Below are 56,524 nucleotides of genomic sequence, written 5' to 3' on the forward strand. Positions count from 1 at the left end.
CGTTTCGTCACCTGGGCGGACGGCATGGTCCAGCCACACAACGAGCCGACCGCGCTGGACTGGTACCGCACCGGCGACCGGGTCCGCGTCGAGGACGGTAACCTGCACTTCCTCGGCCGCGTCGACACACAGGTCAAGATCCGCGGCTATCGCGTGGAGCCCGGCGAGGTCGAGGCCGCGCTGTGCGAACATCCTGCGGTCACCGACGCCATCGTCACCGCGTACACCGTTGGCGACCGGACCGAGCTGGCCGCTACCTACACCGGCGATCCCGTACCGACCGCAGAACTCGTGGTGTTGCTGCGCGATCGCCTGCCCCCGTACATGCTGCCCCGCCGGTTCGCGCACCGGGACAGCCTTCCCCTGACCTCCAACGGAAAAGTCGACCGCGCGGCGCCCCACTTCTGACTCGCACGACCAAGCTCCAGCCGTGACGGGCGATCCACGGTCGGTCAGGTGATTTTGGGGTAGTCGCGCGGGTTCCAGGCCAGCATGGCCTCGATCCGGATCATCGCGGACTGTTCGAGCAGGGTGACCGGGTTGGCGCCCGCGAATCGGTACAGCCCGGTGGCCGGGTCGCGGAACCGGCGGTAGGACTCGTCGGCGTACCACCGCATGGCCGCACGGTAGGCGGGATCCGGGGCCAACGTCGACAGGCGGAGCAGGTTCGCGAAGAAGATCGCGTGGAACCGGGCCGGTTGGGTGAAGTAGCGCTCGTTCTCGGCGTAGAAGCTCAACGCGGTCGTCGCTGTGTCGCATGCCTCGGCCAGATACCGGCGCTGCCCGGTCGCCTGGTACAGCAGCATGCCGGCCCCGATCATCACGCCCTGGTTGTACGTCCACTGCGTCTTCTGGATGTTTCCGGCCAGATCCACGTGGTCCCAGTACAACCCGTTGGGTGCCAGCATGTTGGTCCGCACCCAGTCATACATCCGGACCGACCAGTCCAGGTGCGCTGCCTCGCGCGTCGTCAGGTACAGATGCAGCCCCACCTGTGCTCCCGGCGCGTTCGACACCGTGTTGCGGTCCTGGCTCCAGGGCGCCTGGGTCCAGAAAACCCCGCCAGGGCAGGGATGTGACGGATCGGTGTCCCACCCGAACACGACCAGGTCGAAGATCCCGGCGACCCGCCGCAGTGCCGCCAGGTCCCCGCCCGGTGTCAGGTAGTGCCGCTGCAGGAAGGCCAACCCGAGCCACTCGTTGTCGTCATAGAACTTGTCGCCGCCCTGACCCAGCGGCGGCCGCAGGTAGGAGTCGTACCCCGCGGGGGTGGTCTCGGTGTTCCAGTAGGCCTCCAGCGCCGCGTACCGGTCAGCCAGATCGGCCCGGTAACGGCGACCCACCCGGGGTATGCCGGTCATCGCCTGGGTGGCCAGCAACGCCTGGGAGAACGGCCAGACGTACGACCACGGATTCCCACCCGGGTGGGGGTACTCCTCCAGATAGAACGACGTCGCCGGATCGTAGAAGTACCGCTGCAGCGCGGCATAGCTCGCCTCGGCGTGATCCGAGTACCGGCGCAGGTCCTCCGACTGCGACTCCGCTGCCGCTTGCTGTGCAGGAACCCACCAAGCAACCGTGGCGGCCAGACCACCAGCCACGGCGACGCGCCGACTGAAGGCATGGCGAGCGGAGTCCTTCACACGTCCCCCCAAGTATTCGCATGAAAATAATTTTCGAACACTAGTTCCTACACAGTAAATGTTGACGGAATGGGCGTCAAGGCACCTGTCGTGTTCCGGCTGATGCTTGACACTTTGGCTCCACCTGATGCTTGACACCGCTGGTCCCAGGTTTGATCACCCGAACGTGATCGTTCGTGGTGGAAGGTCTGGGCCTGATGCTGGTGGAGCTCAGTGTGGTCGAGCAGCGGTATCACGCCGTGATGGAAGTTCTGGCAGGCATCCCGGTCACCGAGGTGGCTACCCGGTATCGAGTGTCGCGACAGTCGGTCCATTCATGGGTCGCCCGCTACCGAGTTGGTGGGTTGCCCGGGTTGGCAGACCGGTCGCACCGACCGAAGTCGTCTCCGAACCAGGTCGACGGGCAGGTGGAGGCGTTGATCTGCGAACTCCGTCGAGCACACCCCGGGTGGGGTCCACGTCGGCTGCGGCACGAGCTGGCGCGGCGGGAGGTGGTGCCGATGCCGTCGCGGTCCACCGTCTATCGGGTGCTGCTGCGGGCAGGCCTGATCGAGCCCGGCGCTCGGAAACGCAAACGATCCGACTACAAGCGGTGGGAGCGGTCGACGCCGATGCAGTTGTGGCAGCTGGACATCATGGGCGGGGTCTTCCTGGTCGACGGCACTGAAGTGAAAGTGGTGACCGGGATCGATGACCATTCGAGGTTCATCGTCTGTGCCACGGTCGTCGCCCGCGCCACCGGCCGCGCCGTGTCCACCGCGTTCGCGAACGCCCTGAAGCGTTACGGGGTTCCGGGGGAAGTGTTGACCGACAACGGAAAGCAGTTCACCGGCAAGTTCGGCGGACCTCGCGCCGGGGAGGTGTTGTTCGATCGGATCTGCCGGGAGAACGGCATCACGCACCGGTTGACCGCGGTTCGTTCCCCGACCACGACCGGGAAGATCGAACGCTTTCACGGCACGTTCCGTCGCGAACTCCTCGACCACAGTGGACCGTTCGAGTCGATTGCCCACGCCCAGGCGGTGATTGACACCTGGATCACCGGTTACAACATCGACCGGCCCCACCAGGCGCTGGACATGACCCCGCCCATCGACCGATTCTCGGTGTCGCAACAGGATCGGCAGGACGACACGCTTGGGCTGGTGTTGCCCGCCGAACTGGAAACCATCGACGGCTCGGCGCAACCCGCACCAACCCCTGAGCCAGCGCTAGCGGCGGCGCGGATGCCGCTGAATGTGGTGCGGCTCAACGAGATGGGCCCCGCACCACGGGCTGAGGCAGTCACCGTCGAGCTGGACAAGACCGCCCCGACATCGGGCAACCTGTCTATCAGGAGCCAGCAGCTCTGGCTCGGCCCCGACCGGGCCGGCACGCCGATCACGCTGCGGATCGACACCAGCTATCTACGGGTGTTCCTCGCCGGTGTCTTGATCAAGACTGTCGCGTCCAAGTTGGCAGCCTCCGACCTGCACGCCCTGGTCCAAGCCGGCCAAGCCCGCCTCATCGGCCCCGACACCACCAGCACCCAACAAGCAGCCGGCGAGGTGATGACAGGCGTGATCGAGGTCGACCGCACAGTCAGCGCTGTCGGCTATGTCGGCCTGGCCAACAAACAGTTCAGCGTCGGCTACGCCCTCGCTGGCCGACGGGTCACGCTCCGGTTCGACGGCCGGGTCATGACCGTCCTGGACCCGACCGACCGCACCCTGCTCCGCACGGTCCCGAACCCGCTCACGACCAGGTCAGTGGCCTACCTGCGCGGCGCCCGACCCGCCGGACCGCCACCCACACCACCAGCCACGGGGCCGGTCACGGTCGAGCGGATCGTGTCCAGCAGCGGCGGCATCATGATCACCCGCCAACGCGTCCAGCTCGGCCGCCAACATGCCCGCAAAGTCGTCACCGTCACCCTCGACCAACATGTCATCCACGTCCACGACGGCCCAAACCTGCTGGTCAGCGTCCCACGAACCACCACCCAGGAGGTCACCCACCGACGAGCCCACAACCACTAGATTGTCTAGGTCCAACGTCAAGGATCAGGTGAAGCCAAACCGTCAACCATCACCTGAACCCCGACAGGGCGTCAAGGCACCCCGGGTGCCAGCGCCAGCTGCGCGGCGGCGCTGCCAGCCGGTGTGCGCAGCGTCGCAGATCCGGCGGAGCTGTCACATATCCCGGGTCTCCCATGTCTTTACGTGCATGACACCGATTCTCGTCACCGGCGGCACCGGCACGTTGGGCCGCGCGGCGGTACGGAAGCTGACTGAGGCCGGCCTGCCGGTACGGCTCCTCAGCCGCCGCCCCGGTCCCGACCACGTGGTCGGCGACCTGCTCACCGGACAGGGCCTGACGTCGGCACTGTCCGGGGTGGACACCGTGCTCCACCTGGCCACGACATTGAAGGGCCGCACCGACGTGACCGCCACCAAGAACCTGGTCGCCGCGGCGGCGGGCGTGAAACACCTGGTGTTCATGTCCATCGTGGGCATCGACCGCATCCCCATCAGCTACTACAAGGGCAAGCTCGCGGCGGAACAGCTGGTGGAGGGGCTCCCGCACACGATCCTGCGTGCGACCCAGTTCCACGACCTCGTGTACAAGGTGCTGGCCGGCGCCGCGAAGCTGCCGATCATGTTGCTCCCGACTATGTCGTTCCAACCCGTGGACGTCCGCGACGTGGCCACCCAGCTGGTGGAACTCGCCCAGGGCGGCCCGCGCGGGCGAGCGCCGGACTACGGGGGGCCGGAGGTGCTCCCGCTGGCGTCCATGGCGGACGAGTACCTGCGCGCCGCGGGCAAACGCCGCCCGCGAGTCCCACTGTGGTTGCCCGGCAAGGCGCTCCGCGCCTTACGTGACGGCGCACACATGGTGCCGCCCGGCAGCCCCACGGGCACGATCACCTTCGCCGAGTACGTGGCCGAGAAGAGCGCGCGATGAACACGAAGGGCGCGATCACCACGATCCGTGCTGGCCTGGTCTTCCTGGTGTTGGCCCAGGGTGGGGCCGGCGTCCTCCAGTTGTTCGGTCCGAGGACCTTCTACGACGACTTCCCGCTCCCGTCGTCGCCGTGGGTGTCGCTGCTGCCGCCGTACAACGAGCACCTGATGCGGGACGTCGGCGCGCTGACCCTCGCGCTCGTACTCGTGCTCACGGCGGCCGCCATCTGGCCGGAGCGTCGGCTGGTGCAGGTCGCCCTCGCCGCGAACCTCATGTTCACCGTGCCGCACTTCGTGTTCCACGCCACGCACGTGGACCACTACCCGACCGGCTCCGCGATCGGTCTGATCGTCACGCTGGGCCTCGCCGTGCTGCTACCGGCCGCGCTGCTGGCGCCAACCCGCCGTCTACCGAGGGCCGCCCTCGACAAGGGGGACTCCTAGTCAGCTGTCGGCCAGCGCTCCGCGAAGCTCCTTGCGCGAGTTGACATCGAGCTTGGTGAACACCTTGCGCAGGTGCCATTCGACGGTGCGCGGGCTGATGAACAGCTCGGCGCCGATCTCGGGGTTCGTCTTTCCCTCACCGACGAGCCGGGCGATCTGGGCCTCCTGCGGGGTGAGGACCGCGTGTGCCTCGACCGTGCGTTGACGCACCGACTCGCCGGTCGCCAGCAGCTCGCGACGGGCACGCTCGGCGAAGGCGTTGGCGCCGAAGCGGTCCAGCATCTCGTGGGCGGTGTGCAAATGCTCGCGCGCGTCGAGGCGCCGGTTCTCGCGACGCAACCACTCGCCGTACACCAGGTGGGCGCGAGCAAGGTGAACGGCGATCCGGGTACGCCCGAGGCGCTCGATGGCCTCGCGGTACCGCAGATCGGCGGCCGGGCCGTCGCTGAGCAGGGCTTTCGACCGGGCCAGCACGCCGAGCGCCCAGTCCGTTCCGCTGGCGTCGGCCCGGTCCTCGAGTCGTTTCAGGGCGGATGCGGCCGCCTCGGGGGCAGCACAGCGGGCGGCCGCCTCGACGAGCTCGACGAGCGAGAACCCCGAGACCCCCAGATCGTCGTACTCGCACGCCTGTTCCGCGTTGGCCAAGGCCAACTGGTACTGGCCGAGGCCGTTGTACAGCACCGAGAGCTGGTAGGCGCCCAACCCGATCGATCGCCCCTCACCCCAGGTGGTCGCGTGTCGGGTGCCCGCCTGGATGGGCTCCGACGCACGGGCGTCCTCACCACGCCAGGCGACGAGCAGGAGAGCGGCGTACCCGAGGGGCGAGTTGCCGGTCGACTTCGTGATCGCGTCGGACTCCTCGACCAACCCCGAGGCGACGTCGAACTCGCCCGCGTGGACATGCACGCCGGCGCGGTAGGTGAGGGCCAGGGGAAGGAAGTTGAGCGCGCCGGCCTCGCGAGCCGTCCGGACCGCACGGGTGGTCAGTTCGTGCCACGCATCGTCGTCCCACATGTCGCCGGCGGCCAGGAACGTCAGCCAGAGCCAGCGCATGACGTCGTCCTCGTTGCGTCCGGCGTCGCGCCGGAAGGCCAGCAGGGCCTGCTTCAGCCGCGGCGCGCCCGCGACGTAGCCCTCGGCGAACCGCGTGGCCAGGCCATCGAGCAGCACATCGACCAGCCGTGGTGGCTGGGGCCCGCGTGGTGCGTCGCGGGCGGCCTCGGCCACCTCCCGCATTCCGCCGTTCTTGTCGAGACGACTGGCGAAGACCGCTGCTCCGACCGCTTCCAGATACGCCTCACGCGCCTGTCCGCCGTCCACTCCTTCCAGTTGGCCTGCCGCGTCGAGCAGCAACGGCAGAGCGTCACCACCGCGCCTGCGCGCGTAGACGATCTGGCCGCGGAGCCGGGCCGATCTCGCACGCAGGAGTTCGTCCAGTGGGCCCATCCGCGCGGCGGCGAGTAGCTCGAGCGCCACATCGGGGGCGCCGGCCTCGAAGGTGGCCTGTGCCGCGGCCAGTGCCCTCGCTCCGCGTCTGGCCGGCTCGGGCGTCAGCTCGGCCGCACGCCTCAGGAACGCGGCCGCCGCCGCGATACCGCCGCGGGCGTTGGCCCGGTCGGCGGAACGCTCCAGCTCGTCGGCCACGGCCTCATCGGGTTCGACTGCCGCGTGGGCGCGGTGCCAGGCCCGGCGATCGGGGTCGGACGCGGGATCGGTCGCCTCGGCCAGCGCGCGATGCACGTCCCGGCGGTCTTCGCGGCTCGCCGCGCGATACGCCGCCGAACGCACCAACGGATGACGAAACCGCACCCGCACACCGAACTCGATCAACCCAGTCGCCTCTGCCTCGGTCTCCGCGTCCGCCCCGATGGAGAGCAGCGCGGCCACGCGCCTCAACAACGACACGTCCCCGACCGGCTCGGCGGCCGCCGCCAGCAGCAGCCGTTGCGTGGCCGCCGGAAGCGATCCGATACGCCGCAGGAAACTCTGCTCGATCTGGCTTGCCAGAGGTCGCGTGTCAGGACGCGCGAAGCCACCGGCCAGCTCCGCCGCCGTCAACCCACGCGGCAGCTCCAGCAGGGCGAGCGGGTTGCCGCGGGTCTCGGCGACGATCCGGTCCCGGACCCGCTCGTCGAGCCGCCCGGGGACCACCGACTCCAACAGCGCACGCGCGTCGGCGTCACGCAGGCCCCGTACCACCAACTCCGGCAGCCCGGCCAACTCGCCATCGCCCGGACCGAGCGCCGGCCCACGCACCGCGAACACCAGCACGACCCGCTCCGCGAACAGCCGGCGCGCGACGAACGCCAGCGTCTGCGCGGACATCCGGTCGAGCCACTGGGCATCGTCCACTACGCACACGAGTGGTTCGTCCTCTGTCGCCTCGGACAGCAGGCTGAGCACCGCCAACCCGACCAGGAAACGGTCCGGCGCGGCGCCCGCGCTCAGCCCGAACGCGGTGGCCAACGCGGCACGCTGCGGGCCCGGCAGACGGTCGAGATGCCCCATCAACGGCGCGCACAGCTGGTGCACCCCGGCGAACGCCAGCTCCATTTCGGACTCGACCCCGTTGGCCCGCGCGACCCGGCATCCCGCGGCGCTCTCCACCAGGTACTCCACCAGCGCGGACTTGCCGATCCCCGCCTCGCCGCGCACAACCAGCACCGAACTCTGGCCGGCCCTGGCGTCGGCCACCAACCGATCCAGCGTCTCGCACTCGCCACGCCTGCCACGCGGCCTGCGCCGAGTATCGCTGATCGACATCATCACCACCGCGCGGGTTCTGTGCAGCCCGACTCGGGTCAGCGCGGGCCGCCCCATGATGCCCGCAGCGAACGCGGTCCGGCCACCCCGGTGGCGATGACGGCCGGGTAAACACTGTCCGATCAGACCGGTTTGTACGGGTCGGTATCGCCGCGAAGCTCGGACGGCGCGGCAATCCCCTTGTGTGTCACGGAAATCGCCGCCGACATTGGTCGCGGACAGCACACACTACAATCGACGCGGCGAAGGCGGGTAACGATGGCATACGAGCGGCACGTCCGACTGGTCGGACGCTCCTCCGAATGTGCCGTGCTCGATCAGACGGTCGCGGCGTTGCACACCGGAGAGAGTCGCGCGCTGGTGATGCACGGAGTACCGGGAGTCGGGAAATCGGCTCTGCTCGAGTACCTGGAGAGCTCGGCGACCGGAGTGCGGGTCCTGCGTGCGGTGGGCGTCGAGTCCGAAATGGAGTTGGCGTTCGCGACCCTGCACCAGTTGTGCGCACCGCTGCTGGATCGACTGACAGAACTCCCCGCGCCGCAGCGCGGCGCGCTGGAGACGGTGTTCGGGATGCACGCGGGCGCCGCGCCGGAACGCTTCCTGGTCGGGCTGGCGGTGCTGAGTCTGCTGTCGGACGCCTCGAACGCGCGTCCCGTGCTCTGTGTGGTCGACGACGCCCAATGGATGGATCGGTCCTCGGCGCAGGTTCTCGGCTTCGTCGCCCGCCGGCTGATGGCGGAGTCGGTCGCCCTCGTCTTCGCCGCCCGCCAGCGGGGGCACGACCTGTCCGGACTGCCGGACCTGGAGGTCACCGGGTTGGGCACGGCCGACGCCCACACCCTGCTGAACTCGGTGACCTACGCCAGGCTCGACCACCACGTCCGCGACCGGATCGTGGCCGAGGCAGGAGGCAACCCGCTCGCCCTGCTGGAGCTACCCCGCGGGTTGACCGTCACGCAGATGGCCGGCGGCTTCGGCATGCTGCACGCCGACGCGCTGCCCGGCCGGATCGAACAGAGCTTCCTGACCCGGATCGAGGAGCTGTCCGAGCAGAGCCGGCTGCTGCTGTTGGTCGCCGCCGCGGAGCCGATCGGCGACCCCATCCTGGTGTGGCGTGCCGCCGAACGGCTCGGCGTCACACCGGCGACGGCACTCACGGGCCACACGGAGGGACTGCTGTCGTTCGACGTCCGCGTGGTCTTCCGCCACCCGCTGGTGCGGTCGGCCGTGTATCGGGCGGCGAACGACGAGGATCGCCGAGCGGCGCATCTGGCGTTGGCCGAGGAAACGGACCCTCGGGTCGATCCGGACCGCCGTGCCTGGCACCTGGCGTCCGCCGCCGCCGGGCCGGACGAGACCGTCGCCGCGGAACTCGAGACGTCGGCCGAGCGTGCGCAGGCGCGGGGTGGACTGGCCGCCGCCGCCGCCTTCCTGCAACGGTCCATGGGACTGACCACCGACGACGCGCGGCGCGCCGAACGTGCCGTGGCGGCCGCCGAAACCAGCCTCCGGGCGGGCGACCTCACCGCCGCGCGCAAGCTCGTCGACGTCGCGGAACGCGACACACAGGACGAGTTCCTCCGCGTGCGGGCCCAGCTGGTACGCAGTCACATCGCGTTCGCCGCCGGCTTCAACAGCGAGGCGCCGCCCATGTTGCTGGCCGCGGCGCAACGGCTCGAGCCCTTCGACATGGAACTCGCGCGGGAGACCTACCTTCTCGCCTGGGCCGCCGCGGTGTTCGCGGCCGCGGACGGCGAAAGCCAACTGGCGATCTCCCAGGCGATCAGCGCACTCCCTCCGCCGGAAGGCGGTCCACGCGCCATCGACCTCGTGCTCGCGGGATGCGCGCTGCTCGTCACCGAAGGCCGGGGCGCGGCGATCCCCATGCTGCGAAGAGCGATGAGCGCGCTCGCGGACTACACCGAGCAGGACCTCCCGAAGTGGGGCTGGGCGGCCTGTGGCGTCAGCCCGGCTCTCTGGGACGACAAGATCATGTGCGACTCGTACGCGAAGGCGGTCGAGGCGGTGCGTGCCACCGGCGCACTCACCGACCTTCCCATCTACCTCGCCTCGTGGGGCATCGCGACCTCGTTGACCGGCGAGTTCTCCTCCGCGGCCGCGATCGTCGCCGAGGCGGAAGCCGTCGCCACCGCGACGGGCATGCCCATCGCACCCCACACCAAGCTCCTGCTGACCGCGCTGCGGGGCAAGGAAGCCGAGGCCTCGGCGCTGATCGCCGCGACGATCGAGTGGGCCGGCGCGGATGGCCAGCTGATGGGCGTCACGTGTGCGCACTGGGCGGACGCGGTCCTCAACAACGGCCTCGGCCGTTACGAACAGGCGATTCCGGCGGCGCAGGCCAGCACCCAGATCACCGAGCTGTTCGTCTCCGTGTGGGTGCTCCCCGAGCTCCTCGAGGCCGCGGTGCGTGTCGGGGACGACACGATCGCCCTCGGCGCGCTGACGCGTCTCGCGGACGCGGCGGAGCCGTGCGACACGGACTGGGCGCAGGGGATCCTCGCCCGCTGCCGGGCGTTGCTCGCCGACGAGACCGCCGCGGAACCCCTGTACCGCACGGCGATCGAGCGGTTGGGCCGGACGCGGCTGCGTCCCGACCTGGCACGCGCCCATCTGCTGTACGGCGAGTGGCTGCGGCGGCATGGTCAGCGCGTCGAAGCCCGAAAGCAGCTGCGCACCGCGTACGAGATGTTCGTGTCGATCGGCATGGAGGCGTTCGCGGAACGCGCCCGCCGCGAGCTCGCCGCCAGCGGGGAAGCCGTCAGAAAACACGATCCCGAAGCACCGTCGAGTGACGAGTTGACGGCACAGGAACGACAGATCGCCCTGCTCGTGCGGGACGGCCTGTCCAACCCGGAGGTCGGGGCCCAGCTCTTCCTGAGCCCGCGTACGGTCGAGTGGCACCTCAGCAAGATCTTCACCAAGCTGGGGGTCAGCTCCCGAAGGCAGCTCCGGGACGCCCTTCCGCGCGAGACCCTGCAGCCGTAGGACCCGTCAGCTGGCGTTCGCCGGTACGACACAGGAATGCAGGCGGGGACCGGGCAGCGTCGGCTGACCGGCGGCGCGGCTGTTCGGGACGAACAGCGCCGTGATCACCGCGGCGGTCACGCTCAGGCCCGCCATCACGAGCATCACGGCCTGGTAGTTCGCGGCGAGTGGCCGGGTCAGGTCGGGTGCGCCGCCCGCGCCGAGCAGAGCGGGGACGAGCGCGACCATCACGACCCCGCCGACCCGTGACGCGGCGTCGTTGATGGCCGAGGCCTCACCGAGATCGCTGTCGTCGACGGCGGCGAGGACACCCGCGGTGAGTGGTGCGACGGCCAACCCCACGCCGAGGCCCCAGAGCACCGCGCCGGGCAGGATCGCCTGGACGTATGGGTCACCGGGCCCGGCCGTGGACAGCCAGCCGAACCCGGCGGCCCCGAGGAGGATGCCGGCCGCCATCGGCCAGCGCGTGCCGATCCGGGTGACGAGGCCACCGACGAGCGGGGAGACGATCAGGAACACCGCGGACTCGGGGATCAGTGCCGCCGCGGCCTCGGCGGCTGTGTAACCGAGCCGCAGCTGGCACTGCAGGACGACCAGGTAGCTCACGGCGGACAACGCGCCGTAGAAGAGCACGGTCGCCGCGTTGATCGCGTCGAACGGCCGCGACGCGAACAGCGACATCCGCAGCATGGGCCGGCGCTGGCGCCGCTCGACCGGGACCAGTGCCACCAGGCACGCCACCCCGAGCACACCCGACGCCACCACCGGCCACGCCAGCCAGCCCGACGCCGGTCCCGCCGCGAGTGCGTAGATGACGCCGCCCAGACCGAGCACGGCGAGCAGGGCGCCTGCGGCGTCCGCCGACAGCGGCCGCCGTACGCCGGCACCCGAGGGGACGTGGCGCAGCACCCAGATCGCGGCGACGATGAGCGGCAGGTTGAGCAGGAACACGTAACGCCACGACGCGTGGTCGACCAGCCACCCTCCCGCGTAAGGGACGACCGTGGTGCCCAGGGTCGAGATGCCTGCCCAGACGCCAATGCCCCGAGCGCGGTCAGACCGCCGCAGCGTCCCGTTCAGCAGAGAAAGGGCACTGGGTACGACCAAGGCGCCACCCACACCCTGTACCAACCTGGCCGCGATCAGCGTCGGCGCCGTCGGCGCGGCGGCGCAGCACAGCGAGGCGACGAGCATCACCAGCAGCCCGACGACCAGGACCCGCCGCCGGCCGAAGTGATCGGCGAGTGCGCCGGCCAGCAACAACAGCGCGGCCACGGTGACCAGGTAACCGGTCAGCACCCACTGTTGCTCGCTGACGCTCGCGTGCAGGTCGCGACCGATCGCGGGGATCGCGATATTGATCATGTAGGCGTTGAGGACGCCGACTGTGGACGCGAGCACCGTCGCGGCGACCAGTGCGGTTCCGGTCGGCGATCGCAGCGCGACCAGGTCGGCGATTGGCTTGTCGGTCATGGTCGGCACCAGCCTCCTCGGTCGGTCACCGCCATGTTCCGCGCCGCCGGGATCCCCTCGCGCCCGTGACCGTCCCTGGTCACGGGAACCAGGGACTCTCCCTGGTGTGAACAGGCCCCGTGACCGGCGACTCTCGACACGTTGGCTCGAGATCAAGGGGATGACACAGCATGTCGGAGAATTCGCTGGCCGGATCCGTCGCACTCGTGACCGGCGCCAGCAGCGGTGTCGGCGCGGCGACGGCGCACCGCCTCGCTCGGGAGGGCGCGGCGGTCGCCCTGGTCGCCCGTCGCCCAGACCACCTCAACCACGTTGCGGACGACATCATGAGCCTGGGCGGTAAGGCCGTCGCGGTGGTGGCCGACCTCACCGAGCCGGACGGCGCCTCCCAGGCGGTGCAGAACACCGTCGACCGGCTCGGACGCCTGGACGTCCTGGTCAACAACGCCGGCGTCATGCTGCTCGACACGGCGCTGCACACCCCGATCCAGGACTGGGACCGGATGATCTCGCTCAACGTGACGGCGCTCCTGCACGTCACGCACGCGGCGGTGCCGTACCTGATCGACGCGGCCGCCACGTCGCCACGGCAGGTGGCGGACCTGGTGAACGTCAGCTCAACGGCCGGGCGCATCGCGCGGCCCGCCAGCAGCGCCTACAACCTGACCAGGTTCGGCCTGAGCGGGTTCACCGAGTCGCTTCGGCAGGAACTGCGCACCGAACGCGTCCGGGTCAGCGTGGTGGCGCCCGGCCCCGTGGACACGAAGATGGAGAGCCACCTCCTCAAGAACGCGACCAGCCGGCAGCCCGGCGGGGTCGAATCGCTGCGGCCGGAGGACGTCGCGGACGCGATCGCCTACATCGTCACGCGAGAGTGGCGGGTGGCGGTCAACGAGATCCTGGTTCGGGCCGCCGAGCAGACCTGGTAGCCGACATGATCTACCCAGAGCGTCTCGTTGAGTTGTTCGACGAGCTCGCCGAACTACCCGAGAGCGACCCGCGGCGCGCACGGGTGCGCGACACCCTGGTGACCGAGCACCTGCCGGTGGCCGAACGCATCGCGCGCCGGTTCGCGGGTCGCCGCGGGATGGCGAAGGAGGACCTCGTCCAGGTCGCCACCGTCGGGTTGATCAACGCGGTCGACCGGTTCGACGTCAGCCGCGGCTCGGACTTCCTGTCCTTCGCCGTGCCCACGATGATGGGCGAGGTCCGCCACCACGTCCGCGACACCGCCCGACTGGTCCGGATGCCGAGGCGCCTCACCGAACTGCACCTGTCCGTCGTCCGCGCCGGCACCGACCTCACCCAACGTCTTGGCCGCACACCGAGACCGAGCGAGATCGCCGCACACCTGAACATCGGGGAGGACGAGGTGTGCGAGGGACTGGAAGTGGGCAACGCCTTCTATTCCGTCTCGCTCGACCAAGCTTTGTCCGGCAGCACCACAGGTCTCGCACTCACGGACACACTGGGCGTTGAAGACGCCGATCTGACCAGAGTGGACGACCGCGAGACGCTCCTGCCACTGATCAAGGACCTGTCCGAGCGCGAACGCCTGATTCTCGGGCTGCGGTTCGTGGACAACATGACGCAGAGCCAGATCGCGCAACGGGTCGGCGTCTCCCAGGTACACATCTCCCGGCTGCTGACCCGCGCTCTCGAACGCCTTCGCTGGGGACTCGCGACCACCCCGGGAGATCACCCGAAGGCACGCGGGGAAATCGTCCACGCGAGCGCCTGAGCCGGCGGGCGGCCGCAAAGAGGACATGGCCGGAGTCCTGAAAGACGCGTTCGGGACGCTCAACCTCGATCCACCGATAGGCTTGCCGGGATCGCATCTCCCGAGAGTGTGGGCCTGGTCACGCGCTTCGCGGGCGCCGGGCGCTGCGCGCCCGGCGCGCATCCGCTGGGTCCCGAAAGACGCGTTCGGGGCATCGCCGATGTCTCCAAAGACGCGCTGATGACGGTCAACGACCCGAAAGCGTCGTTCGAGACAGTGCCGGTGGCACAGACACGCCGTTCGCAGCAGTGGGCTTCCCTGGCGATGTGGTGATGGACGCCTTCCTCACCCTGGGCGCGATGAAGGATGCGTCCTTCAACGCACGGACACCGCCCGCAAAGCTGGCTTCACCCGCCGGATCCACAGATCCGCGCGCGGGCAGCATGATCATCGGTGGATCTGGGTTCAACGACACGAGCGCGTCTTTCTGGGCATCGCCCATGCCATGTGCGCGGCCAGCACGACCTGAGAGTGTGGTGAAGGACGCCCCTGGGGTGATGAGGCGTCCTTCAGCGCGGGTTGAGTTGCGGCAGGGGGTCACGCCTCGCGCAGTACTGCCTCGATCTCGAGGGTGATCTGTACCTTGTCGCCGACGACGACGCCTCCGCTGTCGATCGGGAGCTTGATGTCGACGCCGAAGTCGTTGCGGTCGATGGTGGTCGAGGCCGAGAGGCCGGCCCGGGTGCCGCCGCTGAGGTCCGGGCCGATGCCGTTCACCTCGAGGGCCAGTGTGACGGGGCGAGTGACGCCCTTGACGGTCAGGTCGCCGTCGACCACGAGGCCGTCGCCCGCGACGCGGACCGCGGTGGAGCGGAAGGTCCACTGTGGATAGGTGGCCACGTCGAGGAAGGCGTCCGAGCGGACGTGGTTGTCCCGCTGTGCGTTGCCCGTGTCGACGGAGGCGGCGTCGATCGACGCGGTGACCGACGAGGTGGTCACGTCGTCGCCGGTCACGATCTGGCCGGAGAAGGACGCGAACCGGCCGCGTACCTTGCTCACCATCATGTGCCGGACCATGAAGGACACATCCGAGTGGACCGGGTCGATGTCCCAGGTGCCCGCGACGTAGCCGGGAATCGAGATCGTAGCTGCGGTGGTCATTGGGTCTCCCATGAGTTCGAGGGGCCCGCCGTCGGCGGCAAGGGGGAGGCTGCCGACGGCGGGCGGTGAGCCGGGCGGCACGCGGCCACCCGGCGAGCGTTTACTGCTGGGCGAGCCACTTGGCGAAGGTGATCTCCCCGAGCTGGGCGTCCGGACCCGGAACCAGCGTCCGCTCGCTCAGCCGCACCCCGTAGTAGGAGGCCTGCTCGTCGGTCACGACGTCCCGGGAGTCGCCCGTCGCCGCGAAGTACCTGCGCACCAGGTCGTCGAGCCCGAACTGCTCCGGGCCGCCGATCTCGCGGATCCCGTTGAGCGGCTCCCCCACGGCGACCCGTCCGACCCCGGCGGCAACGTCGTCGGCCGCCATCGGCTGGATCCGGGCCGACGGCAGGTGGACCTTGCCCTCGACCGTGCTGAAGTCCGAGATTGCCTTGACGAACTCGAAGAACTGTGTGGCGTGCACGATCGAGTACGCGCGGCCCGACTCGCGGATCAGGTTCTCCTGCGCCATCTTCGCGCGGAAGTAGCCCGACTCCGACAACCGGTCCGTGCCGACCACCGACAGCGCCACATAGTGCCCGACCCCGGCCTTCGCGGAGTACTCGAGCAGGTTGGTGGTGGAGGTCCGGAAGAACTCCATCACCGCGTCGTCGGCGAACGACGGGGAGTTCGACACATCCACCAGGACCGCCGCGCCATCGAGCGCCTCAGCCAGCCCTTCCCCGGTGAGCGTGTCCACACCGGTGTTCGGCGCGGCGGCCACCGCCTCATGACCGTGCTCACCCAGCTTGGCCACCAACTTCGAACCGATGAGCCCCGTGCCACCGATCACAACGACCTTCACGACGTCTCCCTTTCCTCGGACGAACGCGATCTCACTGCCCACCGTTGTCGACAGCCCTCTCCAGCGAGGACAAGACGGTCCGCGATTCTGTGACACGGCGGGAGGGCGTCACATCCCGGCGGGCCGCGCGGTCCTTGTTGACGAAGGGCGTCCGGCCGAGTCGCGAGGTAAGAGCGAGAGAACACCGGGTTTCAGACGGCTCCTCGGAGTTTGCGTCAAGCAGAGCGCGGCTGGTCCCACCCGCCGCCGGACACCTTCGTTCCCACGAGCAGCGGCCACCCGGATGCCGCACGGACGATCGGGACCGACGGCTGCCACAGGGCCCGGCGGTCCCGGTCACCACGGCGGGGCGCCGCGGCGCGGGAGGAGCTTGCGGAGTTCGTCGGCGACGAGGACGAGGGCGCCACACGCGATGACGAGTGTCCAGTCCGTGATGGACAGTGGTGCGGTGTGGAAGACCGTCTGGAGGAACGGGATGTAGCTGATCGCGCAGACCATCGCGATCCCGACCAGTTGTGCGCCGACGTAGCCGCGGTTGGACAGCAGGCCGAGCCGGAACACGCTGAGCCGGTCGCCGCGCACGGCGAAACCGACGGCGATCTGCCCCATCACGATCGCGGCCTGGGTCATGGTGAGTGCCTCCCGGTAGACCGGGTGGTCGACGGTGAACTCCGCGAACGGGATGCCGGCGGAGTACAGGTGCCAGAAGAACACCGCGGTGGCGCCGACTGCCTCGATGCCGCCGAGAAACAGGAACCGGCGTACCAGGGCGGCGGAGAACAGCCGCTGCCGCTGCCGCCGTGGTGGCTGGTCCATGGTCCCTGGCTCGGGCGGCTCCGCGCCGAGCGCGAGCGCGGGCAGCACGTCGGAGCCGAGGTCGATGGCGAGGATCTGCATGGCGTTGATCGGCACGTGTGGGAACCCGGCGAAGGTGGCGACGAGGATCGGGACCAGTTCGCCGACGTTGCTGCTGAACACGTAGACCAGGAACTTGCGGATGTTCGCGTAGACGGAGCGGCCGAGTTCGACGGCTGTCGCGATGGAGGCGAAGGAGTCGTCGAGCAGCACCATGACCGCGGCCTCGCGGGCGACGTCGGTGCCGGAGGCGCCCATCGCGACACCGATGTCGGCGCGTTTGAGCGCGGGGGCGTCGTTGGCGCCGTCCCCGGTGACCGCGACCACCTCGCCGAGGTCCTTGAGCGCGGTCACCACACGCATCTTGTGCTCGGGCCTGACGCGGGCGAACAGCACGTCGCCTCGGTCGGCCAGCAGTGCGCGTAGCGCGGTGTCGTCAGTGGCGTCCAGGTCGGTGCCGGTGACCATGCGGGGCGGGCCTGGTTGAGTCAGGATGCCTACCCGGCGGGCGATCGCCTCCGCGGTGAGCGCGTAGTCCCCGGTCACCATGATCACCCGGATCCCCGCGCGGCGGCAGGCGGCGACCGCGTCGACGACCTCCGGGCGCGGCGGGTCCAGCATGCCGACCAGGCCGAGCAACGTCAGCCCACCCTCCGCCTCACCCTGACCGACATGTCCACCATGAACCTCGCGGATGGCGACGGCGAGCACCCGCAACGCCGAACCGGCCATGGCGTCGTTGGCCGCCAACACCTGGTGGCGTGCTCGGTCGTCCAGTGACACGTCCCCCTGCTCGGTGCGGATGTGGGTGCAGCGGGCCAGCAACTCGCCCGGCGCCCCCTTGACATACGCCCACGTCCGTCCATCTCGGACATTGAGGGTGGTCATGAGCTTGCGGGTCGGGTCGAACGGGAACTCACCCACCCGCGCCCCTCGCTCGGCGTCGACGTCCAGCCCGGCCTTGGCCGCGGCGACCAGCAGCGCGCCCTCGGTGGTGTCACCCAGCACCCGCCAGCCGTGCTCGGCGTCGGGCGGCAGGAGTCGGGCGTCGGAGCACAACGCAGCCACCCGCAGCAGCTCCCGCACCGGTTCCGGGTCGGACACGGTGCCCTCCGGCGCGTAGCCGACGCCGGTCACCTGGTGGGTCCTCCCCGCCGCCCACACCTGCTGCACGGTCATCTCCGCCTTGGTGAGCGTGCCGGTCTTGTCGGTGCAGATGACCGTCGTCGAACCCAGTGTCTCCACCGCGACCAGCTTCTTGACCAGCGCCTGTCGCCGGGCCATCCGCCGCACCCCGATGGCCATCGCCACCGACAACGTCGCCGGCAACCCCTCCGGCACACAGGCGACCATCACTCCGAGCGCGAAGATGAACGTCTCGACCAGCGGACCGCCCGCCGGCAGCCGCACCGCGAACAGCAGCACTCCCAACGCGAACGCCGCGCCGGCGACCCGCCGCGCCATGCCGGCGATCTGCCGCTGCAACGGGCTGCGGTCCGGTGCGGTGTGTGCGGTCAGCCGGTAGATCCGGCCGAACTCCGTGGCCACACCGGTGCCCGTCACCACCGCCGTGCCGACACCCGCGGCAACCGTGGTCCCCATCCACACCAGGTTGCGTGCCTCCAACCGCCCGACCCGCGCCGACACCGGCTCCGCACTACGGCCCGCCGGGTCGCTCTCCCCGGTCAGCACCACGTTGTTCACCGCCAGGTCGTGCGCCTCCACCACCCGACAGTCCGCCGACACCGCGTCCCCCGCCTCGAGCACCACCACGTCACCGACCACCAGCTCGGCGGCCGGCACCTCGACCCGCTCACCGTCCCGCACCACCACAGCCCGATGCGGCACCATCTCCCGCAAGGCGTCGGCGGTCCGCTCGGCCATGTACTCCTGCCCGAACCCGATGAACGCGTTCAGCACCACCACGGCCAGGATCGCGACCGTCAACTGGAGATGACCGACAGCCGGCGGATCGCCCAACAGGTACGCGGACAACGTGAAGCCGGCGGCGACGAGCAGCACCACCGCGAACAGATCCGTGAACTGGCCGAGCAACCGCGCCACCAGCGACTGTCCAGCCAGCCGGGGCAGCTCGTTGCGGCCATGCCCGGCCAGCCGCACCGCGGCCTCCGCCGACGACAGCCCCCGCGGCGACGACCCCAGCAATCCGAACACGGCTCCCGGCTCGAGCGCCTGAACCGGGAGCACAGCGGTCTTTTTCGCCGTGGTGGTCATCCGCGACACCACGCGCTCGGCAAACGGTCCTGAGTGGACCTCGTCATCGCACGGCCGAGGGGTCGTTCGGGTGCCGCCACAGCGGGGTGACCACATCGGTGCGCCAGATGTGCAACGGCATCGACGCGAGAACCTTCTCGAGATGCCAGGCGTCCTCGGCGGAGAAGAGCCCGACCGTGTGCCACCTGTCCTCCTGCAACGGAGGACGCCACAACCGCAGCAGATGCCCCGCCGCGGCCAGCTCCCGGGCACGTGCGGCCTCGAGAACCCGGACACCTTCCACAGCCGGTTCCGGGGTGTCGTCCGGCACCTGGGTGGTCATGGTCACGAGAAACTCCATCACCAACACCTCCTTGTTTCGACGAATGCTCCAAATCGGACAGTTGGTACGTTGCCGGTGTCCACGATCCCTTGTGGCGCCGCCAGTCGCGCCAGGGCAACACCCCGGCCGGGCCCTGGTGTCACGAGCCCCGGGGCCGGACCCGGGTTGCCCTGGGGCGGATCCCGTGACTCACCCTGGTGCGACACGGCCGCCGTCCACGCGAATGTGAACCGCGAAAACCCAAGCGTGAGAAGGGATGAGCGGCCATGAAGCGAACAGCGGGTGCCGGTTACCAGTTCGATGTGATCGTCATCGGAGGCGGAGCACCGGGACAGCACTGTGCCGCCGCGCTCGCCGCGGGCGGGCTACGGGTCGCGGTCGTGGAGCGGGAACTGCTGGGCGGCGAAAGCTCCTACTGGGCCTGCATTCCGTCCAAGACACTGCTGCGCTGCGGCGAGGTGATCGCGGCAGCGCGTGCCGTGCCGGGCGCCACCGCGTCAATCGACGGGCCGGTCGACACCCGTGCCGCGTTGGCCTGGCGGGACTTCATGGTTTCCGACTACGACGACGCCGGTCACCAGGCCTGGGCGCACAGCGCGGGAATTCGGGTTCTCCGTGGCGAAGGCCGGTTGGCCGGCGCGCACACGGTGTTGGTGGACGAGCGGGCCCACACGACCGCGCACGTGGTCATCGCCACCGGCTCGGACCCGGTGATCCCGACCGTTCTGCGGGAGCTGCCGGGAGTCTGGACGAACCGCGACGTCACCAGCCTCACAGAGGTCCCGCGACGGCTGCTTGTCCTGGGCGCCGGACCGACCGGCGTCGAGCTGGCCCAGGCGCTCGCGCGGCTGGGCTCCTCGGTCGCGCTCGTGGACCGCGATGCGCGGGTGCTGCCGGGTGAGCCCCGCACGCTCGGTGAGGCGGTCGGTGAGGCGCTGACCGCTGACGGTGTCGAGTTGTACCTGGGCCAGGAGGCGACGGAGGCCAGGTTGGAGGGTGAGGACTACGTGCTGTGCCTTGGCGACGGTTCGCGGCTGCGTGGCGACCGGCTGCTCGTCGCCACCGGCCGGCGTGCGCGAACCGACGGGCTCGGCGTCGAGACGGTCGGCCTGGCCGCGAACCCGCACGGCATCACCGTCGACTCCCGCATGGCCGCGGGCCCGGGACTGTGGGCGATCGGTGACGTCACCGGGCTGTGGCAGCTCACGCACGTCGGGGAATATCAGGCTCGGGTGGTCGCCGCGAACATCCTCGGCCACCCGCGAGCGGCCAGCTACGAAGCCGTTCCCCGGGTGGCGTTCTGTGATCCCCAGGCAGCCGCGGTCGGCGCCGCCGACGGACCGTTCACCGCGACCGTGCCACTCGCCGCCGTCCCCCGAACGGCAATCCACTCGCGCGCCTACTACGCGCGTCCCGGGTTCCTCACACTGGTTTCCGACGGAGAACGGCTTACCGGCGCCTACGCGGTCGGACCGGAAGCCGGCGAATGGCTGCAACAGGCGACCGTCGCGATCCGCGCGGGCATCCCGCTCGCCACGCTGCTCGACGTGATCCAGCCGTTTCCCACCTTCTCCGAGGCCTACCTACGCGCGCTGCGCCAGCTCGACACCCGGATCGGTTCCTCACGGCTGAACCGAACCACCCCACCAGGCGCCATGTCCAGGTCGCCTTTGCGGAGGCGATAGACCTCCAACGAGACGTTGTAGTACTTCTCCGTCGTGCCAACCCATTCCATGCCGATTCGGCGCGCGGTGGCCGCGCCGTTGGCATTACCCGGTGGGACCACGGCGAACAGCTCGTCCAGCCCCTCGCCGAAAGCATGATGAGCGACGGCATGACCCGCCTCGGCCGCGAATCCTCTCCCCCAGACCTTCGACGCGAGCCACCAGCCGACCTGAAGGTCCAGGTCGGCTGGTGGCAGCGGCAACAACCAGGCGCCCCCGACCACCTCACCGGACCCGAGGAGCTCGATGACCCATCGTCTCTGGCATGGGTCGATCGAGTCGTCTTCTGTCATCCAGCCGAGAACATGCTCGTGCATGGCGACTGTGGACACCCGCTCCATGGCTGGCGCCAGCCACCTCGACACCTCTCGCGTGCCATACATCTCGAGAGCCACCTCGATGTCGTCCAGCGTCCACGGCCGCAGAAGGAGCCGAGCGGTGCGAATCACCTCTGCCGCCAAGGGGGTGAACAGACGGTGTCCGGTGTCACGTCCAGTCCTTTTCGGAGGATGAACGAGCCGAGCCGCCTGGTGCCGCCTGTGACTATCAGGGCGTAGCAGTTCCTCGCCGAGTCGTAGAAGTCCGGGTAGGCGAGATCGCGCAGGGCGCACGGGAAGCCGAGCGCGTCGTCGAGCAGGTCCTGGACTTCGGGGAGCAGGTGTGGGCGGTCGCTTTCCAGGCGTGTCACCGGGTAGTCGACGAAGGTGGTGTCGAGCTGTAGTGCCGAGAGGATCGCGCGCAGCGCCTGCAGGCTGTCCAGATCGTCGATCGTCACGACGTCGCCCTGGATGCCCACGTTCTCGTCGCTCTCGGCGATGAAGTGCGAGTCGACCACCGCGACCTCGTCGCCGTGGCCCATCGCCCACAGCACGAAGAGCACACTGGATGGCAGAGAGGGATCGACACTCCTGATCATTCAGTCCTCCTTACCTCGGTTCGCGTGTGAGCTAGGACCGGGCGGCAAACGCTTCTGTGACAGCCGGCGGTGTCACGGATCGTGCGGCCAGCCGGTCCTCACTACGGCATGCAGTTCGGTCAAGGGAGGCGAAATGGCGCTCTCCGAGCGCGTGGTGTCCGATCGCAACGCCGGGCCGGTCGGGTGGTATGCCTCGACCGGTGCGGAGGTTCTCCTCCGTCTGTCCAGCCGGCGGCAGGGGTTGGGTGCGGACGAGGCAGCACGCCGGCTCGTCGAGTACGGTCCGAACCGGCTCACCCGGCAGCGGGGACCGTCGGTATGGGCGGTGTTGGGGCGGCAGTTCGCCAGCCCGCTGATCTACGCGCTGCTGATCGCGGCGGTGGTGGCCGTCGCGTTCGGGGACCTCGCGGACGGTGCCGTGGTGCTCGGTGTCGTGGTGTTGAACGCCGTGATCGGGTTCGTCCAGGAGTTCCGAGCGGGGCGCGCGATCCAGGCACTGGCTCAGTTGGTCTCGGAGCCGGCGACCGTGCTGCGGGACAAGCGCTGGACACAGGTGGCCGCGGAGGCCCTCGTGCCCGGGGACGTCGTGTCGGTCGAGGCGGGAGCCCGGGTCGTGGCCGACCTGAGGGTCCTGGAGGCGCACGGACTTCGCGTTGACGAGTCCACACTCACCGGAGAGTCGGTGCCGGTGGACAAGTCGGCCGCGCCGGTCGATCCCGCCGCCGATCTCGCCGACCGACGGTCCATCGTGCACGGGGGCAGTCTCGTGACAGCGGGTTCCGCCGTGGCTGCCGTCGTCGAGACCGGGGACCGCACACAACTGGGGCGAATCTCCGGGCTGCTCGGCGGTATCGAGAAGACCCGCACCCCGCTGACGCTGCGCATCGACCGGCTGGGCTCGATCGTCACAAAGATCATCGCGGTGGTGGCGGTCGTGCTGCTCGCCGTCGCGCTGCTGCGCGGGTACCCGGTCGCCGACGCCGCCCTGACCGCCATCACCCTGGCCGTCGCGGCGATCCCGGAGGGCCTGCCGGCGATCGTCACGATCGCCCTGGCGGTCGGGGTGCGGCGGATGGCTCGCCGGCGGGCGGTGGTCCGCGAACTGCCCGCGGTCGAGACGTTGGGGTCCACCTCCGTTGTCTGCACGGACAAAACGGGCACGCTGACCCGCAACGAGATGATGGTCCGCCGCGCGTGGACGCCCCAGGGCGACGAGGCGGCGTTCGAGGGTGTCGGGTACGAGGCCGCGGGGCGGATGGTGCCCCGGGGCGACACCGGTCGGCTGCGGGACCTGTTGGTCGGCGCCGCCTTCGCGAACGAGGCGCGGCTGGACGGCGCCGGCGACCGGCGGACGGTGCTGGGTGACCCGACCGACGGTGCTTTGCTCGTCGCCGCCGAGCGTGGTGGCGTGGCCCTCGCCGAGTTGTTCCGCAACCACCCGCCGCGTGCGGTGCTGCCGTTCGACTCGGAGCGCCGGTACATGGCCAGTACCCCCGAGCCGAACGCCGTCACCTACTTCAAGGGGGCGCCGGAGGTGCTGCTCGCACACGTGGACCCGGCCGACGCCGAGGCGGCACGCATCGTGCTCGACGCCTACACCGCCGACGGGATGCGGGTGCTCGCGCTCTGCCGGCGGTCCGACGCGGACGGCAGCACCGTGCTCGACGACAGGAGACTCGAGCTGCTGGGCCTGGTGGCCCTGATCGACCCGCTGCGCCCCGAGGTGCCCGACGCCGTCGCCGCGTGTCACCGCGCCGGGGTCAGCGTGAAGATGATCACGGGTGACCACGCCGCCACCGCGGCCGCCATCGGTCGCGACCTCGGTATCGCCGGGGACGGGCCGCCCATGACCGGCGCCGAGATCGCGGCGCTGTCCGAGGACGAGCTGCGGCGCCGCGTCCGGACCACCGACGTCTTCGCGCGTGTGGCGCCCGAGCACAAGCTCAAGCTCGTACGTGCGCTTCAGGCCGGGGGTGCGGTGACGGCGATGACCGGCGACGGTGTCAACGACGCGCCGGCGCTGCGGCAGGCCGACATCGGCGTGGCGATGGGACGTGCCGGCACCGCGGCGGCGAAGGAGGCCGCCGACATCGTGCTCGGTGACGACAACTTCGCGACGATCAAGGCGGCCATCGAGGAGGGCCGCCGGGTCTACGACAACCTGGTGAAGGCGTTGACGTTCGTGCTGCCGACCAACGTCGGCGAGGCGTTGATCGTCCTGGTGGCGGTGCTGACCTTCCCGGTGGTCGGCGGGTTGCCGGTCCTGCCGGTCGAGCCGGTCCAGATCCTCTGGATCAACCTCGTGGCGACGGTGTCGTTGGCGCTGCCGATCGCGTTCGAGGCGCGGGAGGCCGACTCGATGAGCAGGCCACCGCGCGCACCGAACGAGCCGCTGCTGTCGCGTTTCGTCGTCACGCGCACGGTGTATGTCGGTGTGCTCATGGCGGCGGTCGCGATCGCACTGTTCCTGGTCGCCGGGCCGGAAACGGCGCGGGCCCAGACGCTCGCGGTCACCTCCGTGGCCTTCTTCCAGATCTTCTACCTGCTGATGTGCCGGACGATGACCGCACCGGTGCGCAGTATCGGCTGGACCTCGAACCGGTACGTGTTCGTCGGCATCGGGTTGCTGCTGGTGCTCCAGATCGCGGTCGTGCACCTGCCGTTCCTGCAAGCGGTCTTCCGCACCGAGGACCTGTCGCTTCGACAGTGGACGCTCGCGGCGGCGGCGGGCGCGGTTGTGGTTCCCGTGGTGGCGATGGAGAAGTACCTGCGCCGGAGGTAGCCTCTCAGTCTGGGTCGCTACGAGGAGGCGTACGCCGCCGCCAAGCGCGGTTCGGCGTATCCGCAGGAACTGCGGCTGTCCATCGGATCGACGGTCGAACTCGTCGAGGCCGCGACGCGGGTCGGCAAACCAGAGGACGCGGCGGAGGCCGCGCGACGAGGCGGCCCGGTTCCAGCTGCTCCACGGCGAATGGCTGCGCAGAGCGCGCCGCCGCGTCGACTCACGACGACAGCTGAGCCGCGCGCCTACGAGACGCTGAGCGACATGGGGGCCATGGCGTTCGCGGAACGTGCGCGGCGTGAACTCGAGGCGACCGGCGCGACCGTGCACACAAGGACCGTCCAGACGCACGCGGCGCTCACCCCGCAGGAACAGATCGCGCGTCTCACCGGCGACGGGTTGACCAATCCGGAGATCGGTGCGCGGTTGTTCATCAGCCCACGTACCGTCGAGTGGCACCTCCGCACGGTGTTCGCCAAGCTCGGCGTCACCTCCCGCAGGCAGATCCGCACCAAGCTGACCGAAAGCGCGACCGTCTGATCAGTGCTGTGACCGAGTGAGCGCCCGCACCTGCGGTCCGGCGCCCTGCATCTGACGAGTCGCCAGCAACAGGACGATCCCGCCCACCACAAACCAGGGATTCCACAAGATCAGACTCCAGCGCGTTTGTGATGGCCCCACCGCCGAGGCGATGCCCCCGACTCCGGTCAGCAGAACGACTTCGAGCAGCAGTCCACGAGCGAGCAGAAGGGCAGCACCCAACAAACCGAGGATCACCGCGCCTCGCCGCAGGCGGCCGTTCAGCCGCCAGCGCGTCATGCCGACGCCGAAGATCGCCCCGGCGAGGAGCAGCAGGGCCACGCCCCACAACCCGAGCAGCACGAACCACAATGGCCGGCGAACGGCGAGGTCGGTTCCGGCCGACGAAGCCAGTCCGGCGTCCCCTCCCACCGCCCAGTAGATGTGCAGCGCCGCGAAGAGCACGCACCACACGCCGGTGAGATACCCCCAGACCCGCACGGGTGGCAGCGGTTCGTCGGCTGTCGGCACACCCAGGGCAACGGTGAACCAGATCCCTGGGTTCCCTCATCGATGATCTTTCCCCGAGCCACCGACCAGCGGGCGAAGCAGTCAGCGGAGCGCCCGAACCGTCCATCCGAGAACGGCCCAGATCGCGAGGAGCACGCCGGTCATCAGCAGCACCACGTCGCCCGCGCTGATACCGAGGAGAAGCAACGGAACCGCCGCGATCCCGACGTACCGGTGTGTCCTGTTCTCACTGTCGTCCTCTGCGAACGAGTCGAGCAGTTCGGCCAGTTCGGGATCGTCGGCCTTGATGCTCTTCTCGATGGCACGCAGTGCGCGGTTCTCCTGACGGTTCATGGCACTCATGCGAGACTCCTCGATTTCGTGATCGTCGTGCCGCGCGCACCCGCGAGCACGGCGGGCGCGTCACGCAACGCGCCGATCGCGGCGGCCCTTCCGGTCGCGGTGACGAACCGCAGGCACGCCTCGACCTTCGGCGCCATCGAGCCGGCCGGGAAGTCCATGGCCAACAGCTCTTCGACATCCACTGTGGACAATGAGCGCTCCTGTGAGGTGCCGAAGTCCTGCTTCACGGCGTCCACGTCGGTCAGCACCATCAGCCGGTCGGCGCCCAGCTCGATCGCCAGCAACGCCGCCGTCAGGTCCTTGTCGACGACGGCCTGCGCGCCTTGGGTGTGCCCGCCCTCCCCGGCGACGACGGGCACACCCCCTCCCCCGGCGCAGACAACCGTCGTGCCACTCGCCACCAGTCGCCGAATCGTGGGCAGTTCCACCACCAGGCGAGGTTGTGGCGACGCGACGACGCGGCGCCACGCGGCGGTGTCCGGGGCGACGGTCCATCCGTGCTCGGCGGCGAGTCGGCGGGCCTCCTGCTCGGGGTACCCGGCCCCCACGAACTTGGTCGGCGCGTCGAACGCGGGGTCGTCGCGGTCGACGACGGTCTGCGTGACGATCGCGACGATCGGGGCGGCCACCCCCGCGTTGCCCAGCTCCTGAACCAGCCAGTACCCGATCATCCCCTGCGTCTGGGCGCCGAGCGCGTCCAGTGGGTAGGGGTGGGTGAGCTCCGGGTCGTTCTCGCTCTCCATGGCGAGCACCCCGACCTGCGGCCCGTTGCCGTGGCACAGCACCAGCGTGTGGTCGTGTGCCAGCGGGGCCAGCGCCTGGGCAGCGGTCCGCACGTGCCGCCGCTGGACCAGGGCGTCAGGGCGCTCGCCTCGCATCAGCAGTGCGTTTCCACCCAGGGCGACGACGAGCAGCATGTCATCGCCCCAGAGCCTCGACGAGCACGGCCTTGATCGTGTGGAGCCGGTTCTCGGCCTGCTGGAAGACAATCGAGGCGGCCGAGCCGAACACGTCGTCGGTGACCTCGGCCCCGACGAGCCCGAAGCGCTCCGCGACCTTGCGACCGACCGCGGTGGTGGTGTCGTGCACCGCGGGAAGGCAGTGCATGAACCGGGTGTCGGGCCGGCCGGTGGCGGCCATCATCGCCGCGGTGACGCGGTACGGCGTGAGCAGCGGGACGCGGTGCTCCCACTCGGCGTCGGCCTCGCCCATGCTGACCCACACGTCCGTGTAGACGAACAGCGCGCCGTCGAGCGCCTCTCCGGTGTCCTCGGTGACCATGACGCGGGCGCCGCTGGCCAGCGCCTCGCGCCTGGCGTCCGCGACCAGGGTGTCCGGTGGCCACAGCGCGCGGGGCGCGGCGATCCGCACGTCCATGCCGAGCATGGCCCCGGTCATCAGGAGCGACCGCGCCACGTTGCTCCGCCCGTCACCGAGGAAGCAGAAGCTGATCGCCTCGAGGTCACCGGGTTGGTGCTCGCGCATGGTGAGGATGTCGGCGAGCATCTGGGTCGGGTGCCACTCGTCGGTCAGCCCGTTCCAGACCGGCACGCCTGCGTTCCGCGCGAGTTCCTCGATCGTGCCCTGGGCGAACCCGCGGAACTCGATGCCGTCGAACATCGCGCCCAGCACCCGGGCGGTGTCCGCGACGCTCTCCTCCCGCCCGAGGTGCGAGCCCAGCGGGCCGAGATAGGTGACGTGGGCGCCCTGGTCGTACGCGGCCACCTCGAACGCGCAGCGGGTCCGCGTGGAGTCCTTCTCGAACACCAGCGCGATGTTCCTGCCGACGAGCGCCCTGCGCTCGCGCCCGGCCTTCTTGTCCGCCTTGAGCGCGGCGGCCCGGTCGAGCAGCTCGACGAATCCCGCACGGCCGAGGTCGGTCACCGTGAGAAGCGAATGGGATGACGTGGAGAGAGTCATGACGGATCCTTCGAAGGCGGGGCGAACGGGACGGGATCGCGCCGGATCGGGCAGCTCATGCACCGCGCGCCGCCGCGGCCGCGGCCGAGCTCGCTGCCGTCCAGGCCGATCACCTCGAGGCCGTGGTCGCGCAGCATCTCGTTCGTGGTGGTGTTCCGTTCGTAGCCGAGGACCACGCCAGGGGCGATGGCGAGGAAGTTGTCGGCGTCGTTCCACTGCTCACGCTCGGCCTCCCGACGACCCTCGACCGCACGCAGCAGGCGGACGTCGTCGATCTCGAGCGCTTCACAGAGCATGTCGGCCAGCCCGACACGCTGCTGAACGTGGATGTCGCCCCCGTCGTGGGACGGGGTGAGCAGCCAGAGCCGGGTGTGGGCGTCGTCGAAGTAGGGGTAGACGACGAACGTCGCCGTGTCGACCATGGTGAGAACCGTGTCCAGGTGCATCGCGGAGCGGGCCTTGGGCAGCTCCACGGCCAGGACTCGCCTTGCGTGGCCGCCAGCGAACAGCCGACGAGCGAGAATCTCCACACCCATCGGAGTGGTGCGCTCGCCCATCCCGACCATGACGACACCGTCGGAGATCACATGGATGTCTCCGCCCTCCATGGTAGCGGGAGCGTGGTCGAGGTCGTCGTCGCCGTAGACGATCTCGAAGTCCACGCCGGCGAACAGCGGGTGGTACCGGTAGACGGTGCGGCTGTTGATCGCCTCCCGGCGCCGCGCCTGCTTCGCCATCGGGTTGACGGTGAGGCCACGTCCGATCCAGGCCGTGTTGTCCCGCTGGAACAACGTGTTGGGCAACGGGGCGAGCAGGAAGTCCTCGACGCCGAGACTCTGCCACGCGACGCTGGCCGGGTTCAGGGTGGCGAGGTCGGAGGTCAGCACGCCCCCGATGAGGTAGTCGGCCAGCAGGCCCGCGTCGATGTCGGAGAACAGCGCGCGCAGCTCCCGGGCCGCGGTCGGCCCGAACCGCTCGTCGGTGCAGACACGGGCGACGGCGAAGCGCCGGCCGGCGTCCGTCGCGAGTGCCTCCGCCAGCAGCTCGGCGAACAGATGCACCCGAACCCCGTGACTGACCAGCACCTTGGCGAACTCGTCGTGCTCGCGGCGGGCACGGTCGGCCCACATCACGTCGTCGAAGAGCAGCCCGGCGACGTTGCCGGGCGTCAGGCGGTCCAGCTCACGGCCGGGCCGGTGCACGACGACCTCGCGCAACCTGCCGATCTCCGAGTGGATGCCGACCTCGACTGCGGTGTTCATGCCGCCTCCCGCCGGACCTTGATCCACACGAACACCGGCACCCCGAGCAGCAGACAGAAGACCCCGTAGTAGACGGCCTGGTAACCACTGCCCGCCAGCGCCCAGAACGCGAACGCGAGCGCGAGCCCCGACACGACGACGTCCCGGACGAGGTGCCCGACCCTCAGTCGTCGGCCCTCGCCGAACAGCCAGTACAGCTGCGCCGCCGCGGCGAACAGGTACGGGATCACCGACGTGAGCACCGACAACAGCACGACGGTGACGAACACCTGCTTGAAGCTGGTGAAGCTGACGACGGTGAGCGCCGAGGCGAGCAGGGTCGACACGACGATCCCGAACGCGGGCACCCCGGCGGGGCTCTGGTCCGCGAACCGGGCCGGGAACAACCCGTCCCGTGCCGCCGCCCGCGGCATCTCGGCCATGGTCAGCGTCCAGCCGACGAGCGCGCCGAACCCGGAGACGACGGCCGCGACAGCCACCGTCGCGCCGGCCCAGCTCCCGCCGAAGATCGCGTCGGCCGAGTCGCTGAACGGTGCGGTCGAGCCGACCAGGTCGTCGTGCGCCACGGTGCCGAAGACGGTGACCGTGCCAAGGAGATAGACCGCGGCGCACGCCAAGGTGCCGAGAACCGTTGCCCGGCCCACATTTCGCTTCGGGTCGCGGACACGTGCCGCCGCGACCGACGCGGTCTCGATGCCGAGGTAGCTGAACAGTGCGATGGCGCCCGCCGCGCTGATCGCACCCAGCCAGGACGTGCCGCTGGTGTTGAAGTCGCCGAAGTTGGCGGTGTCGAGGAAGAACAACCCGATCGTCGCCATGAAGAGCAGCGGGATCAACTTCAGGACAGTGGTGACGACCTGGAAGGCGGCGATGCTGCGCAGCCCGGACAGGTTGACCAGCGCAGGGAGCCAGAGCCCGGTCAGCGCGATGACGACCGACCACCACCGCTCGTGCCCGGTGTTCACGAACACCTCGACGTAGCCGACCCAGGCCACCACGATCGCGGCGTTCCCGGCCCACGCGGTGATCCAGTAACTCCAGGCGATGAGGAAACCGCCGAACTCGCCGAACGCCTCGCGGGCGTACACGTAGGGGCCGCCGGCGCCGGGGAGCCGCGCCGCCAGACCGCGGAACGCCAGCGCCAGCGCGACCGCACCGATCGTGACGAGCGCGAACGCGACCAGCGAGATCGGACCGAACACCGCGAGCGCGGACGGCACAGCGAACACACCTGTCCCGATGACGGAGCCGACCACCAGCGCCGACGCCGTGCCGACGCCGAAACGGCGCCCCGGCTCCGCGGCTGGCGCGACCCCGCCTGACGGGATCCCGGTCACGTGGACGGCCGTGCCGTTCTGGCGCGCTTCCGTGGTGCGGCGGCTCATCACGATGTCCTCTCGGGACGGACGACGGCGACCGGGCACGGTGAGTGGTGCAGCACCGCGTGACTGACAGAGCCGAGCACCAGACCGGCCGCGCTGCCCCGGCCGTGCGACCCGACGACCATGAGCTGGGTTGAGGCGGCCCATTCGAGCAACGCGTGTGCGGGCCGGTCCCGCGCGACCACCCGCCGCACCTCGACGTCGGGGTACTTCTCGCCCCAGCCCGCCAGCCGCTCGGCGAGCAGGAGTTGTTCGACGGTCTCGATGGCGTCCCAACCCAGCAGAGGCACCACGGCGGCGTCGAACACGCCGTCGGCCCAGGCGTGCACCGCGATCAACGGCACTTCGCGGGCATCCGCCGCCTGGAAGGCAAAAGCCAGTGCCGCCTCGCTGACCGGGGAGCCGTCGACGCCGACCACGACCGGGCCGTCTTCGGACTGTCGTTCCCCGCGTACCACGACCATCGGGCATTCCGCATGAGCCGCCAGTCCGATCGCGACCGAACCGATCAGCAGTGAGGACAGTCCGCCGAGGCCACGGTCACCGATGACGACCAGCCCCGCGTCCCGTGACGCGGCAACCAGCTGAGGCACCGGGAAGCCGTCGACGACACGCTCGGAGATCTCGACGCCCGGAGCGATCTGAGCGGCTGTCTCGGCGGCCGCCACGCTCGCCCGCCGCGTGGCTTCCAACATCGTCTTGCGGTAGTGACCGCCGAGCCCGGGGTCGCCGACATGTGCTGAGTCGTGCCAGCTGAAGGCGCTGATCAACCGTAGCGGGGTGTTGCGACGCGCGGCTTCCCGCGCTGCCCAGCGGACGCCGTCGAGCGCCGACGGTGACCCGTCGATGCCGACAACGACCGGCAGGTTTGTTTCTCGCCAATGTCCCATCTCACGCTCCTGTCCCAAGTCCGCAACTAGGACAGGACCGGGCACCGTCTTTGTGACAACGGTGCCCGTCACTGATCAGCCAGCGCTGCGCGGAGGCTCACCCGGTACAGGTCAGCGAGGTCGACCATGCCGACGAGTCGACGGTCCTCGACGACCGGCAGATGGTGGACGCCCTGGGACAGCATCAGCCGTGCCGCGTCCTCGGCGGTGACATCGGCTCGCACGGTCGCCGGCGCCGCCGTGACGACCTGGCTGACACGAGTGTTGTCGAGGCTTCGACCGTGTGCGACCGCGCTGGTGATCTCGGCGCCGCTGATCACGGCGACGGGTTCGTGGGTGTCGTCGGCCACCACCACGAGCGCGGACTCATGGCTGTGTTCGATCAGGTAGGCGGCCGCGGCGAGATGGGCGTCCGGTTCGATCGTCGTCGGCTGCCTCATGACTTGCCCCACGGTCGGGAGCCGGGCATACATGCTCATGATGAGTCGTCCTGGTCCTTGGCGACGGAATGGGAACTGGTCCCCCAGACCGAGCCGGGCTGAGGCCACCGGGAAGACCGGCCGGCGACGAGATTTGTGACACCGCTCCCGGGACACATGTCCCTGGCCGTGCTTGACCAGGGACTTTCCCTGGCGCGAACCGAGCCCGAACCCGGCGATGCTCGACAGGCGATCCACGTCCCAGGCAAGGCACTCGGCTGACTCACGACGGGAGACTTCGATGACCACCGACTCCGCCACGGTCGCGGTTCCGGTAGGACCGCCCATCTCGTTGCCACCCAGACGATCGTTGCGCACGATCGTGGGAACCGGCATCGGCAATGCCATCGAATGGTACGACTGGAACGTCTACATCGTCTTCGCGCCGTTCTTCGCCCAGCAGTTCTTCAACCCTGCCGACCCCCTCTCGGCGATGCTCTCGACGCTGGCGATCTTCGCGGTCGGGTTCGTCCTGCGCCCGCTCGGTGGGTTGCTGTTCGGCTGGATCGCCGATCGTCACGGCAGGCGACCGTCGATGCTGCTGGCGATCTCCTTGGCATCGGCGGGAAGCCTGCTGATCGGTGTGTCGCCCACCTACGCGGGCGTCGGCGTAGTCGCCTCGTTGCTGCTCCTGCTGGCCCGGTTGCTGCAGGGCCTGGCACACGGCGGGGAGATCGCCTCCTCGTACACCTACATCGCCGAGATGGCACCGCCTCGGCGACGGGGTCTGTGGTCGAGCACGATCTTCGTGTCGGGCATGTCCGCGATCCTGGTGGCCACCGTGCTGGGCGCAGGGCTCACCACGATGCTGACCGAGGCACAGATGACCGAGTGGGGGTGGCGGATCCCGTTCGTGATCGGCGGGGTGCTCGGGATCGTCGCGATCTTCCTCCGCCGCGGGCTGGACGAAACCCACGCCTTCGCCAAGACACGAAACAGCGAGCCCAGGCCCGCCCGTCCGTCGATCCTGCGCGGTATGTGGACCTACCGCGCCGCCCTCGCCCGAGTGTTCGGACTCAGCCTGGGCGGCACCGTCTTCTTCTACACCTGGGCTGTCGCCGCGCCCGCCTACGCCATCAGCGTCGGGGGCATGGACGCGACGGCCGCACTGTGGGCCGGGGTCGCCGCGACCGCACTCGGCATCGCGCTGCTCCCGCTGGCGGGGCACCTGTCCGACCGGTTCGGGCGCAGACCCAGCTTCGTCGTCTTCGGGCTCGGCGCCGCCGCGGTCACCTTCCCCCTCGACCGCCTGATCCAGGACGAGTCGTGGCAACTGCTCGTCGCCATGTCGATCGCGATGGCGCTGATCGCGGTCAGCGCCGCGATCGCGCCCGCGGCACTCGCCGAGCTGTTCCCCACCCACGTGCGCGCCTCCGGATTCGCCGTGCCCTACTCCCTCGCCGTGGCGCTCACCGGCGGAACCGCGCCCTATCTACAGGCGTGGTTGTCCAGCCGAGGGCTCGGCGATGTCTTCCTCGGCTACAGCGTCGCGCTGCTGGTGCTCGTGGCCGTCGTCGCGGGGTTCATGCCGGAGACCAAGGGCAAGAACCTCGACTGACCCGCGAGGTTGTCACAGATCGGGTAGGCCGCCCTGTCCTTGCTCGCGAAGCCAATCCGGCGAGAAAGGCGGGTAACCATGAGGACAACGCGTCCCCCTGGCCGGGCACCCGAGGACCCGCCGTCGACCGGCTGGCACGCCCTTCCCCGGCCCGTGGCCGTGGCCGTGGGTGGTGGTGGCGTGCTCGGAGCCGCGCATGTCGGTGTCGGGCACGCCCTGGAGGAGCGTGGCTTCGTCCCGGACCTGATCGTCGGAACCTCGGTGGGCGCCCTCAACGGGGCGATCGCGGCAGCACACCCGCACCGGGCCGCGCAGTGGCTGGACCACGTGTGGACCCATTTGCGTCGCCGTGAGGTGTATCCGCTCGGCTTCCTGCCCTCGCGGGCCAGCATCTTCGCCGACCGCGGCCTGCGTCGGCTGATCGCTCGGGCCGGGTTGCCGTCGCGGATCGAGGAGTTGGCGGTCCCGTTCACCGCGGTCGCCATGGACCTGGGCACCGGCGCCGAGGTCCTGCTCGACCACGGAGACCTCGAGTCCGCGCTGCTGGCCAGTGCGGCCATCCCCGGGATCCTGCCTCCGGTCGATCGGGACGACCGGACACTCGTCGACGGCGGGGTGATCGCCTATGTCCCGGTGCGGGCGGCGCTGCGGGCGGGGGCGGCCAGCGTGGTGGTGCTCGCAGCCGGGCCGGAGAGCTCACCGTTGCGGTCCACCATCCCGCGCCGACGCGCCAGTGCGATCGCCGCCAGGGCCGGGGTGCTGGCGTTGCGCCATCAGATCGAGCGTGACCTGCACGAGGTGGCCGGGCACATCCCGACCGTCGTGCTGCCGACCGGTGTCGAGACCTGGCCCGCCCCGTGGGACTTCCGCCATTCCGGGAGGCTGATCAGCACCGCCTCCCTCACGGCGGGCCGCTTTCTCGACGGGCTGCGCATCAGCGGGCCGGGCCTGTACCGGGTCGACGATCCTCCGGCCACATCGGACAGTCCAGAAGGGGCAGCGGCGTCGGGGGTCGGCCGGTGAGCACCATCGCGTTCCTCAACATCGGCATGCACGGGCGTGTCAACCCGACGCTGCCGGTCGTGGCCGAGCTTGTTCGGCGCGGCCACGCCGTCACCTACCACACCTCGCCCGCGTTCCGCGCGGAGATCGAGGCCACCGGCGCGACCGTGTGCCTCTACCCCGGGGGCGACCAGCCGCTTCCCGATCCGCCGACGCCGGCCACGCTGTTGGCAGGACTCGCACGCACCGCCGTCCATGTGCTGCCCGCCGTGCTCACCGACCTGCGCCGCGCCCGGCCCCATCTGATCGTCCACGACAGCGCCTGCCTGTGGGGCGCGGTCGCCGCCCGCGAACTCGAGGTGCCGGCGGCGTCGTCGTTCACCACGTTCGCGTTCAACCGGCAGGTGCCCAGCCCCACCCGCGGCTCGTGGGACCTGCTGGCGGCGGCTCGACCCCGCGGTCTCGGGGGCTACCTGCGGTCCCGCGGCGAGCTGCGCCGCCGTTACGACACACGCGGGTTGCCGCTGGTCGACCTGGGAAACATTCGCCAGCGGCTCAACCTGGTCTACACGTCGCGAGAGTTCCAGCCCGCCGTCGAGGACTTCGACCAGTCCTACCGGTTCGTCGGCGCGAGCATCGGTGCCCGCCCGGTCGACCCGGACTTCCCGCTCGACCAACTGCGGGATCCGGTGCTGTACGCCTCGCTGGGCACGGTGTTCAGCGCCGGCCCTCGGTTGCTCCGCGGCTTCGCGACCGCGCTAACCCCGCTGGGCGGCACCGTGGTCGTCGCCACCGGACAGACCGATCCGGCCGCGCTGGGTCCGTTGCCGGCCAACGTGATCGCAAGCCGTTTCGTGCCGCAACCGGAGGTGCTGGCCCGCGCGACGCTGTTCGTCACCCACGGGGGGATGAACAGCGTCAACGAGGCCATGTACGCCGGGGTGCCGATGCTGGTGGTCCCGCAGGGCGCCGACCAGCCGATGGTGGCCAGTCGTGTCGTGGAGCTCGGCGCCGGCCTGTCGCTCCGCACCCAGGACGTCGCCCAGGACTCCGTGCGTGCCCTCGCCAGGCGTCTGGTCGAGGATCCCCGGTTCCGGACAGCCGCGACCACCTTGCGGGCAGCCCAGCACGAGGCAGGTGGCTACCGGCGCGCCGCCGACGAGCTCGAACCGTACCTGCACGCGGCCGGCCCGGGCAGCCTTCACAGCAGGGCCGAATGATCTCACCTGCGGTCGTCGCCCTGCTGCTGCTCGCCGGGTGGTCGGAGGCCGCCGGGCGCGTCCTGCCTCTCGTGGCGCGCCGGCCCGGCATGTCCCGGACCGTCGTCGTCGGGTTGCTGCTGGCCGGTGGCCTCGTCGAGGCCGCCGTGTTCGCGTTGTGGCCGCTGACCGCGTGGACCCTGGCCGAGTTGGTGCTGGCACCCGTGCCGTCACCGGCTGGGTTTCTGTGGACACCGGGCCTGGTCGCCCCGCTGGTGCTGGCTGCCGTCCTCGCCTTCCCGATGCTCGGACCGCTGCTCCACCTGCTGCTCTTCGTGGCAGTGGGCGTCGGACTGGTCACCCCGCTCGCTTCGGTGACCGGGCTGGGCTGGTGGCTCGCCGCCGGTTGCGTGGCCGTCGCCGGGACGGGGCTCGGTGTCGCGGTGGAGGCCGTCCGGCGGCTGGTCGTGCGGATCAGCGCGACCGGGGCGACGGAGCCTGTCGCATGAACGACTTCCTGCTCTGGGCCGGCGTGTTCGGGCCGGTCCTGCTCGCCGAAGGCCTGCTGGCCCGCTACGAGGTGTTGGCCTACGGCGCCGGCTGGCGAGCTCCCATGACCGAGCTCCCCGAGGACGTGCCCTATGCCCGGGGAGCGGCCCCCGACCGTCCCCCGGCCGCCTACCTGGTCTACCTGGACGGCATCGGGAAACGCCGTGCCCGCGACACCCGGGACGGCGGCCAACTGGTCGAGGCACTGATCGCCGGAGCGCCGGAGCTGCGGGTGCTGGGCCAGGTGCAGCCGTACTCGCCGCTGGCCGACCCGCTCGCCGACCGGCCGGTGTGGGCGCGGCTGCGCCGTCACGCCGGGTTACTGCTGTTCCTGCACAACGTCATGCAGACCTTCGTCGCCGCCGACCACCGCTACCGCCCCCTCTACAACCGGGCCATCGGCGCACAGATCGCCATCCAGCTCCAGCTCGCCGGCTACCAGCCCGACAGCGGTATCCCCGTGGTGCTGCTCAGCTACAGCGGCGGCGCCCAGGTCGCCACCGGCGCGGTCGGCGAACTGCACACGCGGCTGCGCTCCCCGCTGCTGCTGATCACGCTCGGCGGCTTCCACAACGGAACCGGCGACCTCACCCACGCCCAGCACCTGTATCGGCTCACCAGCGCGAGCGACCGGATCGAGCGGGTCGGCACGTGGATCTTCCCCCAGCGCTGGCCGCTGTTGCGCCGTAGCGCATGGAACCGGGCCCGCCGCGCCGGGAAGATCACCGTGCACCGGCTCGACCCCGCCACCCACGTCGGGCCACGCAGCTACATCAGCCCGAACGCCCTGCTGCCCGACGGCCGCAGCCACCTCGACCGCACCGCGGACACCGTGATCGCGCTCATCCGCGCCCACGGAGGCTGTCACACATCCCCGGCCAGCCATGAACCGCTGGTCAATGACGCGCAGTCGGTAGGCGAAGGAGACCCCGATGACCAGTCCTGAAAAGCAGATCGCGACCTCGGTGCTCGTCATCGGGACCGGCGGGTCCGGGCTGCGTGCCGCCATCGAGCTGGCCGAGCGCGGCGTCGACGTGCTCGTCGTCGGCAAGCGGCCGAAGGCAGACGCGCACACCACGATGGCCGCCGGCGGGATCAACGCGGCGCTGGCGACGATGGACCCGCAGGACACGTGGCAGCAGCACGCCGCCGACACCATCAAGGAGAGCTACCTGCTGGCACACCCGGAGACGGTACGCATCGTGGCCCAGAACGCGGCACGAGGCATCGAGGACCTGCAGCGGTGGGGCATGCCGTTCGCCCGCGAGGCCGACGGCCGCATCTCGCAACGCTTCTTCGGCGCGCACACCTACCGCCGCACCGCCTTCGCCGGCGACTACACCGGGCTGGAGATCCAGCGGACGCTGGTCAACCGGGCCGCGCAGCTCGACGTGCCGGTGCTCGACAATCTCTACATCACCCGGATTCTGGTGCGGGACAACGTCGTGTTCGGTGCGTACGGCTTCGACCTGGACACCGGCGCGCGCTACGTGATCCACGCCGACGCGGTGATCCTCGCCGCCGGTGGGCACACCCGCATCTGGCGCCGCACATCCTCGCGGCGCGACGAGAACACCGGCGATTCGTTCCGGCTCGCCATCCTCGCCGGCGGCCGCATCCGCGATCCCGAGCTGGTGCAGTTCCACCCGTCCGGCCTGATCGAGCCCGAGAACGCGGCCGGAACACTGGTCTCCGAAGCGGCGCGCGGCGAAGGCGGCCTGCTGCGCAACGCACTGGGCGAGCGCTTCATGACCCGCTACGACCCGGACCGGATGGAACTGTCCACACGCGACCGAGTGGCGCTCGCCGCGTACACCGAGATCAAGGAGGGCCGGGGCACACCCCACGGCGGAGTGTGGCTCGACGTGTCACACCTGCCGCGGGAGACGATCATGCAACGGCTCCCCCGGGTCTACCAGACACTGCTGGAACTGCAGATGCTCGACATCACCCGCGATCCCATCGAGATCGCACCGACCGCGCACTACTCCATGGGCGGCGTGTGGGTCCGGCCGGAGGACCACGGGACGGGCGTCGACGGCCTGTACGCGATCGGCGAGGCCGCCAGCGGTCTGCACGGGGCGAACCGACTCGGCGGCAACTCCCTGATCGAGCTGCTGGTCTACGGCCGGATCGTCGGCGAAGCGGCCGCGAGGTACTCCGCCGAACTGCCCGCACAGCAACGGTCACACGCGGCGCTGGCCGACGCGCGCGGCGAGGTCGACGAGTTGTTGGCCGCCGACGGGCCGGAGAACGTCCGAGCCCTGCAGCGTGCCCTGCGTGACACGATGACCGAGCACGCCGGCGTGGTCCGCGAGGAGACGGGACTCCACGCGGGACTGTCCGAACTGGACGATCTCGAGGAGCGGATGAGACGCGTCGGTGTGCATCCCGACCTGGCCGGCTTCGCCGACCTCGCACACGCGTTCGATCTGAGGTCCTCCGTGCTCGCCGCCCGCGCCACGCTGGAAGCGGCCATCGAACGCCGTGAGACCCGCGGCTGCCACAACCGGTCCGACCACCCGGACCTCGACGAGTCGATGCGGGTGAACCTGGTCTGGTCCGGTCCCGGCCGCATCGACCGGGAACCGATCCCGGCCGTGCCGGACGAGATCTCCTCGCTCATGCGTGAGGTTTCCACCGCGGGCAAGCTCGTCGAGTAGTCGACAGAGCCAAAGCGCACGGGCAGGCACTGGTGTCCCTGGCCCGCCTCCCCGGGGGGTGTCCCCGGGTCTTCCACTGGCGCGACCGCACCCCGGGCGAGGCGAAGGTTGTCGTGTCACCTCCCCTCCGGTCACAGCGAACAGGAAGATCGTCATGCGCATGTCCGATGTCAACGTCATGTCCGCGCCGACAGCGGTCGAGGAAGCGGAGGACTTCCAGAGCGTCCGTCCACGCCTGTTCGGGATCGCGTATCAGATGCTGGGGCGGGTGGCCGACGCCGAGGACGTCGTCCAGGACGTCTGGGTCCGCTGGCAGGGCACAGACCGAGCCCGGGTGAATGACCGGGTCGCGTTCCTCGTGAAGATCACGACGAACGTCGCGCTCAATGTCGCCGTCTCCGCTCGATTTCGCCGCGAGATCACCGTCGACCGCCAGCTGCCGGAACGAGTTCCCAACGCCGAGGACCCGACGCTGGCGGCCGAACGGTTGTCAGACCTAACCTACGCCGTCCGGCTCCTGGTCCAGCGGTTGTCGCCGACCGAACGTGCGGTCTTCGTGCTCCGCGAGGCGTTCGGCTACCGATTCCGCGAGATCGCCGAGACGCTCGCGATCAGCAACGCCAATGCCCGCCAGCTTGGCCGGCGGGCTCGCGCCCACCTCGCCCAACGCGGGCGCGAACCGGTTCGGGCGGCGGAGTGTGATCGCCTGCTCAGGGTCTTCCTCGACGCCGCTCAGGACGGCGCCGTGGCCGACCTCGAGCGCGTGCTGGTCGATGACGTCATCTCCCACTCCGCACGCAACGTGCGTTCACCCCTCGTGGCAGCGGGATGCGGCGGCGGGGCTCGCCGTGCTTGAGATCGTCGAATGCCCCGAGTGCGCGGCTCCCGCGGAGGTCGTGGACCGCTTCATGTTGGACAGCACCGACGGCGCGATCGAACACGCCACCGTGCTGTGCGTCCTGCGGCATCGCTTCACCATGCTGGTGGAGCGACTGGTGAGCACCCGAGGACGGTGACTCGACCCGCCGGTCGAGGCGGGGTTTGATCGTCAGCTGGCCAGTGCCCGCACCGGTTCGCCGACAGCGCGGACCGCGGCGATGCTCGCCCGGCAGGTGCGGACGACCTGGCGGTTGGCCGGCCCGCTCCCCGGCAGCCGGCAGCGCGCGCAGGTCAGGGCCACGGTGCCGGTCAGCTCGTCGACCGCCACGTTCAGCGCGACCTCACAGCGGCGGCACCAGCGATGCCCGGTCACCGCGATCGCATGCTGCGGCGACGCTACGCACTGGTGCATCCAGCGCCGGTGCAGCCGGCAGGTGACGCGCTCGTGCGGCGACAGCTCTTCGGCCTCCTCGGCGAGGTCCTCAGCGGCCAGGCGCGCGGCCAGCCGCCGGTCGGTGACGTCACGGTAGCGGTCGGTGAACACGGGCAGTGGAATGAGCGCAGCAGGGCGGGACGATGCGGGGGCCAATTCGGCGCCCCGCCGCGCTCGGCCGTACGACGCGGATCGCGGCGTCGCGCCGTACGGCTGGTTCGGGTGGCCGCTACGCGGCGTGGTGATCATGACTTCTCTCGTTGGCCTGGCGTGAGGGGTGGTCGTGAGGACAAAGACTCCTCCGAAATCCCTACGGAAGTACCGGGGAAGTTACGTAACTCGGTACGGAGATCGGCGTCCGCGACGTCCCATCGAGCAAGCCTTCGCTCAGGGTAGGTCGAGGGTTTTCCGCACGGCGCGGTACTGCAGCGCCGGGCCGTAGTAGCTGAGAGGCTCCCACGGCAGGCGGTTCGGCACGCTCGTGCTGCTGACCTCGGCGAGGTGGCGGCGTGCCCGGTCGTGGTCCCCGGCGAGGTACAGGGCGGCGCCGTACAGATGATGGGCCTCGGGCGTGCGCACATGCGGTCGAAGATTGGCGATCCAATCGTCGGCGTGCTGGGTGATCTGGTTCCGAACGGACCGCGACCCGAAGTAGAGGTACGGGTCTACCTCCTTGTCGATCATCACCTCGAGATGGGCGGCGACCAGGATCGCGCCAAGTGGTTCGCCGGGCGGAGCGGCGCCTGCCGCGGAGGTGGCGAACTCGAGTACCTCGTCGTTGCTGCCCTGCCATTTGGCGCACAGCACCTGCACGCGGGAGAAGTGGCTGGCGTAGTGGACACTGTTTCGGGAATGCAGCTCGTGCCACACGTCGTCGAGCTCGGCACGGTCCACCTGGAGACCGAGACCGCGCCACTGCAGCTGATCCCACGGTGTCGGGTCGTCCGGCCGAAGCTCGGCCGCCCGGACCAGTGGGTCGTACACACCGCCGAGCAGGAACCAGAAGCTCTCGAACTGCTCGCGGCTGACGTCGGCCGCCATCGCGCCCGTGCGGACCTGCCACGCTTGCTTGATGCGGGTTGCGCCGAGCAGGAGCGCGAGGTCGGCGTCGTCGGGTCGCTCGGTGGACAGCCGGGCCAGTGCGTCCACGTTGCCGATCGCCTGTTTGGACAGTCGGCCCACGCGCAGCGCCCTGAGCTCGTGGTCGCCCTGGGCACCCGCCAGCAGACGCCGACCGGCCTCGATGTCCCCGGCCCGAACCTTTTCCTCGACAGGCGGCAACTCGGGGTCGTGCCAGGCCGTGTCCTCACGGAGATTGTTGGATCGCAGGGCTCGGATGATCCGGCCGATCGTGCGTAACATGGAAACCTCGCCGAGTGTCAGGTGCGCTTGAGGCGGGCAAGAAGGCGGTCCCACGAGCCGACGTGTGCGGGGCGGGGTATCTCGCCGGCCGGCCGCGGAGGTCGAGAAAGGACGACGGCCTGCGGCACGCCACGGTCGAGAAGATCGGACACCAGGTGCCCTTCGCGCCACATCGTCGGTTCAACTCGCAGGTGCAGTCCGTCCCGGCCGATCAGATGCCGCGCGCCGTCCGGCCAGGACTGCATCGCCTCGCACTGATCGAACCTGACGGTCATGAAGGCCAATCCCTCGACCAGGCTGATCCCGGTGGGACCGACGCACAGCCGCGCCCTGCTGTCATTGCCGGGTCCGATCGTCCGCTGCCCGCGAGGTGTGGACGACTTCGCGGCGAGAAAGACACGCCCATCCACCACCGCGTCCGATGTCGACGGTGCGGGAGAGTAGCGACCGCCCGGTGGCCGGTGGCCGGACGGCACCATCAACAGCATGTCGTCACGGGCCTCGACAGAAGCCGCGGTCAGCTGCTCCCGGGTCAGTTCGTCGATCTCGGCCAGGAGGTCCGCAAAGCTTGGCGACGCGGCGCCGACCAGCTCGTCATGTGCGGCGCCCACCACCCAGCCGGCGGCGGCGTCGGGTTCCCTCATCGGCGCTCTGAGCAGGTCGGCGACCTCCGCGACCTCCCGCGCGGCAGGCGGCTCCTCGGCCAGCCGATCGACGGTCTCGACGAAGCCGTCGACCAGCCTGGCGTGCACTGCCTCCAGCCCGTCCACGAAAGCCGTGATCTGAGCCATCTGCCCGTCTCGCCGCTCGTAGGAAGCGACCGGGCTGTAGCTGATGCCCTCGGCCACCCGCAGTCGCTCGTACAGGCGGCGTCGCAACAGTTCGGTGTACGCCGAAGCCGCGATGGACCGGCGGACCACGCTGCTGGCGGCCACGCCGTCGATGAGCGACGGGAAGTACGCCGGGGTCCGCGGCAACGTGCTGGATGGCCGCGGTGGCGGCACACGCGGCCCGTCGGGCAGATCAAGCCGCAGGCTCGTGGGAGGCTCGCCGCCGATCAGCCACAACACCGCGTTGCCTCGGGTGAACCACCGGCTCGCCCACCGCCGCAGCTCCTCGGGATCATGGTGGCCGACACCGAGCTCTTCGTAGCCGCCCAGGCCGTAGGTGGCCGCGCCGTACCGCCAGATCGCCAACGCCGAGGCGACGTCCCGCCCGCCCGCACGATTCGCCTCGGTCAGCAGTACCTGGTTCTCCAACTCCATCCGGTCGGTCGGCAGACGACACAGGGCCCGGCAGACTCCGGCGAGGAAGCAGGCGACGTCCCGATCGGACCCGCGCGTGACGAACGTCGTGGTCGTAGCGTCAACCGCGCCGTTGACATGATCAGGACGATGCCCCATCTCGTGCAGGGCAAGATGCTCGACCAGGTGCGTGATACCCGTCGCGCCAGTCGCTCGTCGGCATGGCCGACCCGAAAGACGAGACCGGCCTTGAACTCACCGTCGTGCCGCGACCAGAACGTCGGCACCCCGTCGACCTCGGTCCGCCCCCATTCCACCCCAGTGCCCTTCCTTCGACCACCGAACGACACGATGGCACCCCAGTGTTCCCCCCGACAGCACGTATCCTAGCGAGCCCGGGCGGTCGAATCCCTGGCATGAGAAAGGTTCTGGGCCCCAAGCCACGAACCATCCCAACCAAACAGCGACTGGCCGCCGCCACGCTCTGAACACTTGGCAAATCAGACGGTGAACCGGCCGCCGTTGCTCAGCAGGACCGCCCCGACGACGTTGGAGGCACCCGGCGACGCGAGATAGCAGATGTTGTCGGCGAGCTCCTCGGCCGAGGCGTAGCCCAGTACCCCGGACTCGGCCATGGCCGTCCGCACCGCGGCGGGTGTCCGGCCGGCCATCGGGGTGTCGACCGGACCGGGTGCCACCGTGTTGACCCGGATCCCGAAGGCGATCGCCTCCTTGGCGACGGCCTGGGACAGGGCGTGCACACCGGCCTTGGACGCCGCGTAGTGCGGGTAACCGGTGAGGGTGTCGAAGCTCGCGGACGAGCCGACAGTGACGATCGCCCCCGTGCCCCGGGGCCGCATCGCGCGCACCGCGGCTCGGAGCACGTGGAAGGTGCCGTCGAGGTTGATCGACAGAACCCGGCGCCAGGCCGCGTCGTCAAGGTGGCACAGGACGTCGACCGGCTCGCCAGACTCCTGCGCGTGCAGGATGCGGCTCTTCGCGTCCGGGTCGTCGACCCCGGCGGTGTGCACCAGGACGTCGATGCGGCCGTGCTCGGCGAGCACCGCCTCCACCACGGCATCGACCGCCACCGGATCGGTCACGTCGACCACGTGGGCGTGCCCGCCGACCCGGTCGGCGACCTGGCGCGCACCGAGTTCGTCGCGGTCGGCCACGTGCACGGCGACACAGCCCTCGGCCGCCAGCTGACGGGCCACGGCCGCCCCGATGCCGGAGCCGCCACCGGTCACCAGTGCGACGTGGCCGGCGAACCGCCCCGTCTTCGTCTCGGCACCCGCGGGCGATGGGTTGCCGCTCGCGTGGACCTGGGACATCAGCACTCCTTCGTACTCGGATCGGCCGAACCATGCCTACTCTCAACCTGAATTGAGTTCAAGAGGCCCAGCCAGCGGTGGTCTGAAGTACTGATAACCGCGGTGTTATCGGTAGCGGCGGTATTTCGTTGTTGATCGCCACCGCGTGAGCCAGCAGTCTTGGGGCGTCACAGGATCGGCCGCGGACGTCGCGGCGATCAAGTCTGCTTTTGAGAGGCACCCATGCGGTTCACGGTGGTCGGGATGGCAGTCGCGGCGGAGGAACCCGCCGTGAGCGCGGCTTGGTTCACGAAGCACTTCGGGTTCAAGGTCGGTATCGATCTTGGCTGGTACGTGAACACCCAGCACCCCGATCACTCGAACCTGAGCCTGGACTTCGTCCACAGTGGTCACGAGTCGTGGCCGGCGGCGACCCGAGGGAAGACTGTGGTCGGCACCCTGCTGGCGTTTCTCGTCGCCGATGTGGACGCCGAGTTCGAACGGTTGCGAGCCATGGGGCTGGACGTCGTCATGCCACTGGTGACCGAGCCGTGGGGACAGCGCCGGTTCCAGGTCGCCGGGCCGGACGGGCTGCTGGTCGAGGTGCTGCAGATGGTGGCACCGGACCCGCGGTGGCTGGCCGACAACGGCATGGCCGGATGACCGCGCCCCACGAGTTCCTGACAATGACCCGAACTGGAGGAAGCCATGACCCTGGCGCGTGACTCAACTGTGGAACAGGGCAACCTGACCATGCGCCCGATCACCGGACGCGACGAGCTCGACCTCTTCAACCGACTGCCCTACGTCTTCAACGAGGAGTTGGCGGACGACCTCGCAGGCGGCCGTCGCCGGCCGGAGTGGATGTGGGTCGCCCTGCGTGGTGACCATCTGCTGGCCAGGGTCGCCTGGTGGGGGCGGCCCGACAACGACCAACCGTTGATCCTGGACGTGTTCGACCTCGACGACAGCAGCGCGGACCGGGTGGACATCGGCTTGGCGCTGTTGCGGAGGGCCATGGCCGCGGTGGTCCCGGCGGGCACCCGTCCGCCCGAGTACAGCCGTTGCGTACCACCGGATTGGCGCGAGGGCGGGGCGACCGGGCAGGTCGTCGAGGACCGCATGGTCGTCCTGGAACAGACCGGCGCCCGGCTGTCGATCGAACGGCTGCGTCTGCAGTGGCATCCCGGGACGCCGATCCCGGAGCCGACCGGACGGCTGCGGTTCCGGGCGGTGGGCGACACCGAGGAACTCCTCGCCATGATGACTCGGGCGCTGGAGGGGACGCTGGACGAGCACAGCCGCGACGACCTGACCCGGATGTCCGCCCGCGAGGCGGCGGTCAAACACTACGAGGAGGAGTTCGCGCGCTACCGCAGCCCGCGGGACTGGTGGCAGGTGGCGACGCTGCCGGACGGCGAGCCGGTGGGGTTCGTCATCCCGGCCCGCAACGACTACAACCCTCTCATCGCCTACCTCGCCGTACTGCCCGAACACCGCGGCAACGGCTACATCGACGAGATCCTCGCCGAAGGCACCCGGCTTCTCAGCACGCAGGACGTCCCACGCATCCGCGCCGCCACCGATCTCGGCAACATCCCCATGGCGAAAGCCTTCCAGCGCGCCGGATACGTCAACTTCGAACGCACGATCAACATGACCTGGCACTGATCCAGCCATCGGGTGGGAGGCCGCGAAGAACCTCCCACCCACTCGGCGTCACCCGGGACGTCGTGCCACCCGACGACTCGCCACACGGGCCGCCTGCTGGCTCTGCGCCTGGATGTCACGGACCGTGCGGCGGTCTTCGACGTCGTCGCACAGGCGGTCGACCGCTTCGGCAGGCTCGACATCGTCGTGAACAACGCCGGCGCGCTCTTCGCCGGAATGGTGGAGTTCACCGAAGCGCAGGCCCGCGCGCAGCCGGACCTCAACTTCTTCGGCGCGCTGTGGGTCAGCCAGGCCGTCCTGCCCACCTGCGGACACACGGGCGCATCGTGCAGATCTCCAGCATCGGTGCGCTGGGCGGAGAAGGCCGTGCCCGCCCCGAACTGACCGGCTGTGCCGTCATTCAGGTGTCTTAGAGGTCGAGTGGCCCGATGTCGCGGATGGTCCTGGCGAGGGCACGGATGAGATCGTTCTCGGACTCGGCGAGCCACACCAGTCCGTACGACAACGCGTCGATGTCCCGGACGGGTAGGTAGGCGATGTCGGGTCGTGCTCCGTACCGGGTCATGTGGCCGGGGAAGAGGGTGACGACTTCTCCGGTGCTGGTCAGGATGAGGGCCTGGTCTCCGTTGTGTACGACTGGACCGCGTTCGATCTGGCGTCCCTCGCGGGTGTGGGACGGGACGTAACTGTCGACCCAGTAGGCCGGGGCCACCGCGATGTCGGGGTGCTGGAAGTCGCTGACGACCTCCAGCGAGATCGAGGTGTACCGGGTGAGCTCGTGATCGGTGGGAACGGCCAGCACCCGTGGTTCGCTGAACAGGACCGGCCCGACGGTGACGTCGGGTTCCTCGACGGGCAGCCACGTGATCAGGACATCGATGTTGCCTCGGCGTAGTTCGCCGAACGGGTCGTTGGCGAGCGCCTGCTGGAACCGTAGCCGCCACTGAGGATGGTTGGCGCGGAACGTGTCCCAGTAGGAGCGCACGTCGTGGAGGTTGATGGGCAGGGTGCCGACGCGGAGTACCGCGTCGATGCCCTGGCCGGCGAGGCGGGCTCGTTCGAGGCTGTCGCGTAGTCCCGCGTAGACGGGTCGGAGGTCGTCGCGGAGTTGTCGGCCGACGGAGGTCAGCTGGATCTGGCGGCGGTTGGCGCGGTCGAACAGTGGGACGCCGATGCGCCGTTCCTGCTGGCTGATCGCCTGGCTGACACGGGCCTGGGAGACGTGCAGCCGCTCGGCGGTGCGTCCGAAGTGGAGTTCCTCGGCGAGGGTCAGGAAGATCTCGATGTCCCGCAGCTCCACCGGTCTCCTCCTTCGTCAGCTCGTCGTGTCACGTGTCGCTCCGATGTCCGCGTCTCGGGCCGCCTCGGCGAAGGCGTGCACCAGCGGGTTTCCGGCGCTGGTGCGCCAGACCAGGGCCCACTGACACGGTGGGGCGTCGCGGATGGGAATGTAGACGATGTTGGGCCATGGGTAGAACTGGGCGGCCTCGACGGCGACCGCGGTGACGGCCTGGCCCGCGGCCACCGCCGTCATCTCCTCGTGCCAGGTGGACACCTTCTGACCACGGGGGACCGGGCGTCCCGCGGGGGTGTGGAAGGGGTTGAAGGTCTCCTCCATGTAGTCGGGAACCGCGGTGCCGGCCAGGACGGTGCAGTCGCCGAAGTCCTCCAGACACACTGATTCGCGTTCGGCGAGTGGGTGTTTGGCGTCGACCATGAGCAGTACCGCGGAGGAGTGGGTCACCGGGCCGACGGTGAGGTCGGGGTCGCGGACTGGTAGCCAGACCAGTCCGATGTCCACCTCCCCCGAGTGGATTGGTTCGAGGGGCGCGGTCGGCTGGATCTCCCGGTAGTGCAGCCGCACGGCTGGGTTCTGGTTTGGAACAGGTCGATGACCTGGTTGATCGCCCAGGGTTGCGGTCCCATGCTGCCGAGGGTCAGGTGGCCGTGATGTCCGCTCGCGGCGGCGGTCGCCGCGGCGACGCCCGTCATGATCTGCTGGTATCCGGCGCTCAGGTCCCGGTGGAGTTGCTCACCGATCGGGGTGAGGCGTACTCGGCGGCTGGTGCGGTGGAACAGCGGCGCGCCGATGCGCCGTTCCTGCGCCTTGATCGCCTGGCTGACCCTGGCCTGGGAGATGTGCAGTCGTTCGGCGGTGCGTCCGAAGTGGAGTTCCTCGGCGAGGATCAGGAAGATCTCGATGTCCCGCAGTTCCACCCGTGCCCCCATCGCCTCATAACCACCATGTTATCGATGGGCCGGTGAAGTTGGCGTTGATCCGTTCGGTGCGTCGCGGGAGGGTTGGCGTAGCACCAACCCGGCCCTGGGGAAGGAACCAATCATGCGAGCACGGATGAAGAACCCTGCTCTCGTGCTGCCCGACGGGATGACGGGCATCGGCTCGATCCTGCGGGCCGTCCACTTTGGTGGGATTGCCGAAGGGCTGCGGGAGATCGTCGGCCTGCGGGTCAGCCAGATCAACGGGTGTTCCGCGTGCGTGCACACACACAGCCAGAACCTGGTCAAGGCCGGGGAGAGTGCGGAGCGAATAGCGGGCGTTGGCGCGTGGCGGGAGGCGCCGTTCTTCACCGGCGCGGAGCGGGCGGCGCTGGCGCTGACCGAGATGGTCACCCGGCTGGCCGACCGGTCCGGCGAGGCGGTGCCCGACGAGCTGTGGGACGAGGTGGCCGACCACTTCGACGAACGGCAGATCTCGGCACTGATCCTGTTGATCGGTGTGACCAATCTGGTCAATCGACTCAATGCCGCCGTCCGCGAGCCCGCGAGCAGCGCATGGGGCTGAGCATGAACGGCAGACTCGACATGACCTCGATGTACGCGATGCACGACGCTCTGCGGCGAGAGCTGGTGCAGCTTGCCCGGGTCACCACACGCGTCGACGGAGATCCCTACCGCGTTCTGCATACCGCCGCCGGTTGGGCCCTGTTCACCACGTGCCTGCGGGTCCACCACAGCGCCGAGGACGACACGCTGTGGCCGGCGCTGCGCCGCACCCTGGCCGACCGGCCGGACGAGTTGGCGCTGCTGGAGGCGATCGAGGCCGAACACGCCGCCATCGCCGATGTCGTCGCGATGATCGAGGACCTCCTGACCACTCCGGAGACCGGCCTGGACCGGTTGGGAGATCTCACCGACTCGCTGGCCACCGGTTTGGCCGGGCACCTGAAGCATGAGGAGGACCAGGCGCTGCCGCTGGTCCAGGCCTTCACCACCCCTGCGCAGTGGGCCCATTTCGGAGAGGTCCACGCCCAGCGGATCGCCCCGGACATCGCCCGCGTCCTGCCGTGGCTGCTGGACGGCGCGACCGAGCAGACAGCGGCGACCGTGCTCGCGGTACTGCCCGCGTCCGGCCGCACCGAGTACACCACCCGGTGGCGACCGGCCTTCGCGGCCCTGGACCGCTGGAGCCCGAACACCGCCTGACCGCGAGCGGTCACCCACTACCGCGCCGACGAGCGGCGCGGTCACCTCGTCGCGCCGTGATCCGCGGCGAAACACCAGAAAGTGATGGAGGAGACATGGGTTCACGAACACCCGACCCGGTGGTGCCGGTTCCCGAACCGCGGGAGACGACCGGCGTGTTGGTCAAGGCCGAGGGCAACGGGTTGGCGCGACCACGGCCGCCCTGATGGAGCCAGGTCCATGCGTTTACCAGCGTCAGCAAACAACCAGCACAGGAGCAAAGCACGATGCGGAAGTTCGACACCCCCAACCCGATCGCCGTCTTCCTTGACATCCCCGCGGGGCGCGTCCGGTTCGTCGCCGCCGACCAGGCCGACACCACGGTCGAGGTCCTACCCGAGGACGCCGACAAGGGCCGCGATGTGAAGGTGGCGGAGCAGACGACGGTCGAATACGGCGACGGCGTGCTGCGGATCGAGGCCCATGCGAAGAACCAGATCCTCGGCCCCTCCGGTTCCGTCCAGGTGACGGTCCAGCTGCCCACCGGTTCCCGCGTCGAGGCGAAGGCGGCCAGCGTCGAACTCCGGGGCGTCGGCCGGTTCGGCGAGGTCACCTTCGAGGCTTCGCACGGCTCGATCAATCTCGACGAGGCCGCGAGCGTCCGCCTCACCACCGACGCCGGTGACGTGTCGGTGGGGCGTCTGGGCGGCCCCGCGGAGATCAGCACCGGAAAGGGCGACATCCGGATCGCCGAGGCCGTGCGCGGCACGGTCGTGCTGCGCACCCAGGCCGGCGACGTGTCGGCGCCGCCGCCGGAGTTTCCGCCGCCCTGGACGCCGGCACCACGTACGGCCGGATCGACAACACGCTCAAGAACACCGACGGCACCGCCGAACTGAACATCCACGCGACCACCGCCTCCGGCGACATCACCGCCCGCAGCCTCTGAGGAAGACGAAACGAGTGAGCACCATTCAGGACTACCAGGCCGCGGAACAACTCCTGCGCCGACCCGCTCGCCCCGACTGCGCGAGCAACCACGGCCACGGTCGTCCCGTCGTTGTCGTGGCGAGTGGTCCTCCTTGTGCGGAGTGACAACCGAACGGGCCCCAGCGCGGTCACGCACTGGGGTCCGTCCGCCGTGGCTGTTAGTTCCACGACCTACGTCCGCCGACCGCCCTATCTCGACAGTATGAGCCGCGACCCCGCACCGGTCAGCGACATCCGCGACGCCCGCGTCCTGGTCAAACTCGGCGACTCCGTCACCACCGACCACATCTCCCCCGCCGGCGCCATCCCGCCCGGCGTACCGGCCGGCCGGTACCTGTGCTCCCTCGGGGTCCGGGAGCTGAACACCTACGCCTCCCGCCGAGGCAACCACGAGGTCATGATGCGTGGCACCTTCGCCAACGTCCGGCTCCGCAACCAGCTCGCACCCGGCACCGAAGGCGGCTACACGCGGGCCCCCGACGGCACCATCACCACGATCTATGACGCCGCCACCGCCTACCGCGACGCAGGCGTGCCACTGATCGTCCTCGCCGGCAAGGAATACGGCACCGGCTCCTCCCGCGACTGGGCCGCCAAAGGACCCGCACTGCTGGGCGTCCGTGCCGTCATCGCCGAGTCGTTCGAACGCATCCACCGCTCCAACCTCATCGGCATGGGCATCCTCCCCCTCGAGTTCCTCCCCGGTCAGAACGCCGACACCCTCGGCCTCACCGGCGACGAACCAGTCACCGTCACCGGCCTGACCGCCCTCCCCGACCGGGTCACCGCGCGGGCGGCCGACACCGAGTTCGAGCTCATCGTCCGACTCGACACCACCCGGGAAGCCGCCTACTACCAGCACGGCGGAATCATGAACTACGTCCTCCGCGATCTGCTGACCTGAGACCAAGATCCGGTCCCTGCTGGCGGGTGGTTCGGCGGCTACGCGGTGACTGCCTGCGCTACCAGCGACTCGGGACAGATCTGTTCGACGCGGTCGCGCCGGGTGTACATGTCCCAGTAGTGCTCGGCGAGGTCGTCCGGGTCGACGGTGGGAATCTCGACACCGCCGGGCAGCTCCGCAGGGATATCGGGCTGGGCGGCGGCCTCGGCCAGTTCGCTGCCGCCGACGGAGGCGATGGCCAGGGTGCCCGCGTAGACGCCGGTTCCGGCCAGTTCGCCGTTGAGGGAGGACAGGTAGTTGCGAGCAGCCGACATCACGGCCCGACGCCGCTGAGATACGGGATCGGCCGCACCGCGGAGTAGCCGTGGGTGAGCAGGATGGCGACCATCGCTCCCCGCAAGGTGCGCCTGGTCCAGTGCAAACGGCAGGACATGCCCGCCGACATGGGGATTCCATGTCGGCGGGCTGGAGCATCGGGGTCAGGGTTTGTCGGTCACCGCGACCAGGTACTCCCATTCGCTGCGAAGGGTGTCTCTCGCGGAGACGTTCGACGCCGTGGCGAGGGTGATCATGTCCTCGCGGAGGGCGCGTTGGGCCACCTCGTCCAGGCGGGCCGCCGCGGCGTGGGTCGGGCCGTAGTGGGTGAGGAAGAAGTCGGCGAAGTGCTCCTCGGACGGGAAGCGCTGGGTGACCGTCGTCGTGGTCGTCGAGACCGCGTGGCCGGCCAGGAGTGAACGCACGGCCTCCTCGTCGCCCCAGCGGGTGGGGGGTAGGGCCCCCGCTGGGGGCGGCGCGTGCCGGGAGACGGTCTTCAGCAACTGGCCGACGAAGCCGGCCGGTGTCCAGCTCGCGATCGCGATGCGGCCGCCCGGCCGGCACACCCGCACGAGTTCGTCGGCGGCGCGCTGGTGGTCCGCGGTGAACATGACGCCGATGGCCGAGAACACGTAGTCGAAGCTGTCGTCCTCGAACGGCAGGTTCTCCGCGTCGGCCACCAGGAAGTCGATGTCCAGGTCCTCGGCGGCCGCGCGCCGGCGCGCGGCGTCGACCAGGTCGGGGACGTAGTCGATGCCGGTGACGTCGCAGAACCGGCGGGCGGCGGCGATCGCGACGTGCCCGGTGCCGGTCGCCACGTCCAGCACCCGCGCGCCGGGGCGGAGGTCGGCGGCCTCGACGAGGGTCTCGGCCAGCGGGACGGTGACCCAGGCGATCCTGCCGTAGTCGCCGCTGCTCCACACCTTGTGCTGCTTGGTCTTGATCTCGTCGAACGAAAGGGCGGTACTCATTGTGTTACTTCCTTCTTGTCGTGCCTTTCTGGCATCGGATAGGGAGAGATGATCCGCAGGTAGGAGTCGGGGACGCCGTGGTCGCGGACGCGGTCGGCGTCGCGGCGCCCCGTGATCGTGCGGAAGAGCTCGTGGCGGTCGGCGGTGACCGTGGCGCCCGGCGAACCGTGGCCCAGCACCCACTCCCGCCCCTCGCCGCGCAACCGCAGCGCGGGCAGCCCACGGGCGACGATCCGGGCGTGCAGCCACTGCCGGTACATCGCGAACCCGAACCGCGCCACGGGCGACGACGGATCCGGCGGCAGGTCGAGCGCCTCGCGCAGGTCGTCGAGGTGCACTGACAGGTCCGCGGCGGCCGCGGCGACGAGCCAGGCCGGCGTGTCGGCCGCGGCCCCGGTGCCGCGCCGCAGCATGCCGACCAGCGCACTGCTGTGCTCGTCGAACTCGCGCAGCAGGGCCGGGACGTCGAGTCCGGCACGTGCGGCGACCTGGCCTGCGGTCCAGCGGTCTCGTGCCGCGGCGAGACGGGGATCGCGCCAGGCGTCCATCGCGTCCGCGAAGTACGTGCCGCGCACGGAGTCCTCGGCGATGCCGGTCAGGTGGGCCACGAGGTCCTTGACCGTCCACTCCGGACACGCGGGTACCACGGTCCCGAGCATGACCGGATCGAGGTCCTCGACCAGGGACCGCACCTGGCGCCGCCCGTCCTCGTACGCGCCGGCGGCGCCCCAGCGGGCGACCCGGTCCGGCGTGAACACCTCCGACGGGCGGCGCCGCTTGGTGAACGTGTCCAGGAAGCCCTGCCCCGCGACGGGATCGGCCGCGAGCCCGGCGTAGTGGGTGGTCGCCGCGGTGGTACCGAAGCGGGCCAGCCGGTAGGAGAAGTCGTAGTGCTCGGCGGCCCGGGAGTCGCGCCACCGCTGGTAGCCGCCGAGATCGTCGCCGTCGCTCAACGCCGCGGCGAGGTACCACGCCTGCTGCACGGCGTCCCCGATGCCCTGCGCGGTGACGGGGTGCTTGAAGTGGCCCGCGTCGCCGAGCAGCGCCCAGCCGGGACCCGCCGCCTGGCGGTAATAGCCGCGCATCATCGTCTCGGGCACCACGATCAGCGGCGAGATCCGCGACGCGTCGTCGAGCAGCCTCGGGTTGAACACCGCGGGGAACTGCCGCAGCCCGTCGCGGTAGCGCTGCTCGCGGACCTCGGCGGAGCCACGCGTGATCTCCGGTGGTCCGGCGACCGAAAGCAGGTGGATGCCGTCCTCGCACGGCACCGACATCAGCGCCGCCCGCTCGTGCATGTCGATGTGGCACCACTCGGACGCGGGCAACCCGCGCCAGTACGCCATGAGGAAGGCCATCTCGCCCCGGCTTTCCCGCGACGCGGGCAGGTGCAGGCGCCGTGCGACCGTCGACATGCGACCGTCCGCGCCGAACACCCACCGCGCCTCGACGCGTTCCCCGGTGTCCAGGACGACCCCGCGCACCGGGTCGCTGCCGATCAGGTCGCGCACCTGGTGGCCGAACAGGGTCTGCGCGCCGGCCTCGCGTGCCGTGTCGACCAGCGCGGCGTCCAGCACGATCCGCCGCACGCAGGCGCCGCGGTCGAACCGGCCCACCGGGGTGAAGTCGCCGCCGACCTGGTGCCCGTGCACCCGCCAGCCGAAGTGGACGAACGGGATACGGTGCTCGGCCTGTAGTCGGCGCAGAACGCCGAGCTCGTCCAGACGGTGCAGGGTGTCCGGGAACATCATGTGCGTGGAGACGGTGTCGCTGGGGAACCGGTCACGGTCCACGAGGAGCACGCGCCGCCCGGCCCTGGCCAGCAGGGTCGCGAGGGTCGCTCCCGCGACGCGGGCCCCAACGATGATCGCGTCGTATCGCTCGCTCATCGCACACCAACCTTCGCGCGGACCTGGGGGGCCACGGTGATCCCGACCGACAGCAGCAGCAGGATGGCCAGGACGGCGCCGAGCCCGGACCACCCGGCCAGGGTGAGGCCGAGGCCGCCCAGCGCGCTGCCGCCGAAGTACCCGAACTGCACGGCGGCCGCACGCACGCTCATCGCCTGCAAGGGAGCGGCGCCGAGGTCGAGCCCGAGGGAGCTGCCGGCCATCATCCGCATCCCGGCGATCAACGCGGTCAGGGTGAACAGCGCGACCGACACCCCGAAGGAGGGCCGGACCGAGCCGAGCAGCAATGCCGCGGCGGACAGGGCCGGACTCGTGGTCAGCACCAGGCGGTGCGCGGCCACCGCAACCCAGCGCCGGGCGACGAGAGTGCCCACGATGTACGCGGCCGCGCCAGCGCCCAGTGCCGCCCCGGCCGTGGTGACCGACACCCCGTGGGCGTCGGTGACCAGGCTCCCGGTGTAGACGAGGACGCCCGCCCAGCCGGCGAAGGCCAGCAGCTCCGCGGCGGCCCAGCGTGCCACGCCGGGCCGCCGCAGTGGCGAGCCGACGGCGGCCGGTTCTGGTTCGTCGCGCCCGCGGGCACGGACCCCGGTGAGCGCGACCGCGCTGGCCACGAGAGGGAGCAACCAGATCAGCCGCCAGCTGTGTGCGCCGAGTACGCCGACGATCGGCATACCCACGACCCATGCGGCGGGCTGACCGTTCAGTGCCCAGGCCAGCACAGTGGCGCGCTCGCCGTCCTCGGCCCACCGCGCGGGCGCGGCCAGGCCGGCGGCGAGGACCAACGCCATGCCGGCGCCGAGGATGACCTGCGCGGTGGCGAGAACCTCGAAGGTCGGCGCGACCGCGCTGGCCACGGACGCGATCGCGATCGACGTGAGCCCGGCGGCCAGTAGGTCGCGCAGGTTCCAGCGACGCCGGCCGGCGAGCAGGCCGAGCGCCACGAGCGCGGCGACAGCGCCGGAGACCGACCGGAGCTGGCCGGCGGCCGCGGTCGAGACCCCGAAGTCCCGGGCGACGTCGGACAGCACCGGGGTCAGGACGAGGAGGCCGGACTGTCCGGCGAACAGGCACCCGAACAGGGTGGCGGTGGGAGACTTCATCGTGAGTCCGTTGTTGCTACTGGTCATGGCGTTCACGATCGGCGGCCGGTGTTGAAGATCCGTGCAAGTGCCGTTAAAGCAGGTCGCGCCACCGGCCAGCGGCGCCGATCTCGTCGAGGACCTCGGCGGCGGCGCGCAGCCTCGGGGCCGGGTCGTCGCTCACCCGTGCCCAGTCGCGCAGGGCCAGCGCCCGCCGCCACGGCAGCCGGAGCTCGGTGAAGACGCGCACCGCGTTCTCGTGGGCGGCATCGGACTCGCCAGGCCGCCCACGGGCGGCGGCCAGGGCACCACGAGCGAGTTCGACCGCACCCAGCCGGCCGCGCCAGTCCTCGCCGCCGGCGAGGATCTCGTCGCAGCGGGACAGGTGTTCGGCGGCCGTATCGGCCTCCCCGCCCGTGGCGTGGACGCGAGCCAGCTCGGCCCGGACGAGCAGCTCGGCCGGCACCTGGGGGCCGTCGACAGCGAGGGCCAGGGCCTGCCCGAGTGCGGTGAGCGCGCCGTCCCGATCGTCGAGCAGCAGGCGGGCACCGGCCAGCCAGCACGCGTTGAGCACGGCGTCGTGCCGGTCCCCGGCGGACTCGTCGGCCGCGAGCGCCGCGGCCCACGCCTGTTCCGCGCGTTCCCACTCGCCGTCGAGGAGCAGCAGGAACCGCCTGCTCACGGCATCGGCGGGCAGGGGCTCCGCAGCGCGTAGGGCAACCCGCAGCTCACCCATGGCCGCCGCGGCGAGCACGAGCTGGTCGACGACGGTGTCGTGCGGGAACCTGAACGTGTCGAAGCGGGCCTGGGTCAGGCCGCGGCGGCACCACATCCTGCCCGCGCCGGGATCGAGCAGGTACTCGGTCGCGCACAGTGCGGCCGCGTTCACCGCCCCCCAGCT

The 56,524-nt window shown here is 70.1% G+C and carries 54 protein-coding genes and 1 pseudogene (1 of these 55 cut by a window edge); 25 read left to right on the forward strand and 30 right to left on the reverse strand.

The genetic code is table 11. The annotated features are described in order from the left end of the window. On the forward strand, positions 1-408 hold a 408-nt coding region (locus VF106_RS40305; protein WP_414639166.1), incomplete at its 5' end, for an AMP-binding enzyme. A gap of 44 nt (positions 409-452) precedes the next feature. Here VF106_RS40305 and VF106_RS40310 read toward each other — a convergent pair. Beyond that, a complete protein-coding gene (locus tag VF106_RS40310) occupies positions 453-1,643 on the reverse strand; it encodes a glycoside hydrolase family 76 protein (protein ID WP_330845280.1) in 1,191 nt (396 codons plus the stop codon). A gap of 197 nt (positions 1,644-1,840) precedes the next feature. Between VF106_RS40310 and VF106_RS40315 the strand changes: the two genes are divergently transcribed. The 3 genes from VF106_RS40315 (at position 1,841) to VF106_RS40325 (ending at position 5,029) form a co-directional block, all read left to right on the forward strand. Beyond that, on the forward strand, positions 1,841-3,661 hold the full coding sequence (locus VF106_RS40315) for an IS481 family transposase (RefSeq protein WP_330845363.1): 1,821 nt from the start codon (positions 1,841-1,843) through the stop codon (positions 3,659-3,661). A 187-nt stretch (positions 3,662-3,848) separates the two neighbouring features. After that, on the forward strand, positions 3,849-4,586 hold the full coding sequence (locus VF106_RS40320; RefSeq protein WP_330845281.1) for an SDR family oxidoreductase: 738 nt from the start codon (positions 3,849-3,851) through the stop codon (positions 4,584-4,586). Then, positions 4,583-5,029 (forward strand): hypothetical protein, encoded by a 447-nt coding sequence (locus tag VF106_RS40325; protein ID WP_330845282.1) that lies wholly within the window; start codon positions 4,583-4,585, stop codon positions 5,027-5,029. The genes VF106_RS40320 and VF106_RS40325 overlap by 4 nt, the downstream gene beginning before the upstream one ends. On the opposite strand, the gene VF106_RS40330 is transcribed toward VF106_RS40325, so the two are convergent. Next, the gene (locus VF106_RS40330) at positions 5,030-7,792 is read right to left on the reverse strand and encodes a helix-turn-helix transcriptional regulator (protein ID WP_414639167.1); all 2,763 of its coding nucleotides are present in this window, start codon (positions 7,790-7,792) and stop codon (positions 5,030-5,032) included. It lies immediately after the preceding gene. A 258-nt stretch (positions 7,793-8,050) separates the two neighbouring features. Between VF106_RS40330 and VF106_RS40335 the strand changes: the two genes are divergently transcribed. Further along, on the forward strand, positions 8,051-10,798 hold the full coding sequence (locus VF106_RS40335) for an AAA family ATPase (RefSeq protein ID WP_330845283.1): 2,748 nt from the start codon (positions 8,051-8,053) through the stop codon (positions 10,796-10,798). Between the two features lie 6 nt (positions 10,799-10,804). Here VF106_RS40335 and VF106_RS40340 read toward each other — a convergent pair whose 3' ends face one another. After that, on the reverse strand, positions 10,805-12,271 hold the full coding sequence (locus VF106_RS40340; protein ID WP_330845284.1) for an MFS transporter: 1,467 nt from the start codon (positions 12,269-12,271) through the stop codon (positions 10,805-10,807). A gap of 170 nt (positions 12,272-12,441) precedes the next feature. On the opposite strand from VF106_RS40340, the gene VF106_RS40345 reads away from it, so the two are divergent. Both VF106_RS40345 and VF106_RS40350 read left to right on the forward strand, forming a co-directional pair. Next, positions 12,442-13,200, forward strand: coding sequence for an SDR family NAD(P)-dependent oxidoreductase (locus tag VF106_RS40345; RefSeq protein WP_330845285.1), 759 nt, complete (start codon positions 12,442-12,444; stop codon positions 13,198-13,200). A gap of 5 nt (positions 13,201-13,205) precedes the next feature. Next, positions 13,206-14,012, forward strand: coding sequence for a SigB/SigF/SigG family RNA polymerase sigma factor (locus VF106_RS40350; RefSeq protein ID WP_330845286.1), 807 nt, complete (start codon positions 13,206-13,208; stop codon positions 14,010-14,012). A gap of 576 nt (positions 14,013-14,588) precedes the next feature. Here the strand turns inward: VF106_RS40350 and VF106_RS40355 are convergent. From VF106_RS40355 to VF106_RS40370, 4 genes are all read right to left on the reverse strand, one after another. After that, on the reverse strand, positions 14,589-15,152 hold the full coding sequence (locus tag VF106_RS40355) for a YceI family protein (RefSeq protein WP_330845287.1): 564 nt from the start codon (positions 15,150-15,152) through the stop codon (positions 14,589-14,591). 100 nt (positions 15,153-15,252) lie between these two features. Then, positions 15,253-15,996 (reverse strand): SDR family oxidoreductase, encoded by a 744-nt coding sequence (locus VF106_RS40360; protein WP_330845288.1) that lies wholly within the window; start codon positions 15,994-15,996, stop codon positions 15,253-15,255. A gap of 336 nt (positions 15,997-16,332) precedes the next feature. Further along, positions 16,333-19,086 (reverse strand): cation-translocating P-type ATPase, encoded by a 2,754-nt coding sequence (locus tag VF106_RS40365; RefSeq protein WP_330845289.1) that lies wholly within the window; start codon positions 19,084-19,086, stop codon positions 16,333-16,335. Between the two features lie 43 nt (positions 19,087-19,129). Beyond that, complete coding sequence (locus VF106_RS40370) at positions 19,130-19,426, reverse strand: muconolactone Delta-isomerase family protein (RefSeq protein WP_330845365.1); 297 nt, start codon at positions 19,424-19,426, stop codon at positions 19,130-19,132. A gap of 248 nt (positions 19,427-19,674) precedes the next feature. Between VF106_RS40370 and VF106_RS40375 the strand changes: the two genes are divergently transcribed. Next, positions 19,675-21,093 (forward strand): dihydrolipoyl dehydrogenase family protein, encoded by a 1,419-nt coding sequence (locus VF106_RS40375; RefSeq protein ID WP_330845290.1) that lies wholly within the window; start codon positions 19,675-19,677, stop codon positions 21,091-21,093. Here the strand turns inward: VF106_RS40375 and VF106_RS40380 are convergent. Then, a complete protein-coding gene (locus VF106_RS40380; RefSeq protein WP_330845291.1) occupies positions 20,988-21,581 on the reverse strand; it encodes a GNAT family N-acetyltransferase in 594 nt (197 codons plus the stop codon). The two genes, VF106_RS40375 and VF106_RS40380, sit on opposite strands and share 106 nt — an antisense overlap. Continuing rightward, complete coding sequence (locus VF106_RS40385; protein ID WP_330845292.1) at positions 21,578-22,048, reverse strand: RbsD/FucU domain-containing protein; 471 nt, start codon at positions 22,046-22,048, stop codon at positions 21,578-21,580. Before VF106_RS40385 ends, VF106_RS40380 begins: the two co-directional genes overlap by 4 nt. A 133-nt stretch (positions 22,049-22,181) precedes the next feature. Here VF106_RS40385 and VF106_RS40390 point away from each other — a divergent pair, with 133 nt between their 5' ends. Next, positions 22,182-24,830 (forward strand): cation-translocating P-type ATPase, encoded by a 2,649-nt coding sequence (locus tag VF106_RS40390; RefSeq protein WP_330845293.1) that lies wholly within the window; start codon positions 22,182-22,184, stop codon positions 24,828-24,830. Between the two features lie 189 nt (positions 24,831-25,019). Beyond that, positions 25,020-25,370 (forward strand): helix-turn-helix transcriptional regulator, encoded by a 351-nt coding sequence (locus tag VF106_RS40395; RefSeq protein WP_330845294.1) that lies wholly within the window; start codon positions 25,020-25,022, stop codon positions 25,368-25,370. Here the strand turns inward: VF106_RS40395 and VF106_RS40400 are convergent, their stop codons facing one another. The 8 genes from VF106_RS40400 to VF106_RS40435 form a co-directional block, all read right to left on the reverse strand. Beyond that, positions 25,371-25,814 (reverse strand): DUF3995 domain-containing protein, encoded by a 444-nt coding sequence (locus VF106_RS40400; protein ID WP_330845295.1) that lies wholly within the window; start codon positions 25,812-25,814, stop codon positions 25,371-25,373. A gap of 147 nt (positions 25,815-25,961) precedes the next feature. Next, positions 25,962-26,222, reverse strand: coding sequence for a DUF3040 domain-containing protein (locus VF106_RS40405; protein ID WP_330845296.1), 261 nt, complete (start codon positions 26,220-26,222; stop codon positions 25,962-25,964). Continuing rightward, complete coding sequence (locus VF106_RS40410) at positions 26,219-27,139, reverse strand: carbamate kinase (protein ID WP_330845297.1); 921 nt, start codon at positions 27,137-27,139, stop codon at positions 26,219-26,221. The genes VF106_RS40405 and VF106_RS40410 overlap by 4 nt, the downstream gene beginning before the upstream one ends. A 1-nt stretch (position 27,140) precedes the next feature. After that, positions 27,141-28,142 (reverse strand): ornithine carbamoyltransferase, encoded by a 1,002-nt coding sequence (gene argF / locus VF106_RS40415; RefSeq protein WP_330845298.1) that lies wholly within the window; start codon positions 28,140-28,142, stop codon positions 27,141-27,143. Then, the gene (locus tag VF106_RS40420; RefSeq protein WP_330845299.1) at positions 28,139-29,404 is read right to left on the reverse strand and encodes an arginine deiminase; all 1,266 of its coding nucleotides are present in this window, start codon (positions 29,402-29,404) and stop codon (positions 28,139-28,141) included. Before VF106_RS40420 ends, argF begins: the two co-directional genes overlap by 4 nt. Beyond that, a complete protein-coding gene (locus VF106_RS40425) occupies positions 29,401-30,789 on the reverse strand; it encodes an amino acid permease (RefSeq protein WP_330845300.1) in 1,389 nt (462 codons plus the stop codon). Before VF106_RS40425 ends, VF106_RS40420 begins: the two co-directional genes overlap by 4 nt. Next, positions 30,789-31,676, reverse strand: coding sequence for a universal stress protein (locus tag VF106_RS40430; protein WP_330845301.1), 888 nt, complete (start codon positions 31,674-31,676; stop codon positions 30,789-30,791). Before VF106_RS40430 ends, VF106_RS40425 begins: the two co-directional genes overlap by 1 nt. 68 nt (positions 31,677-31,744) lie before the next feature. Then, a complete protein-coding gene (locus VF106_RS40435; protein ID WP_330845302.1) occupies positions 31,745-32,116 on the reverse strand; it encodes a CBS domain-containing protein in 372 nt (123 codons plus the stop codon). 280 nt (positions 32,117-32,396) lie between these two features. Between VF106_RS40435 and VF106_RS40440 the strand changes: the two genes are divergently transcribed. The 8 genes from VF106_RS40440 to VF106_RS40475 all read left to right on the forward strand — a co-directional run bounded on the left by VF106_RS40440 (position 32,397) and on the right by VF106_RS40475 (position 40,142). Beyond that, the gene (locus VF106_RS40440) at positions 32,397-33,713 is read left to right on the forward strand and encodes an MFS transporter (protein ID WP_330845303.1); all 1,317 of its coding nucleotides are present in this window, start codon (positions 32,397-32,399) and stop codon (positions 33,711-33,713) included. A 78-nt stretch (positions 33,714-33,791) separates the two neighbouring features. Then, positions 33,792-34,736 (forward strand): patatin-like phospholipase family protein, encoded by a 945-nt coding sequence (locus VF106_RS40445; protein ID WP_330845304.1) that lies wholly within the window; start codon positions 33,792-33,794, stop codon positions 34,734-34,736. Continuing rightward, a complete protein-coding gene (locus VF106_RS40450) occupies positions 34,733-35,935 on the forward strand; it encodes a macrolide family glycosyltransferase (protein WP_330845305.1) in 1,203 nt (400 codons plus the stop codon). The genes VF106_RS40445 and VF106_RS40450 overlap by 4 nt, the downstream gene beginning before the upstream one ends. After that, positions 35,932-36,423, forward strand: coding sequence for a hypothetical protein (locus tag VF106_RS40455; protein ID WP_330845306.1), 492 nt, complete (start codon positions 35,932-35,934; stop codon positions 36,421-36,423). Before VF106_RS40450 ends, VF106_RS40455 begins: the two co-directional genes overlap by 4 nt. Next, on the forward strand, positions 36,420-37,409 hold the full coding sequence (locus VF106_RS40460) for a hypothetical protein (RefSeq protein ID WP_330845307.1): 990 nt from the start codon (positions 36,420-36,422) through the stop codon (positions 37,407-37,409). Before VF106_RS40455 ends, VF106_RS40460 begins: the two co-directional genes overlap by 4 nt. Beyond that, entirely contained in the window at positions 37,396-39,126 is a 1,731-nt protein-coding gene (locus tag VF106_RS40465) for an L-aspartate oxidase (protein ID WP_330845308.1), read from the forward strand. The genes VF106_RS40460 and VF106_RS40465 overlap by 14 nt, the downstream gene beginning before the upstream one ends. Before the next feature lie 160 nt (positions 39,127-39,286). Next, complete coding sequence (locus VF106_RS40470) at positions 39,287-39,982, forward strand: sigma-70 family RNA polymerase sigma factor (RefSeq protein ID WP_330845309.1); 696 nt, start codon at positions 39,287-39,289, stop codon at positions 39,980-39,982. Continuing rightward, a complete protein-coding gene (locus VF106_RS40475; protein ID WP_330845310.1) occupies positions 39,975-40,142 on the forward strand; it encodes a hypothetical protein in 168 nt (55 codons plus the stop codon). Before VF106_RS40470 ends, VF106_RS40475 begins: the two co-directional genes overlap by 8 nt. A 32-nt stretch (positions 40,143-40,174) precedes the next feature. Here VF106_RS40475 and VF106_RS40480 read toward each other — a convergent pair whose 3' ends face one another. From VF106_RS40480 to VF106_RS40495, 4 genes are all read right to left on the reverse strand, one after another. Next, on the reverse strand, positions 40,175-40,687 hold the full coding sequence (locus tag VF106_RS40480; RefSeq protein WP_330845311.1) for a hypothetical protein: 513 nt from the start codon (positions 40,685-40,687) through the stop codon (positions 40,175-40,177). 138 nt (positions 40,688-40,825) lie between these two features. Next, complete coding sequence (locus VF106_RS40485; protein WP_330845312.1) at positions 40,826-41,800, reverse strand: hypothetical protein; 975 nt, start codon at positions 41,798-41,800, stop codon at positions 40,826-40,828. Positions 41,801-41,817: 17 nt separating this feature from the next. Next, complete coding sequence (locus VF106_RS40490; protein ID WP_330845313.1) at positions 41,818-43,203, reverse strand: hypothetical protein; 1,386 nt, start codon at positions 43,201-43,203, stop codon at positions 41,818-41,820. Between the two features lie 341 nt (positions 43,204-43,544). Then, positions 43,545-44,378: an SDR family NAD(P)-dependent oxidoreductase gene (locus VF106_RS40495; RefSeq protein WP_330845314.1), complete on the reverse strand. Its 834-nt coding sequence runs from the start codon at positions 44,376-44,378 to the stop codon at positions 43,545-43,547. 243 nt (positions 44,379-44,621) lie between these two features. Here VF106_RS40495 and VF106_RS40500 point away from each other — a divergent pair, with 243 nt between their 5' ends. Genes VF106_RS40500 through VF106_RS40510 form a run of 3 tightly spaced genes read left to right on the forward strand, consistent with a single transcriptional unit; the run spans position 44,622 to position 46,412 of the window. Further along, positions 44,622-45,020 carry a VOC family protein gene (locus VF106_RS40500; RefSeq protein ID WP_330845315.1) on the forward strand — a complete coding sequence of 133 codons (399 nt, stop codon included), beginning with the start codon at positions 44,622-44,624 and terminating at the stop codon, positions 45,018-45,020. Positions 45,021-45,065: 45 nt separating this feature from the next. Then, complete coding sequence (locus VF106_RS40505; protein ID WP_330845316.1) at positions 45,066-46,028, forward strand: GNAT family N-acetyltransferase; 963 nt, start codon at positions 45,066-45,068, stop codon at positions 46,026-46,028. A 12-nt stretch (positions 46,029-46,040) separates the two neighbouring features. Then, complete coding sequence (locus tag VF106_RS40510) at positions 46,041-46,412, forward strand: SDR family NAD(P)-dependent oxidoreductase (RefSeq protein ID WP_330845317.1); 372 nt, start codon at positions 46,041-46,043, stop codon at positions 46,410-46,412. A gap of 25 nt (positions 46,413-46,437) precedes the next feature. Here the strand turns inward: VF106_RS40510 and VF106_RS40515 are convergent, their stop codons facing one another. The 3 genes from VF106_RS40515 to VF106_RS40525 are packed head-to-tail and all read right to left on the reverse strand — an operon-like array spanning position 46,438 to position 48,257. After that, positions 46,438-47,328 (reverse strand): LysR family transcriptional regulator, encoded by an 891-nt coding sequence (locus VF106_RS40515; RefSeq protein ID WP_330845318.1) that lies wholly within the window; start codon positions 47,326-47,328, stop codon positions 46,438-46,440. Positions 47,329-47,343: 15 nt separating this feature from the next. Further along, positions 47,344-47,886 (reverse strand): LysR substrate-binding domain-containing protein, encoded by a 543-nt coding sequence (locus tag VF106_RS40520; protein ID WP_330845366.1) that lies wholly within the window; start codon positions 47,884-47,886, stop codon positions 47,344-47,346. Then, on the reverse strand, positions 47,769-48,257 hold the full coding sequence (locus tag VF106_RS40525) for a LysR family transcriptional regulator (protein ID WP_330845319.1): 489 nt from the start codon (positions 48,255-48,257) through the stop codon (positions 47,769-47,771). Before VF106_RS40525 ends, VF106_RS40520 begins: the two co-directional genes overlap by 118 nt. 112 nt (positions 48,258-48,369) lie before the next feature. Here VF106_RS40525 and VF106_RS40530 point away from each other — a divergent pair, with 112 nt between their 5' ends. The 4 genes and pseudogenes from VF106_RS40530 to VF106_RS40545 form a co-directional block, all read left to right on the forward strand. Beyond that, positions 48,370-48,831 (forward strand): carboxymuconolactone decarboxylase family protein, encoded by a 462-nt coding sequence (locus tag VF106_RS40530; RefSeq protein ID WP_330845320.1) that lies wholly within the window; start codon positions 48,370-48,372, stop codon positions 48,829-48,831. 2 nt (positions 48,832-48,833) lie between these two features. Then, positions 48,834-49,472, forward strand: a complete 639-nt coding sequence (locus tag VF106_RS40535; RefSeq protein WP_330845321.1) for a hemerythrin domain-containing protein — start codon at positions 48,834-48,836, stop codon at positions 49,470-49,472. A 266-nt stretch (positions 49,473-49,738) separates the two neighbouring features. Next, a complete protein-coding gene (locus VF106_RS40540) occupies positions 49,739-50,350 on the forward strand; it encodes a DUF4097 family beta strand repeat-containing protein (RefSeq protein ID WP_330845322.1) in 612 nt (203 codons plus the stop codon). Positions 50,351-50,607: 257 nt separating this feature from the next. Continuing rightward, positions 50,608-51,345, forward strand: a pseudogene (locus VF106_RS40545) (aconitate hydratase); the annotation flags it as partial. 38 nt (positions 51,346-51,383) lie between these two features. Here VF106_RS40545 and VF106_RS40550 read toward each other — a convergent pair. The 6 genes in view from VF106_RS40550 to VF106_RS40575 are tightly spaced (at most 46 nt apart) and all read right to left on the reverse strand, a layout consistent with a single transcriptional unit that may run on beyond the window. Then, positions 51,384-51,662 (reverse strand): hypothetical protein, encoded by a 279-nt coding sequence (locus VF106_RS40550; protein ID WP_330845323.1) that lies wholly within the window; start codon positions 51,660-51,662, stop codon positions 51,384-51,386. Beyond that, positions 51,659-51,790 (reverse strand): hypothetical protein, encoded by a 132-nt coding sequence (locus VF106_RS40555; protein WP_330845324.1) that lies wholly within the window; start codon positions 51,788-51,790, stop codon positions 51,659-51,661. The genes VF106_RS40550 and VF106_RS40555 overlap by 4 nt, the downstream gene beginning before the upstream one ends. A gap of 34 nt (positions 51,791-51,824) precedes the next feature. After that, positions 51,825-52,631, reverse strand: coding sequence for a class I SAM-dependent methyltransferase (locus tag VF106_RS40560; protein WP_330845325.1), 807 nt, complete (start codon positions 52,629-52,631; stop codon positions 51,825-51,827). Continuing rightward, entirely contained in the window at positions 52,628-54,520 is a 1,893-nt protein-coding gene (locus VF106_RS40565; RefSeq protein ID WP_330845326.1) for an FAD-dependent monooxygenase, read from the reverse strand. Before VF106_RS40565 ends, VF106_RS40560 begins: the two co-directional genes overlap by 4 nt. Beyond that, positions 54,517-55,671 carry an MFS transporter gene (locus VF106_RS40570; RefSeq protein WP_330845327.1) on the reverse strand — a complete coding sequence of 385 codons (1,155 nt, stop codon included), beginning with the start codon at positions 55,669-55,671 and terminating at the stop codon, positions 54,517-54,519. The genes VF106_RS40565 and VF106_RS40570 overlap by 4 nt, the downstream gene beginning before the upstream one ends. A gap of 46 nt (positions 55,672-55,717) precedes the next feature. After that, a protein-coding gene (locus VF106_RS40575) for an ATP-binding protein (protein WP_330845328.1) crosses the window boundary here: on the reverse strand, positions 55,718-56,524 show its 3' portion. 2,604 nt of this gene lie beyond the right edge of the window; 807 of the gene's 3,411 nt are visible here — the last part of the coding sequence; its start codon lies beyond the right edge, outside the window; its stop codon occupies positions 55,718-55,720.

The organism is Actinophytocola sp. (assembly GCF_036378875.1).
Lineage (GTDB): Bacteria > Actinomycetota > Actinomycetes > Mycobacteriales > Pseudonocardiaceae > Actinophytocola.

What these genes read in the sequence shown, in the direction of transcription:
- VF106_RS40350 (WP_330845286.1), top strand. Translation starts at nt 13,206, where the DNA reads ATGATCTACCCAGAGCGTCTCGTTGAGTTGTTCGACGAGCTCGCCGAA.
- VF106_RS40375 (WP_330845290.1), top strand. Translation starts at nt 19,675, where the DNA reads ATGAAGCGAACAGCGGGTGCCGGTTACCAGTTCGATGTGATCGTCATC.
- argF (WP_330845298.1), bottom strand. Translation starts at nt 28,142, where the DNA reads ATGACTCTCTCCACGTCATCCCATTCGCTTCTCACGGTGACCGACCTC.
- VF106_RS40345 (WP_330845285.1), top strand. Translation starts at nt 12,442, where the DNA reads ATGTCGGAGAATTCGCTGGCCGGATCCGTCGCACTCGTGACCGGCGCC.
- VF106_RS40540 (WP_330845322.1), top strand. Translation starts at nt 49,739, where the DNA reads ATGCGGAAGTTCGACACCCCCAACCCGATCGCCGTCTTCCTTGACATC.
- VF106_RS40535 (WP_330845321.1), top strand. Translation starts at nt 48,834, where the DNA reads ATGAACGGCAGACTCGACATGACCTCGATGTACGCGATGCACGACGCT.
- VF106_RS40485 (WP_330845312.1), bottom strand. Translation starts at nt 41,800, where the DNA reads ATGTTACGCACGATCGGCCGGATCATCCGAGCCCTGCGATCCAACAAT.
- VF106_RS40565 (WP_330845326.1), bottom strand. Translation starts at nt 54,520, where the DNA reads ATGAGCGAGCGATACGACGCGATCATCGTTGGGGCCCGCGTCGCGGGA.
- VF106_RS40405 (WP_330845296.1), bottom strand. Translation starts at nt 26,222, where the DNA reads ATGAGTGCCATGAACCGTCAGGAGAACCGCGCACTGCGTGCCATCGAG.
- VF106_RS40420 (WP_330845299.1), bottom strand. Translation starts at nt 29,404, where the DNA reads ATGAACACCGCAGTCGAGGTCGGCATCCACTCGGAGATCGGCAGGTTG.
- VF106_RS40340 (WP_330845284.1), bottom strand. Translation starts at nt 12,271, where the DNA reads ATGACCGACAAGCCAATCGCCGACCTGGTCGCGCTGCGATCGCCGACC.
- VF106_RS40425 (WP_330845300.1), bottom strand. Translation starts at nt 30,789, where the DNA reads ATGAGCCGCCGCACCACGGAAGCGCGCCAGAACGGCACGGCCGTCCAC.
- VF106_RS40395 (WP_330845294.1), top strand. Translation starts at nt 25,020, where the DNA reads ATGGCTGCGCAGAGCGCGCCGCCGCGTCGACTCACGACGACAGCTGAG.
- VF106_RS40445 (WP_330845304.1), top strand. Translation starts at nt 33,792, where the DNA reads ATGAGGACAACGCGTCCCCCTGGCCGGGCACCCGAGGACCCGCCGTCG.
- VF106_RS40315 (WP_330845363.1), top strand. Translation starts at nt 1,841, where the DNA reads ATGCTGGTGGAGCTCAGTGTGGTCGAGCAGCGGTATCACGCCGTGATG.
- VF106_RS40525 (WP_330845319.1), bottom strand. Translation starts at nt 48,257, where the DNA reads ATGGGGGCACGGGTGGAACTGCGGGACATCGAGATCTTCCTGATCCTC.
- VF106_RS40370 (WP_330845365.1), bottom strand. Translation starts at nt 19,426, where the DNA reads ATGGAGTTTCTCGTGACCATGACCACCCAGGTGCCGGACGACACCCCG.
- VF106_RS40555 (WP_330845324.1), bottom strand. Translation starts at nt 51,790, where the DNA reads ATGTCGGCGGGCATGTCCTGCCGTTTGCACTGGACCAGGCGCACCTTG.
- VF106_RS40435 (WP_330845302.1), bottom strand. Translation starts at nt 32,116, where the DNA reads ATGAGGCAGCCGACGACGATCGAACCGGACGCCCATCTCGCCGCGGCC.
- VF106_RS40330 (WP_414639167.1), bottom strand. Translation starts at nt 7,792, where the DNA reads ATGTCGATCAGCGATACTCGGCGCAGGCCGCGTGGCAGGCGTGGCGAG.
- VF106_RS40470 (WP_330845309.1), top strand. Translation starts at nt 39,287, where the DNA reads ATGTCCGATGTCAACGTCATGTCCGCGCCGACAGCGGTCGAGGAAGCG.
- VF106_RS40560 (WP_330845325.1), bottom strand. Translation starts at nt 52,631, where the DNA reads ATGAGTACCGCCCTTTCGTTCGACGAGATCAAGACCAAGCAGCACAAG.
- VF106_RS40335 (WP_330845283.1), top strand. Translation starts at nt 8,051, where the DNA reads ATGGCATACGAGCGGCACGTCCGACTGGTCGGACGCTCCTCCGAATGT.
- VF106_RS40460 (WP_330845307.1), top strand. Translation starts at nt 36,420, where the DNA reads ATGAACGACTTCCTGCTCTGGGCCGGCGTGTTCGGGCCGGTCCTGCTC.
- VF106_RS40570 (WP_330845327.1), bottom strand. Translation starts at nt 55,671, where the DNA reads ATGACCAGTAGCAACAACGGACTCACGATGAAGTCTCCCACCGCCACC.
- VF106_RS40480 (WP_330845311.1), bottom strand. Translation starts at nt 40,687, where the DNA reads ATGATCACCACGCCGCGTAGCGGCCACCCGAACCAGCCGTACGGCGCG.
- VF106_RS40325 (WP_330845282.1), top strand. Translation starts at nt 4,583, where the DNA reads ATGAACACGAAGGGCGCGATCACCACGATCCGTGCTGGCCTGGTCTTC.
- VF106_RS40385 (WP_330845292.1), bottom strand. Translation starts at nt 22,048, where the DNA reads ATGATCAGGAGTGTCGATCCCTCTCTGCCATCCAGTGTGCTCTTCGTG.
- VF106_RS40390 (WP_330845293.1), top strand. Translation starts at nt 22,182, where the DNA reads ATGGCGCTCTCCGAGCGCGTGGTGTCCGATCGCAACGCCGGGCCGGTC.
- VF106_RS40530 (WP_330845320.1), top strand. Translation starts at nt 48,370, where the DNA reads ATGCGAGCACGGATGAAGAACCCTGCTCTCGTGCTGCCCGACGGGATG.
- VF106_RS40495 (WP_330845314.1), bottom strand. Translation starts at nt 44,378, where the DNA reads ATGTCCCAGGTCCACGCGAGCGGCAACCCATCGCCCGCGGGTGCCGAG.
- VF106_RS40455 (WP_330845306.1), top strand. Translation starts at nt 35,932, where the DNA reads ATGATCTCACCTGCGGTCGTCGCCCTGCTGCTGCTCGCCGGGTGGTCG.
- VF106_RS40410 (WP_330845297.1), bottom strand. Translation starts at nt 27,139, where the DNA reads ATGCTGCTCGTCGTCGCCCTGGGTGGAAACGCACTGCTGATGCGAGGC.
- VF106_RS40500 (WP_330845315.1), top strand. Translation starts at nt 44,622, where the DNA reads ATGGCAGTCGCGGCGGAGGAACCCGCCGTGAGCGCGGCTTGGTTCACG.
- VF106_RS40365 (WP_330845289.1), bottom strand. Translation starts at nt 19,086, where the DNA reads ATGACCACCACGGCGAAAAAGACCGCTGTGCTCCCGGTTCAGGCGCTC.
- VF106_RS40465 (WP_330845308.1), top strand. Translation starts at nt 37,396, where the DNA reads ATGACCAGTCCTGAAAAGCAGATCGCGACCTCGGTGCTCGTCATCGGG.
- VF106_RS40320 (WP_330845281.1), top strand. Translation starts at nt 3,849, where the DNA reads ATGACACCGATTCTCGTCACCGGCGGCACCGGCACGTTGGGCCGCGCG.
- VF106_RS40505 (WP_330845316.1), top strand. Translation starts at nt 45,066, where the DNA reads ATGACCCTGGCGCGTGACTCAACTGTGGAACAGGGCAACCTGACCATG.
- VF106_RS40430 (WP_330845301.1), bottom strand. Translation starts at nt 31,676, where the DNA reads ATGGGACATTGGCGAGAAACAAACCTGCCGGTCGTTGTCGGCATCGAC.
- VF106_RS40490 (WP_330845313.1), bottom strand. Translation starts at nt 43,203, where the DNA reads ATGGGGCATCGTCCTGATCATGTCAACGGCGCGGTTGACGCTACGACC.
- VF106_RS40355 (WP_330845287.1), bottom strand. Translation starts at nt 15,152, where the DNA reads ATGACCACCGCAGCTACGATCTCGATTCCCGGCTACGTCGCGGGCACC.
- VF106_RS40440 (WP_330845303.1), top strand. Translation starts at nt 32,397, where the DNA reads ATGACCACCGACTCCGCCACGGTCGCGGTTCCGGTAGGACCGCCCATC.